The sequence below is a fragment of the Collinsella sp. TF08-11AT genome (assembly GCF_003437035.1).
Lineage (GTDB): Bacteria > Actinomycetota > Coriobacteriia > Coriobacteriales > Coriobacteriaceae > Collinsella.
In genome coordinates, this window is sequence record NZ_QSRL01000001.1 from 230,686 (window position 1) to 288,356 (window position 57,671).

The 57,671-nt window shown below is 61.6% G+C and carries 48 protein-coding genes and 2 pseudogenes (2 of these 50 only partly in view); 21 read left to right on the top strand and 29 right to left on the bottom strand.

Features of this window, described 5'->3' with window-relative positions; genetic code table 11:
* Positions 1 to 123, bottom strand: partial view of an ATP-dependent chaperone ClpB gene (clpB, locus tag DXC79_RS00950; RefSeq protein WP_117634476.1) — the 5' portion only. It extends 2,505 nt beyond the left edge of the window; the window shows 123 of its 2,628 coding nt (coding positions 1-123); the start codon lies at positions 121 to 123; its stop codon lies off the left edge, out of view.
* Positions 124 to 745: 622 nt separating this feature from the next.
* Between clpB and DXC79_RS00955 the strand changes: the two genes are divergently transcribed.
* A complete protein-coding gene (locus tag DXC79_RS00955; protein ID WP_117634478.1) occupies positions 746 to 1,393 on the top strand; it encodes a hypothetical protein in 648 nt (215 codons plus the stop codon).
* Positions 1,394 to 1,891: 498 nt separating this feature from the next.
* Here the strand turns inward: DXC79_RS00955 and DXC79_RS00960 are convergent, their stop codons facing one another.
* The 5 genes from DXC79_RS00960 to dnaK all read right to left on the bottom strand — a co-directional run bounded on the left by DXC79_RS00960 (position 1,892) and on the right by dnaK (position 8,822).
* Positions 1,892 to 4,192 carry a hydratase gene (locus tag DXC79_RS00960; protein ID WP_117634480.1) on the bottom strand — a complete coding sequence of 767 codons (2,301 nt, stop codon included), beginning with the start codon at positions 4,190 to 4,192 and terminating at the stop codon, positions 1,892 to 1,894.
* 328 nt (positions 4,193 to 4,520) lie between these two features.
* On the bottom strand, positions 4,521 to 4,937 hold the full coding sequence (locus tag DXC79_RS00965; protein WP_117634482.1) for a heat shock protein transcriptional repressor HspR: 417 nt from the start codon (positions 4,935 to 4,937) through the stop codon (positions 4,521 to 4,523).
* A gap of 73 nt (positions 4,938 to 5,010) precedes the next feature.
* Positions 5,011 to 5,976: a DnaJ C-terminal domain-containing protein gene (locus tag DXC79_RS00970; RefSeq protein ID WP_117634484.1), complete on the bottom strand. Its 966-nt coding sequence runs from the start codon at positions 5,974 to 5,976 to the stop codon at positions 5,011 to 5,013.
* Positions 5,977 to 6,084: 108 nt separating this feature from the next.
* Positions 6,085 to 6,927 (bottom strand): nucleotide exchange factor GrpE, encoded by an 843-nt coding sequence (locus DXC79_RS00975; RefSeq protein WP_117634486.1) that lies wholly within the window; start codon positions 6,925 to 6,927, stop codon positions 6,085 to 6,087.
* A 2-nt stretch (positions 6,928 to 6,929) separates the two neighbouring features.
* Positions 6,930 to 8,822: a molecular chaperone DnaK gene (dnaK, locus tag DXC79_RS00980; RefSeq protein WP_055310046.1), complete on the bottom strand. Its 1,893-nt coding sequence runs from the start codon at positions 8,820 to 8,822 to the stop codon at positions 6,930 to 6,932.
* Positions 8,823 to 9,480: 658 nt separating this feature from the next.
* Here dnaK and DXC79_RS00985 point away from each other — a divergent pair.
* Positions 9,481 to 9,666, top strand: coding sequence for a DUF362 domain-containing protein (locus DXC79_RS00985; RefSeq protein ID WP_006235216.1), 186 nt, complete (start codon positions 9,481 to 9,483; stop codon positions 9,664 to 9,666).
* Between the two features lie 87 nt (positions 9,667 to 9,753).
* On the opposite strand, the gene DXC79_RS00990 is transcribed toward DXC79_RS00985, so the two are convergent.
* The 7 genes and pseudogenes from DXC79_RS00990 to DXC79_RS01020 form a co-directional block, all read right to left on the bottom strand.
* Positions 9,754 to 10,299 (bottom strand): transcription repressor NadR, encoded by a 546-nt coding sequence (locus DXC79_RS00990; protein ID WP_117634488.1) that lies wholly within the window; start codon positions 10,297 to 10,299, stop codon positions 9,754 to 9,756.
* The gene (gene nadC / locus DXC79_RS00995) at positions 10,299 to 11,159 is read right to left on the bottom strand and encodes a carboxylating nicotinate-nucleotide diphosphorylase (RefSeq protein WP_117634490.1); all 861 of its coding nucleotides are present in this window, start codon (positions 11,157 to 11,159) and stop codon (positions 10,299 to 10,301) included. The genes DXC79_RS00990 and nadC overlap by 1 nt, the downstream gene beginning before the upstream one ends.
* 3 nt (positions 11,160 to 11,162) lie before the next feature.
* A complete protein-coding gene (locus DXC79_RS01000) occupies positions 11,163 to 12,539 on the bottom strand; it encodes an L-aspartate oxidase (protein WP_233502910.1) in 1,377 nt (458 codons plus the stop codon).
* A 56-nt stretch (positions 12,540 to 12,595) separates the two neighbouring features.
* Positions 12,596 to 13,621: a quinolinate synthase NadA gene (gene nadA / locus DXC79_RS01005; RefSeq protein WP_117634492.1), complete on the bottom strand. Its 1,026-nt coding sequence runs from the start codon at positions 13,619 to 13,621 to the stop codon at positions 12,596 to 12,598.
* A 978-nt stretch (positions 13,622 to 14,599) separates the two neighbouring features.
* Positions 14,600 to 15,568 (bottom strand): IS3 family transposase, encoded by a 969-nt coding sequence (locus tag DXC79_RS01015; protein WP_158550933.1) that lies wholly within the window; start codon positions 15,566 to 15,568, stop codon positions 14,600 to 14,602.
* Positions 15,469 to 15,696 (bottom strand): annotated as a pseudogene (locus DXC79_RS10255) (transposase); the annotation flags it as partial. The gene DXC79_RS01015 and the pseudogene DXC79_RS10255, both read right to left, overlap by 100 nt.
* Before the next feature lie 82 nt (positions 15,697 to 15,778).
* Positions 15,779 to 16,885: a hypothetical protein gene (locus tag DXC79_RS01020; RefSeq protein ID WP_233502912.1), complete on the bottom strand. Its 1,107-nt coding sequence runs from the start codon at positions 16,883 to 16,885 to the stop codon at positions 15,779 to 15,781.
* A gap of 187 nt (positions 16,886 to 17,072) precedes the next feature.
* Here DXC79_RS01020 and DXC79_RS01025 point away from each other — a divergent pair, with 187 nt between their 5' ends.
* Positions 17,073 to 17,600: a GHKL domain-containing protein gene (locus DXC79_RS01025; RefSeq protein ID WP_117634499.1), complete on the top strand. Its 528-nt coding sequence runs from the start codon at positions 17,073 to 17,075 to the stop codon at positions 17,598 to 17,600.
* 18 nt (positions 17,601 to 17,618) lie between these two features.
* Here the strand turns inward: DXC79_RS01025 and DXC79_RS01030 are convergent, their stop codons facing one another.
* Positions 17,619 to 18,194, bottom strand: coding sequence for a hypothetical protein (locus DXC79_RS01030; RefSeq protein ID WP_117634500.1), 576 nt, complete (start codon positions 18,192 to 18,194; stop codon positions 17,619 to 17,621).
* Positions 18,195 to 18,330: 136 nt separating this feature from the next.
* Here DXC79_RS01030 and trxA point away from each other — a divergent pair, with 136 nt between their 5' ends.
* The 8 genes from trxA (at position 18,331) to DXC79_RS01070 (ending at position 25,738) form a co-directional block, all read left to right on the top strand.
* Complete coding sequence (trxA, locus tag DXC79_RS01035) at positions 18,331 to 18,651, top strand: thioredoxin (RefSeq protein ID WP_117629728.1); 321 nt, start codon at positions 18,331 to 18,333, stop codon at positions 18,649 to 18,651.
* Between the two features lie 220 nt (positions 18,652 to 18,871).
* Positions 18,872 to 19,120 (top strand): hypothetical protein, encoded by a 249-nt coding sequence (locus DXC79_RS01040; protein WP_117564540.1) that lies wholly within the window; start codon positions 18,872 to 18,874, stop codon positions 19,118 to 19,120.
* A 1-nt stretch (position 19,121) separates the two neighbouring features.
* A complete protein-coding gene (gene nikR, locus DXC79_RS01045) occupies positions 19,122 to 19,616 on the top strand; it encodes a nickel-responsive transcriptional regulator NikR (protein ID WP_117634502.1) in 495 nt (164 codons plus the stop codon).
* Positions 19,617 to 19,674: 58 nt separating this feature from the next.
* Positions 19,675 to 22,353, top strand: coding sequence for a carbamoyltransferase HypF (gene hypF, locus DXC79_RS01050; protein ID WP_117634504.1), 2,679 nt, complete (start codon positions 19,675 to 19,677; stop codon positions 22,351 to 22,353).
* 134 nt (positions 22,354 to 22,487) lie between these two features.
* Positions 22,488 to 22,748, top strand: a complete 261-nt coding sequence (locus DXC79_RS01055) for a HypC/HybG/HupF family hydrogenase formation chaperone (protein WP_117634507.1) — start codon at positions 22,488 to 22,490, stop codon at positions 22,746 to 22,748.
* On the top strand, positions 22,748 to 23,860 hold the full coding sequence (gene hypD / locus DXC79_RS01060; protein ID WP_233502914.1) for a hydrogenase formation protein HypD: 1,113 nt from the start codon (positions 22,748 to 22,750) through the stop codon (positions 23,858 to 23,860). Before DXC79_RS01055 ends, hypD begins: the two co-directional genes overlap by 1 nt.
* 48 nt (positions 23,861 to 23,908) lie before the next feature.
* A complete protein-coding gene (hypE, locus tag DXC79_RS01065) occupies positions 23,909 to 24,943 on the top strand; it encodes a hydrogenase expression/formation protein HypE (protein ID WP_117634509.1) in 1,035 nt (344 codons plus the stop codon).
* 126 nt (positions 24,944 to 25,069) lie between these two features.
* The gene (locus DXC79_RS01070; RefSeq protein ID WP_233502916.1) at positions 25,070 to 25,738 is read left to right on the top strand and encodes an HAD family hydrolase; all 669 of its coding nucleotides are present in this window, start codon (positions 25,070 to 25,072) and stop codon (positions 25,736 to 25,738) included.
* Between the two features lie 502 nt (positions 25,739 to 26,240).
* On the opposite strand, the gene DXC79_RS01075 is transcribed toward DXC79_RS01070, so the two are convergent.
* The 4 genes from DXC79_RS01075 to DXC79_RS01090 form a co-directional block, all read right to left on the bottom strand.
* Positions 26,241 to 26,798, bottom strand: a complete 558-nt coding sequence (locus DXC79_RS01075) for a hypothetical protein (protein ID WP_117634513.1) — start codon at positions 26,796 to 26,798, stop codon at positions 26,241 to 26,243.
* Positions 26,799 to 27,033: 235 nt separating this feature from the next.
* On the bottom strand, positions 27,034 to 27,570 hold the full coding sequence (locus tag DXC79_RS01080) for a PTS glucose transporter subunit IIA (RefSeq protein WP_117634515.1): 537 nt from the start codon (positions 27,568 to 27,570) through the stop codon (positions 27,034 to 27,036).
* Positions 27,571 to 27,710: 140 nt separating this feature from the next.
* Positions 27,711 to 29,159 (bottom strand): glycoside hydrolase family 1 protein, encoded by a 1,449-nt coding sequence (locus tag DXC79_RS01085; RefSeq protein ID WP_117634517.1) that lies wholly within the window; start codon positions 29,157 to 29,159, stop codon positions 27,711 to 27,713.
* A gap of 167 nt (positions 29,160 to 29,326) precedes the next feature.
* Positions 29,327 to 30,319, bottom strand: coding sequence for a helix-turn-helix domain-containing protein (locus tag DXC79_RS01090; RefSeq protein ID WP_117634519.1), 993 nt, complete (start codon positions 30,317 to 30,319; stop codon positions 29,327 to 29,329).
* A gap of 114 nt (positions 30,320 to 30,433) precedes the next feature.
* On the opposite strand from DXC79_RS01090, the gene DXC79_RS01095 reads away from it, so the two are divergent.
* Both DXC79_RS01095 and DXC79_RS01100 read left to right on the top strand, forming a co-directional pair.
* Positions 30,434 to 33,025 carry a glycosyl hydrolase gene (locus DXC79_RS01095; RefSeq protein ID WP_117634521.1) on the top strand — a complete coding sequence of 864 codons (2,592 nt, stop codon included), beginning with the start codon at positions 30,434 to 30,436 and terminating at the stop codon, positions 33,023 to 33,025.
* Positions 33,026 to 33,191: 166 nt separating this feature from the next.
* Positions 33,192 to 34,046, top strand: coding sequence for a MurR/RpiR family transcriptional regulator (locus DXC79_RS01100; RefSeq protein WP_117634523.1), 855 nt, complete (start codon positions 33,192 to 33,194; stop codon positions 34,044 to 34,046).
* Between the two features lie 396 nt (positions 34,047 to 34,442).
* Here the strand turns inward: DXC79_RS01100 and pyrE are convergent, their stop codons facing one another.
* Positions 34,443 to 35,126 (bottom strand): orotate phosphoribosyltransferase, encoded by a 684-nt coding sequence (gene pyrE / locus DXC79_RS01105; RefSeq protein ID WP_117634525.1) that lies wholly within the window; start codon positions 35,124 to 35,126, stop codon positions 34,443 to 34,445.
* Between the two features lie 435 nt (positions 35,127 to 35,561).
* On the opposite strand from pyrE, the gene mgtA reads away from it, so the two are divergent.
* Positions 35,562 to 38,330 carry a magnesium-translocating P-type ATPase gene (gene mgtA, locus DXC79_RS01110; RefSeq protein ID WP_117634527.1) on the top strand — a complete coding sequence of 923 codons (2,769 nt, stop codon included), beginning with the start codon at positions 35,562 to 35,564 and terminating at the stop codon, positions 38,328 to 38,330.
* 79 nt (positions 38,331 to 38,409) lie between these two features.
* Here mgtA and DXC79_RS01115 read toward each other — a convergent pair whose 3' ends face one another.
* From DXC79_RS01115 to DXC79_RS01145, 7 genes are all read right to left on the bottom strand, one after another.
* On the bottom strand, positions 38,410 to 39,096 hold the full coding sequence (locus DXC79_RS01115) for a hypothetical protein (protein WP_117634529.1): 687 nt from the start codon (positions 39,094 to 39,096) through the stop codon (positions 38,410 to 38,412).
* A 35-nt stretch (positions 39,097 to 39,131) separates the two neighbouring features.
* Positions 39,132 to 39,887 (bottom strand): hypothetical protein, encoded by a 756-nt coding sequence (locus DXC79_RS01120; protein ID WP_117634531.1) that lies wholly within the window; start codon positions 39,885 to 39,887, stop codon positions 39,132 to 39,134.
* Positions 39,888 to 39,963: 76 nt separating this feature from the next.
* Positions 39,964 to 41,523 carry a zinc ribbon domain-containing protein gene (locus tag DXC79_RS01125; protein ID WP_147327461.1) on the bottom strand — a complete coding sequence of 520 codons (1,560 nt, stop codon included), beginning with the start codon at positions 41,521 to 41,523 and terminating at the stop codon, positions 39,964 to 39,966.
* Between the two features lie 20 nt (positions 41,524 to 41,543).
* Complete coding sequence (locus DXC79_RS01130; RefSeq protein WP_117634535.1) at positions 41,544 to 41,993, bottom strand: hypothetical protein; 450 nt, start codon at positions 41,991 to 41,993, stop codon at positions 41,544 to 41,546.
* Positions 41,994 to 42,138: 145 nt separating this feature from the next.
* A complete protein-coding gene (locus DXC79_RS01135; protein ID WP_158550934.1) occupies positions 42,139 to 43,683 on the bottom strand; it encodes a helix-turn-helix transcriptional regulator in 1,545 nt (514 codons plus the stop codon).
* 339 nt (positions 43,684 to 44,022) lie between these two features.
* Positions 44,023 to 45,336: a DUF4038 domain-containing protein gene (locus tag DXC79_RS01140; protein ID WP_117634777.1), complete on the bottom strand. Its 1,314-nt coding sequence runs from the start codon at positions 45,334 to 45,336 to the stop codon at positions 44,023 to 44,025.
* Positions 45,337 to 45,544: 208 nt separating this feature from the next.
* Positions 45,545 to 46,972 (bottom strand): PTS transporter subunit EIIC, encoded by a 1,428-nt coding sequence (locus DXC79_RS01145; protein WP_117634539.1) that lies wholly within the window; start codon positions 46,970 to 46,972, stop codon positions 45,545 to 45,547.
* Positions 46,973 to 47,462: 490 nt separating this feature from the next.
* On the opposite strand from DXC79_RS01145, the gene DXC79_RS01150 reads away from it, so the two are divergent.
* The 7 genes and pseudogenes from DXC79_RS01150 to DXC79_RS01175 all read left to right on the top strand — a co-directional run bounded on the left by DXC79_RS01150 (position 47,463) and on the right by DXC79_RS01175 (position 55,221).
* Positions 47,463 to 48,800 (top strand): prolyl oligopeptidase family serine peptidase, encoded by a 1,338-nt coding sequence (locus DXC79_RS01150; protein ID WP_117634541.1) that lies wholly within the window; start codon positions 47,463 to 47,465, stop codon positions 48,798 to 48,800.
* 266 nt (positions 48,801 to 49,066) lie between these two features.
* Positions 49,067 to 50,578 (top strand): nucleoside hydrolase-like domain-containing protein, encoded by a 1,512-nt coding sequence (locus DXC79_RS01155; protein ID WP_117634543.1) that lies wholly within the window; start codon positions 49,067 to 49,069, stop codon positions 50,576 to 50,578.
* 349 nt (positions 50,579 to 50,927) lie between these two features.
* Positions 50,928 to 51,665 carry a DUF4428 domain-containing protein gene (locus tag DXC79_RS01160; RefSeq protein WP_117634545.1) on the top strand — a complete coding sequence of 246 codons (738 nt, stop codon included), beginning with the start codon at positions 50,928 to 50,930 and terminating at the stop codon, positions 51,663 to 51,665.
* 24 nt (positions 51,666 to 51,689) lie between these two features.
* Positions 51,690 to 51,779: pseudogene (locus DXC79_RS10305) on the top strand (Trm112 family protein); the annotation flags it as partial.
* Positions 51,780 to 51,895: 116 nt separating this feature from the next.
* Positions 51,896 to 53,011 carry a hypothetical protein gene (locus DXC79_RS01165; protein ID WP_199408610.1) on the top strand — a complete coding sequence of 372 codons (1,116 nt, stop codon included), beginning with the start codon at positions 51,896 to 51,898 and terminating at the stop codon, positions 53,009 to 53,011.
* A gap of 48 nt (positions 53,012 to 53,059) precedes the next feature.
* Positions 53,060 to 54,301 (top strand): SPFH domain-containing protein, encoded by a 1,242-nt coding sequence (locus DXC79_RS01170; protein ID WP_089573532.1) that lies wholly within the window; start codon positions 53,060 to 53,062, stop codon positions 54,299 to 54,301.
* 80 nt (positions 54,302 to 54,381) lie between these two features.
* On the top strand, positions 54,382 to 55,221 hold the full coding sequence (locus DXC79_RS01175; protein WP_117634546.1) for a hypothetical protein: 840 nt from the start codon (positions 54,382 to 54,384) through the stop codon (positions 55,219 to 55,221).
* A gap of 191 nt (positions 55,222 to 55,412) precedes the next feature.
* On the opposite strand, the gene DXC79_RS01180 is transcribed toward DXC79_RS01175, so the two are convergent.
* The 3 genes in view from DXC79_RS01180 to DXC79_RS01190 are tightly spaced (at most 2 nt apart) and all read right to left on the bottom strand, a layout consistent with a single transcriptional unit that may run on beyond the window.
* Positions 55,413 to 56,036 (bottom strand): response regulator transcription factor, encoded by a 624-nt coding sequence (locus DXC79_RS01180; RefSeq protein WP_055252147.1) that lies wholly within the window; start codon positions 56,034 to 56,036, stop codon positions 55,413 to 55,415.
* Entirely contained in the window at positions 56,033 to 57,526 is a 1,494-nt protein-coding gene (locus tag DXC79_RS01185) for a sensor histidine kinase (protein WP_370445744.1), read from the bottom strand. The genes DXC79_RS01180 and DXC79_RS01185 overlap by 4 nt, the downstream gene beginning before the upstream one ends.
* A 2-nt stretch (positions 57,527 to 57,528) precedes the next feature.
* Positions 57,529 to 57,671: the final stretch of a histidine kinase N-terminal 7TM domain-containing protein gene (locus DXC79_RS01190; RefSeq protein ID WP_158550935.1), read on the bottom strand. 1,657 nt of this gene lie beyond the right edge of the window; only the last 143 of its 1,800 coding nucleotides appear in the window; its start codon lies beyond the right edge, outside the window; the stop codon is at positions 57,529 to 57,531.

The window sequence follows — 57,671 nt, forward strand, 5'->3', positions numbered from 1 at the left end:
GGCACCGAGCAGGGCAGACAGCAGGTGGATCGGCTCCACCGCGCCGGCCTGCGCGTCGGCGGCCGTGCTCATGGCGGTTTGCAACGCCTCGCGCGACGTCATTGCTAGCTTATCGATTCTCATGGAATCACCTCTCTTGGGGCGGCCGCCCTACGGGGCGGCTTCACGTTGTTCGAGAAGTATTGTTGCCAGCTTTGCGCGATCTTATACACAAATCTAAGTCTCTATATATAAGATTTTCTGAGTGATTAATGGATAGGGTACTGAGATGTCAGCCCGCCGCTGCCCAGGCGCACTACCGTCTCGATCTGTAACATCTAGCAGCCATTTTTAATCCTAGATGTTACAGATCGAGACGAATTGTTCAGCGGCGCCCGTTTGTCTCAATCTGTAACATCTACTCGGCAAATTAGGGTCTAACTGTTACAGATCGAGACAAACAGAAGACACCCGAATCGAAAATCTCAATCTGTAACACCAGGCCCACTTTTAGCGGCCAAGATGTAACAAATCGAGACAAACGAAACCACCACAAAGGTGCCTGTCCCCTTTGTGGTGGTCCAGAGAAGAATCAGCCCCGATTAAAAGAGGCGGCATCAAGCCCAGTCTACGTTTGGCGACCCCAAATCGAAGCCCAATGGGGCCTTTCAGCCCCCTCATTCCGGGCGGTCGCTTTCTTTTGAATATTGTCGTAAGCTGGTATCACTTATCTTACTGAATGCATACTGTTTGCGAGGTACTCGCCGTGAAACGCTCCACCTATATCGGCCTGCTCGTCTTAGCGTTTGCGATTACCGCAGTCGGCGTAGGAATTATCTATCTCGCATTTCTCCCCGCCTCTGCGACGCAGGCGGCGGTTGAGACCGTAAGCTATCCCATCGAGGTCCTCACCGATATTGTCAAACCCGATTCGATCACCGTCGATTTTGACGGTACGCCCGCAGCGCTTGGGATCAGCAACTATCCCCGTATCGAACTTGGGGCCAGGCGCTACACCAAAGATGAGCAACTTATCGGCAAGGCAACCAGTTTACTCAAAGGCAAGACGTTTAAGCGATGGTACGGCGCCGCAATATATCGAGCCAAGAAAGGCCAAATGAATGGCGGGTATTATTCGACCCTTGAGCTCGATGCGGCAAACGGGAGCAGATTGTGCAACGTCTCATACGACCCCGGCTGCGTGGACAATGAAGGACCGGGGGTCTATATCTCGGATGGCGACGTAATCTACGTCATGGAAGGCGACCAAACGGCAGTTGTCGATTTTATGGATCGGTGTACCGAGGATGCCTACGAACAAACCTGCGAGCCCGATCCGCAGACAGCGCGCAACAGTGGCTCGGCACGCACTTGGCTATTTGACGATGAAATAACCTGGACCCCATCGAAATAAGGACCCGCCGGGCAGGCACCTTTGTGGTGGTTTCGGCTCCGATGTTCCACTGTCTCGATTTGTAACATCTAGCGGCCCTTTTCGATCCTAGATGTTACAGATTTAGATGAAGCGATCGACGGCGACCGTTTGTCTCAATCTGTAACAATTACTCGGCAAATAGGGGCCCAGATGTTACAGATCGAGATGAACCGCGGAGCCTCGTCCAATAATCTTAATCTGTAACAGCAGGCACGCTTTTAATAGCCCAGCTGTTACAGATCGAGACAAATGGGACCACCACAAAGGGGGCAGGCACCTTTGTGGTGGTCCCAGCGATACCCGCCTCAAAAAAGAAGCCACCCCAATAAAAAGAGGCGGCTTCAAGCTCAGTCTTTTTTAGCGTCCCTCAAGACCCAACGAGAACGTCGCGGTAGCCCCGGACACACCTTTCCCTCGGGCGACCCTCGCGAAGCGCGTGAGCACGAGGGAAAGGTGTGGCAGGGGCGTACAGCAGAGTCACTCGGCAGCGGCCTTGAACTTGTTGTAGTTGATCAGGCAGCCGGCCTTGACGATGGCACGCTCCTCTGCCGTCATATCGGCAATGTAGAGCTCAATCTGCTCGACCGCACCATCGGCGCGCACCACGTAGGCGGCGATGTCCTTTAGGTCGCCATCGAGCGCGGCACGGATACCCGGCACAAAGACGTAATCGCCCACCTCAAAGCTGGGCTCGGCCTCCATCTGGAAGGGCACCATGCCCCAGTTCATCACGTTGGAGCGATAGCGCTTGGTGGCGTACTCGTGGACGATGTTGGCCAGACCGCCGATCACGCGCTGGCAGCTCGCGGCCTGCTCGCGGGCAGAACCGTCGCCAGGCTTCTTGGCATAAATCATGGAGCCGAGCTCGGTCGCCTTGGCATCGGCCGCGACACCCGCGCCGGTCAGTGCCTCGAACACACCGGCAAGCTCGGCATCGAGCGCGGTCAAGTCGCCCGCGGCCTCACCGGCAACGCGGCGCTTCTCTACGGCGTCAACCTCCTTGGAGCGGCCCACGTAGGCAGGGTCGCGGCGGCTGAGCGTAAACTCGGCCAGACCCAGCGGGTTGGAGCGGAAGGAGCTCGTCTCGCCCGAGGGAATGAGCTCGTCGGTCGTGGTGACCGGGTCCATGATCTTGGAGCACACCTTGAGCAGGATGTCGTCGCCGAGGGGCTCCATCGCGGGCCATGGCTTGATGTTGGGGCCTTCGACCAGCTCGTCGGCAGGCTCGGCCTTGCCAAAGCCCCAGTACACGCGCTTTTTGTACGGCGCGTCGTCAAAGGTGTACTCGCAGGCCTCGTCCCACGTCTCCTCGGGCAGGTCGGTCGCCGGCGTCAGGACGCCGCCGTTGGCCGCCGTCGCCGCAATGGAGCGGGCGTCCATCAGGGCCACGGCGCTCAGCTGGCCATTACCCGGCTTGGAACCCTCGCGATTGGGGAAGTTGCGCGTAGTGTGGCGGATCGAAAGGCCGTTGTTTGCAGGCGTGTCGCCGGCGCCAAAGCACGGGCCGCAGAATGCCGTGCGCACGATCGCGCCGGCCTCCATAAGGTCGTAGATATAGCCACGGCGCGTAAGCTCGAGTGCCACGGGCTGGCTCGTGGGATAGACCGACAGCGAGAACTCGCCGCAGCCGGTGTTGGCGCCCTTGAGCACGCGGGCAGCCTGGACCACGGAGTCGTAGTTGCCGCCCGAGCAGCCGGCGATAACGCCCTGCTGCACGTGCAGCTTGCCGTCGACGATCTTGTCGAGCAGGCTAAAGTGCGTCTTGCCCTCGCCGATCTTGGCAGCCTCGAGCTCAACCTCGTGCAGGATGTCCTCGAGGTTCTCGTTGAGTTCGTCGATCTCAAAGCCGTTGGAAGGATGGAACGGCAGGGCGATCATGGGCTTGATGCTCGACAGGTCGACCTCGACGCAGCCGTCGTAGTAGGCGACATCGGCGGGCTTGAGCTCGCGGTAGTCGTCGCCACGGCCGTGCATGGCCAAAAACGCGTGCGTGTCCTCATCGGTTGCCCAGATGGAGGAAAGGCAGGTGGTCTCGGTGGTCATGACATCGACGCCGTTACGGTAGTCGGTCGTCATGCTCGCGATACCGGGGCCCACGAACTCCATGACCTTGTTCTTAACGTAACCCTTGGCAAAGACGGCACGGATGATGGCGAGCGCCACGTCGTGCGGGCCGACGCCGGGGCGCGGGGCGCCCGTGAGGTAGATGGCAACGACGCCGGGATAGGCGACATCGTAGGTGTCACGCAGCAGCTGCTTTGCCAGCTCGCCACCGCCCTCGCCCACGGCCATGGTGCCCAGAGCGCCGTAGCGGGTGTGCGAGTCGGAGCCCAAGATCATCTTGCCGCAGCCGGCGAAGTTCTCACGCATAAAGGAGTGGATGACGGCGATGTGCGGCGGAACGAAGATGCCGCCGTACTTTTTGGCAGCCGAGAGACCAAAGACGTGGTCGTCCTCGTTGATGGTGCCGCCCACGGCGCACAGCGAGTTATGGCAGTTGGTGAGCACGTAGGGCAGCGGGAACTGCTCCATGCCCGAGGCACGCGCCGTCTGGATGATGCCGACAAAGGTGATGTCGTGGCTCGCCATGGCGTCGAAGCGGATCTTGAGCGCCTCGGGGTCGCCGGACGTATTGTGTGCCTGAAGGATCGAATACGCGATGGTGCCACGCTTGGCATCCTCGGGCGTCTGCGTAATACCGCGCTCAGCAGCCTCGGCCGCAGGCACAACCTCGCTGCCACGGCGCAGGTAGATGCCGTCCTCGTACAGCTTGACCATACTGTCTCCCACTCTGCCCAAACAATTTGGGCGCATAGCATACATTCGTTCAATATCGTGCCATAGAACGGTTGCGAGTGGGTTACGAATCTGCAACGTTCACTTTATCTCGGTAAAGTAAAGGACGAGCCCCTTTGCATCACTCTCTTGACAAGGAGTGTCCCAAAGTGCCGGCAGAAAAGGAACGTCCCCAAGTGCCGAAATGACGAGAGTGGATAATCTCCCATTTTGAGCCTGTATAAAGGCCAAAAACGGCAGATTATCCACTCTCATTTTGGGGCACTCATTTAAGTCTGTCCCCAATGAGTGCCCGGCAGCGCCGGCGGAGCTATACGTCGCCGCCCGTGCCCAGCAGCTTGCGCATGACTTGCTCGGGGTTGACCGAGCCGTCGCGCGGGGCCAGGGCGGTAATCTTCTTTTGCATCTTGTACTCGTGCAGCTCGTCCTCGAGCTGGCGCACGCGAGCGCGGAGCTTCTCGTTCTCGCGCTCGCGCTCCTCGGCACGCTCCTTCATATCGAGGATGCGCACCACGCCGGCAAGGTTGATGCCCTCGTCGGTCAGTTGGTTGATGAGCTCCAGGCGCTCGATATCGGCACGCGAATACAGACGCGTGTTGCCGCCCGAGCGCTGGGGGTTCACCAGGCCCTTGGACTCGTAGACGCGCAGAGTCTGCGGATGCATGCCGGTCAGCTCGGCCGCCACGCTGATCATGTACAGCGGTTTGTTCCTATTGTCCTCGGCCATGCTACCTGACCCCTTTCCGTCTCACTATCGTCCATCATAAGCCTGCGGCCAGCCCGTGGGCCACGCAACCGCCCTAGTACGTCGCCTTGTAACGATTGACCTTCTCGCGATAGTCGCGTGTGTCGGCCTCGCGCAGCTTGGTCATGGCATCGCGCTCATCGTCGGACAGGTTCGTGGGAACCTGCACCTTGATCTCGACGAGCAGCGCGCCCGTGCGGCCACGGTGCTTAACATCGGGCGCGCCCATCTCCTTAAAGCGGAACTTCTTGCCCGTCTGGGTACCCGCGGGCACCTTCAGACGAACCGTCGCGCCGCCGGGTGTGGGCACATCCACCGTGCAGCCGAGCGCCGCCTCGTAAACCGAGATCGGTACCTCCATGGTCACATCGGCACCCTTGCGCTTAAACAGCGGGTGCTCCTCCACATGCGTGGTCACGACCAGGTCGCCGCGCTCGCCACCCGCAACGCCATACTCGCCGCGACGCTTGTAGCGTAGCTTGCCGCCGTCGACCGCGCCCGCGGGCACCGAGACCGTAATGGTCTGCTGCTCACCTGTCGAAGGAATGCGATAGGTGACCTTGTGCGTCACGCCGCGAAACGCGTCCTCGGCCGTCACATCGACGGTCAGCGACAGGTCGCCGCCCTTGCGCGCGCGGCTGCGACCCGCGCCGGCACCGGCAGCACCCGCAGCCCCGGCAAAGCCCGAGCCCCAATCGCTGCCCCAGGCGCCGTTGCCGCTAAAGATGCTGTCGAAGATATCGCCCCAGCCGCTGGCGCCCGCGCCGGCACCGTAGCCGCCGCCATACGCGCCGCCCGTGCCCGGCATGCCGCCAAACATGAGCATCTGGTCGTACTCTTTGCGTTTCTTCTCGTCCGAAAGCGTCTCGTAGGCCTCGCTGATTTCCTTAAACTTGGCCTCGTCGCCGCCGGCATCGGGGTGATATTTTTGCGCGAGCTTGCGAAACGCGCTCTTGATCTCTTTGTCGGAGGCGCTCTTGGATACGCCCAGGATGTCATAGAAGGTTTTGCCTGCAGCCATCGTAGCTCCTCTCCTGTTACGTCCGCCGCCCATGCAGACGACGGCTCATGCTGTCATATGGCACTAGGCCAGAAAGGGCCCCGGGTGTTGCCCCGGGGCCCTTCTCAATTACTCCTCGGTGCTCTCGGCCGTGTCGGCCGTAGCATCCTCGGGTGCCGCTTCGGGCTCCGGTGCGGGGCGCTTCTCGCCGCCGTAGGTCACCGTCACCATCGCGGAACGCAGAATACGATCCGCCATGCGGTAGCCCTTCTGGTATACGTCGTTGACGGTCTCGTCATACTGCGATGCGTCCTCGACGCGACCCACAGCCTGGTGCTCGAGCGGATCGAACGCCTCGCCCTTGGGGTCGATGGGCTCAACGCCCTCGTGCGCGAACACGTCGAGCAGCTTGGCATGTACCGCATCGACGCCGTCGACGAACTGCTTAAAGTCGTCGGAAAGCTCTTGGCTGCGGGCATGGTCGATCGCGCGCTCGATATCGTCGATCACCGGCAACAGCGCGGCGACAAGCTTCTCGGTCGCGCGCTCGCGCTCGGCAATGCGCTCGTTGGCGGTGCGGCGACGGAAGTTCTCCCAGTCGGCCTGCAGGCGGGCGGTGCGCTCGGTAGCGTCCTTTGCCTTGTCCTCGGCGGCCTTCTGAGCCTCTGCCGCAGCATCGAGCTCGCGGCGCACGTCGGCAAGCTCCTTTTGGGCCTGCTCGAACTTGAGCTTAAAGTCGTTGTCGGCGGCTTCCTCACCGGCGCGGATAGCGGCTTCCACCATCTCGTCCTCGGTCATCGTCGCCTCCTTGTTGGAATCCTCTACCTGGTTCTCGGCAGCCTCGGCGGCCTCGGCCTCGTTGGCCTCGGTATCGTCGACGGCCTCTACGGGAATCTTCACGTCCTTCTCCTCAGAGTCAACGGGGGCGGCGCCGGCGGCAGCCGCCTCCGTGCGAGCTTTACGGGCGGACATGATTACTTGTCCTCGTCGTCCACAACCTCGTAGTCGGCGTCGACAACGTCATCGTCGGCAGGCTGGGCACCGGCGGCACCGTCGGTCTGCTGCTGAGCGTCGGCGTAGACAACCTGGGCCAGCTCGTAGGCCACAGACTGCAGGGACTCGCCGGCGGCCTTGATGGCCTCGACGTCAGAGCCCTCGAGCGCCTTCTTGGCGTCGGCGATAGCGGCCTCGGCCTTAGACTTCACGTCGGCGGAAACCTTGTCGCCCAGCTCGTTGAGGGTCTGCTCGGTGGAGTAGCACAGGCTGTCGGTCTGGTTGCGGACCTCGACCTCTTCCTTCTGCTTCTTGTCCTCCTCGGCATGAGCCTCGGCGTCCTTGACCATACGATCGACTTCGTCGTCGGACAGAGCGGTGGAGCCGGAGATAGTGATCTGCTGCTCCTTGCCGGTGCCCTTGTCCTTAGCGGAGACCTTGACGATGCCGTTGGCGTCGATGTCGAAGGTGACCTCGATCTGCGGCACGCCGCGGCGGGCAGCCGGGATACCGGTCAGTTGGAACTTACCGAGCGACTTGTTGTCGCGGGCAAGCTCGCGCTCGCCCTGGAGCACGTTGATCTCGACGCTGGTCTGGTTATCGGCAGCGGTGGAGTAAACCTCGGTCTTGGAGGTCGGGATCGTGGTGTTGCGGTCGATCATCTTGGTCATGATGCCGCCCATGGTCTCGACGCCCAGCGACAGCGGGGTAACGTCGAGCAGCAGGATGCCCTCGACGTCGCCGGTGAGCACGCCGCCCTGGACGGCAGCGCCGTCGGCAACGACCTCGTCGGGGTTCACGGACATGTTGGGCTGCTTGCCGGTCATGGTCTTGACGAGCTCCTGGACGGCGGGCATACGAGTGGAGCCGCCGACGAGGATGACCTCGGTCAAATCGGAGAGCTTAAGCTTGGCGTCGCGCAGGGCGTTGGTAACAGGCTGCTTGCAGCGCTCGAGCAGGTCGCGGGTGATCTTCTCGAACTCGGCGCGGGTCAGCGTGTAGTTGAGGTGCAGCGGGCCGGACTGGTTCATGGTGATGAACGGCAGGTTGATGGTGGTCTGCTGGGCGGCGGAGAGCTCCTTCTTGGCGTTCTCGGCGGCCTCCTTCAGACGCTGCAGGGCCATGGGGTCCTGACGCAGGTCGACACCGTTCTCCTGCTGGAACTTATCGGCCATCCAATCGATGACGCGCTGATCCCAGTCGTCGCCGCCCAGGTGGTTGTCGCCCGAGGTGGACAGAACCTCAAACACGCCGTCGGCGAGGTCGAGGATGGAGACGTCGAAGGTGCCGCCGCCCAGGTCGAAGACCAGGATGCGCTGGTCGGTGCCCTGCTTGTCCAGGCCATAGGCAAGAGCAGCAGCAGTCGGCTCGTTGACGATACGCTTGACGTTGAGGCCGGCGATCTTACCGGCGTCCTTGGTGGCCTGACGCTGGGCGTCGTTGAAGTAGGCCGGGACGGTGATGACGGCGTCGGTGACGGTCTCGCCCAGATACTTCTCGGCGTCGGCCTTCATCTTTGCGAGCGTCATGGCGCTCACCTGCTCGGCGGTGTAATCCTTGCCCTCGATGTCGACGACGGCACGGCCGCCCTGGCCCTCCTTGACCTCATACGGCACGGTCTTGATCTCGGAGGTGCACTCGGAGTACTTGCGGCCCATGAAGCGCTTGATGGAGAACACGGTGTTCTTGGGGTTGGTGACCGCCTGGTTCTTAGCGGCCTTGCCCACGACGCGGTCGCCGTCGGCACGGAAGCCCACGACGGACGGGGTGGTGCGGTCGCCCTCGGCGTTCACGATAATGGTCGGAGAACCGCCCTCGAGAACGGCCATTGCGGAGTTAGTAGTACCAAGGTCGATACCAAGAATCTTACTCATTAGAAATTCCCTCTCTCTTTTGCGTTCGCGTCGCCTCGACGGTCTGTCGCGCGGCGCTTCGGCTTGTCTTTCAGGATGTAGTGTATCCCCTTATGGGCTGGAATATACAAAATCTAAGTCAATTCATATAAGATTTCTTATCTCTGAGAGTTTAGGTTCTCAAATGTGCAGGTAGATGCACTGTTTGAGTTCTCGGCAAATCTATTGAGATCTATGTAGAGATGGCTGAGGTTTGCGTCCGGGGGTGCCTGGGGGCCGTCTTGCGGCAAGCGCATCCCGGTTTGAGCGTGGATTCCGGGTCGCAGTTTCCGTCTGAAGGCTCAACCGGAAACCGTATCCCGTTTTGAGAGCTGATACCGGGTCGCAGTTTCCGCTAGCGGGCCCAACCGGAAACTGCGACCCGGTTTTCGGCCAAATAACGGGATGCCCTTTCCGCAGGCGCGCTCAATAGGTCAATATTACAAGTCACCTATAGCTAACATTTGCGCAGCTCAACGGCCCCACCTGCGCGTTTTTTAGTAAACCTTGGCATACTCGGCGAACGGTATGAAGATGCCGGCCAGAGGGTATTGCAAACGGTCGCTCCCGTGGTATGTTTTTGCCCGAATCAAACCGGCGCGCATCGCCTGTAGCGTCGGTCAACAGAGAGGAAACTACCATGGCTCATCCCGTAATTGATGCCGACGAGTGCATCGCTTGTGGCGTTTGCGTCGACTCCTGCCCCGCTGGCGTTCTGGAGCTCCAGGACGTCGCTACCGTCGCTGACGAGGACTCCTGCGTCGCCTGTGGCGCTTGCCAGGACGCTTGCCCCGCCGGCGCGATCACCGAGATCGTCGAGGAGTAACAACTCCCTCACTTGCACACTCACAAGTACACCGTGCACAAAAAGGAGGCCTCCGCATCGCCGCGGAGGCCTCCTTTTGCATGTGTTCTAGGACAAATCATCCTCGTAGGGCATTAAATCGGCAAGGTAGCCCTTCTCCTTGAGCATGGCCTCGATCTCGTCGAGGGTTTGCTCATCCTCTGCCGCAATGCGATGGAAGTGATAGCCGCTCGTCACCGTTAATAGTGGAAAGCTCTTGCCGCTCTCGATATCGTGCAGATAGCGCTCAACATCGCGACGATTGCGAATGTCCAGGTCGGCCGTGATCTTACCGTACACGCGGTGATTGACGATCACGTTGAGCACGGCGCCGCCGGCGTCGACGATACTCGTGAGCTCATCGCCTGCCTGCTCCACGCTGTGGCGAACCTTGACCAAGCGCGTGGGCACGGCGGGGCTGCTGGGGGCCTCCTGTAGTACATAGCCGCGATTGGTGGCGACGATATCGTGCCCGTCAGCGCGCAGCAGGGCGATGTCCTGCACCACGACCTGACGGCTCACGCCCACCTCGCGGGCAAGCGCACTGCCCGAGACAGGATCTTTGGCTTCCTCGAGCACGGCCATGATGGAACGGCGACGCTCGCGGGCATTCATTATTTACCGTCCAGCAGACGCAGGTGCTTGAGCGAGAGGTCGAGAATCGGCGCAGAGTGCGTCAACGCCCCCGAGCTAATAAAGTCAACGCCCAGGTCGGCGAGCGCGCGGATATTGTTAGCGTCCACGTTGCCCGAGCACTCGGTCTTGGCGCGGCCGGCGATAAGCTCAATCGCAGCAGCCATGTCGTCGTGGGTCATGTTGTCGAACATGATGATGTCGGCACCGGCCTCCACGGCCTCGCGTACCATGTCCAGGTTCTCGCACTCAATCTCGACCGTCGTGGTAAACGATGCGTGGGCGCGTGCCATCTCGATCGCACGAGTCACACCACCGGCGGCGTCGATGTGGTTGTCCTTGAGCATGACAGCCGTCGACAGGTTATAGCGGTGGTTGCTGCCACCGCCGATCTCGACTGCGGCCTTCTCGAAGACACGCATGCCCGGCGTGGTCTTGCGCGTGTCGACAAGCACGGTCTTGGTGCCCTCGAGCGCAGCCGCCATCCGATGCGTGTAAGTAGCGATGCCGCTCATGCGCTGCAGGTAGTTGAGCGCCACGCGCTCGCCCGAAAGCAGCACGCGCGCGTCGCCGCGTACCTGGCCCACGTGGTCGCCGGCGTGCACCTCGTCGCCGTCCGCGACATCGAACAACACGGAGCTCTGCGGATCCAGCAGCTCAAAGGTGCGGGCAAACACGTCCAAGCCGGCGATGATGCCATCGGCCTTGGCGATAAGCTCCACCGTGGCGGGGCGCGCCGCGGGGCACACGCTCGCCGTGCTCACGTCCTCAAATGTAATGTCCTCGCGCAGAGCCTGCAGAATCAGATCATCGACGACGAGTTTCATGGTAATGGGATTCATGGTCTACTCCTCCACGGCCTGCGTGCCGGCGGCACGGGCCAAATCATCGATTGCCAGGGTGTCGACGCTCAGGGCGCGATGACGGCCATCGAGCGCGGGATCGCCCGCCTGCTCCACGGCCAGCGACTCGCCGGTACGCATGTACCACGCGGCGCGACGACCCCAGACCAGCGCCTCGAGCAGGCTGTTTGATGCAAGGCGGTTCTTGCCGTGAACGCCGTTGCAAGCCGTCTCGCCCGCGGCGTAGAGCTCGGGCATCGAGGTGCGGCCGTCCTTGTCGACCCACACGCCGCCCATAAAGTAGTGCTGTGTGGGCGTAACGGGGATGGGCTCGTCCAAAATATCGCGGCCGTCCTCCAGGCAGCGTGCGCGAATGTTGGCAAAGTGCCCGGTCACCACATCGCGCTCGACGGGGGCAAAGCTCAGCCACTCGTGCTCGGTGCCGTCCTGCTTCATCTGCTCGCGAATAGCGGCGGCGACCACATCGCGCGGCTGAAGCTCATCGGTAAAGCGCTCGCCGGCGGCGTTGAGCAAAATCGCGCCCTCGCCGCGGCAGCTCTCGCTGATCAGGAAGGTGCGACCCGGCTGCGGCGAGAACAGTCCCGTGGGGTGAATCTGCACGTAGTCCAGGTGCTCCATCTTAATGCCATGCTCCTGAGCGATGTAGCAGGCATCGCCTGTGAGCTGCGGGTAGTTGGTCGAATGGTCGTATACGCCGCCGATACCGCCCGTCGCCCACAGCGTGTGGCGGGCATGGATCTTAAACGGCTCGCCAGCATGCACGCCCTCGGCGGCATTTGTCAGCTCGTCGGCGGGACGAACCGAGTTGTCCTCGTCCACGGAAACGGCGACGACACCGGTGCACACCGTGGCGCCATCACGCTCGCCCGTCAGGATGTCGGTCATGGCCACGTGCTCCAAAATCTGCACGTTGTCCAGCTTGCGAACGGCCTGGAGCAGCTTGGTCGTGATCTCCTTGCCCGTAATATCGGCATGGAAGGCAATGCGTGGGCGGCTGTGTGCGCCCTCGCGGGTAAAGTCGAGGCTGCCGTCGGCCTTGCGCTCAAAATCCACGCCCATCGCCAGCAGGTCGTTGATGACCGAGCGGCTCGAGCGGATCATGATGTCGACGCTCTCGCGACGGTTCTCGTAGTGGCCGGCATGCATGGTGTCCTCAAAGAAGGCATCGTAGTCAGAGCCCTCGGGCAGCACGCAGATGCCACCCTGCGCGAGCATCGAATCGCACTCGTCGACAGCGCCCTTGGAGAGCATGATCACGCGCGCGCTCGTCGGCAGATTGAGGGCCGCATATAGGCCCGCCACGCCGCAACCGGCAATGACGACGTCGCACTCCATGTCGGGGTATTGTTTGGTTTCCACAGGAATCCTCTCCCTTGTAATGTGGCATAAGGGACTGCCCCTCATGTCACATTGTTCTAGCGCGCTGCGTACTCGAGCATGCGATCCAGCGTAAGTTTGGCCTGGTCGGCGGCCTCGTCCGACACGCCGATCTGCACCTCGCCCTCGCCCGTCTCCAGGCAGCGCACGAGCTTTTCGAGCGTGATGAGATCCATGTTGACGCAGGTGGGCTGCACCGCGGGGAAGTAGAACTTTTTGCCGGTGCCCTCGCAGCGGCGCTCGAGCTCGTAGAGCACGCCGCGAACCGTCACGATGATGAACTCACTCGCATCCGACTCCTCGGCGTACTTGATGATGCCGGCGGTGGAGCCGATGTAGTCGGCCTCGGCAAGGACGTCGGCCTTGCACTCGGGGTGCGCCAGCACGAGCGCGTCGGGATGCGCCTCCTGCGCGTCGACAATCTGCTCGACGGTGATGACGTGATGACGCGGGCAATAGCCATTGTTGAGGATGACGTGCTTTTGCGGCACCTGCTCGGCTACGAAGCGGCCCAGGTTTTGATCGGGGATGAACAGGACGTGTTGCTGCGGCAGCTCGGACACGATCTTGACGGCGTTGGAGCTGGTGACGCACACGTCGCTCCAGCTCTTAATCTCGACCGTCGAGTTGACGTAGCAGACCACGGCAAGGTCGTCGCCGTACTCGGCGCGCGCCGCATCGACCGTCTCGCGCTTGACCATGTGCGCCATGGGGCAGTCCGCACCCGGCTCGGGCAGCAACACGGTCTTAGTGGGATTGAGCAGCTTGGCGCTCTCACCCATAAACTCCACGCCGCACAGCACGATGGTCTGCTGCGGCAGGCTTTTGGCGAGCTTTGCCAGGTAAAAGCTGTCGCCGACGTAATCGGCAACGGCCTGGACCTCGGGCGCCACATAGTAGTGCGCCAAGATCACCGCGTCACGTTGGGTTTTTAGTTGCTGAATGGCCTCGACGAGCTCTGCGGGCACCAGTGCCGCGCGCTCCGTTGCCGTCGTTGCCGATGCCAGGCCGGCCGCAATGTCGCGTGCAAGCTCCGATGCATCCATGTTCGCGCTCTGTGCCATCAAGGCCCCTCTCTTTTGGCGAATCTTGGGGCTTTAGTATGACACCTAGGTTTACAGCTGACAAGACAGCTGTAAACCTAGGTGTAAAGTTGAAATAAAGATTCAATCATGCAGCAGGTCCATTTTCGAACTGGCAAGCTGAGGATAGTCGAAAATGGACCCGCCCCAAGATTCGAGCGGCCCGCATTGTCCTGAACCAAGGGGCAGTGGTCAAAAAAGGCCAAATATGAGTACTGTCACCAAATTAGTAGCAGCGATTTTCCGGTCCAGATCAGCAAAATCGCCTTGTTTGGAGCCCGATCGTGACTCTGACGGACGAAAATCGATGCGCTTTTGGCCGCTGGCACCGATTTTTGAGGCCATTTGGCTGCCACTAAACTGGTAACAGTACTCATATTTGGCCTTTTTTGACCACCGGGCTTCCGGCAGACCCCAAAAGCGGGCCCGAATCGCTCGATCCGGGCCCGCTGGGGGTAGCGAGCACAATCGAGGTGTAAGAAGCAAGAAAGGGCCAGCGCCTAGATATTCAACGAGAGGAAAGACAATGGTCCGCAGCGACATGCTACCCCAGCCGGACCGGGGGCTCGGCCTCGACCGGCCCCAGACCGAGGCATTTCACCGACGAGTTCAAGAGGAAGATAGTCGATCTCCGCAACGCCGGAAAGCCCAGGCGCGAGGCCATGGACGAGTGCGACCTCGACAAGAGCACCGTGGAGAGGCGGGTCAAGTCGATAAACGAGACCGGCTCGCCGCGCGCCGCCGACAACCGCATGCCCGAGTAGAACCGGATCCTGGAGCCCGAGCGCGAGAACCGCAGGCTCCGGATGGAGGTCGACGTCTTAAGACGAGCGGCGCCAGCATACGCTCGGAAGTCAGGGCCATGGCGGCCAACGGGGGGCCGCTGCCCCATATCGGCGCAGCGCTGGCATCGAGGCCTTCTGACCTGTGTCAAGATTTCGGACACGAATGCTCGAGAAATCAAGCGGCCATAGGCATGGCCTCGAGCTTGGGCTCGGTTCTCTCGAAGAAGGCCGCCATGGCCTCGGCCGGCACCTTGTAGCCGATCGTCGAGCGGGGCCTTCGGCGGTTGTAGTACGCCTCGATGAACTCGGCCACCGCGTTGTCGTGGCAGTTGCCGGCGCGGCTGCAGGACAGCCGCACGTCGTTGTCGCGCGCCCATTCGGCCAGAAGCCTGCTGGTGTACTGGGCGCCGCGGTCGGCGTGGAATATCGCGTTGCCGGCCACGTAGCCGCGCGATTTGGCCGACGCCAGCGCCGAAACCACGATGTCGGCGGTCATGCGCTCGGAGAGCGACCAGCCCACCACCATGCGGGTGTTGAGGTCGATGACCGTCGACAGGTACAGCCATCCCTCGCCGGTGCGCAGGTAGGTGATGTCGCCCACGAGCTTGCAGGTTGGAACGGGACTGGTGAAGTCGCGGCGCACCAGGTCGGGCCGGGGCCTGGCCTTCGGGTCGGGGATGGTGGTGCGCTTCCTGGCGTTGGGCGTGCAGCCGCGTATTCCCAGCTCGCGCATCAGCTTGCGCACCCTGTACAGGGTCAATCCGGAGAACTCGCCGGGCAGGAAGCATTTCACGAACCGGAAGCCGAACCTGCGGTCCGACTCCAGCCACACGCGCCGGACCGCCTCGCGCTCGGCCGACCAGTCTTCTCGCGGGCAGCCGTTGGAGAGCCACGAGTAGAAGCCCGATCGGCTCACGCCGAGCACGCGGGCCATCATTTTCACCGGGAATTCGGCCTTCTCCGCCAACATCATCCGGTAGCATGCGGCTACGCCTGGCTTTTGGCGAAGAAGGCCGCGGCTTTTTTCAAGAAGGCGTTCTCCATCTCGAGCTCGCGTATGCGCCTTTTCGCCTCGCGAAGCTCGCGGTCCTCGGCCTTGGGGTCGGGCCCGCCGGCAAGCTCGCGCCGGCGGCTCTGCACCCACTTGTTCACGGTCTTGGAATTCAGGCCCAGTTCTGCGCAGCATTCCGTTATCGGCCTGCCCATCGAGATGATGTAGTCGGCGGTCTCGCGCCTGAACTCGTCGGTGTACTTGGCGGCTGGGTTGGACATAGCATACCGTCCTCTCGGTCGTCGATGAATGCATTCTAAAGGATTGGGCCTCTAGCATGCGTGTCCGAAAAGACGATACAGGTCAGACAACCCAATCAGACGTCGTCTCGAGCACGTCCTCTGCACGGTCGAGCGTGCTTCTGGCCTTGGCACCCTGTTTGAACCACGAGCGCAGGTCCTCGAGCGTGCTGCCCGCTGCGTACACCTTGATTTTGCGACCGCCTTTCGTGGTAACCGTGCAACGGTCGCCGCTCTCGCTATCCTCGTGCGCCGTGACCTTCTTGAGATAATCGCGGCGGAACGCCACGACGCGGGCGTTGCTGATCTCGATGAACCAATCGTCGTCGACAAGCGAGGTGCCCGTGGCACCTCGGCTCGCCATCTCCTCGGCGAAGGAGAAACCGAGTTCGCGCTCCTGTCTGCCGATCTCGTAGATACCACGGGCGGGCATGCTGAGCATGAGCAGAGGCAGGAGTCCCCCTATGAACAGGAAGAGGCATGGGACGAGCAGGAGCAGACGAGCACCGGCGTCGGTGAAAACAGCCATGAAGGCGATCACGAGCGGGAAGACGAGCGCCATACCGTTGAAAACAATCGTCAACGGCTTGATGGCAGACCAACACAGACCCGCCTTGGTCATCGGGCCGTCAACAGCGTCCGAGACCTCGATGCCCTCTTCCTCCAGACGGGCGAGGAGGTTGAGCGAGCACACCCCCTCGAGGCTTATCGAGCAGAACTTCCGGTCGCCCTCGAACAGGTCGATCCTCATCATCTGCGTGTGAAGCGTTGCACGGGTGATGTTGCCAAACGTCGTCTCCTTGCGGATGCCGAAGGCGTTACGCGAGAGAATTCGCTCACCGTCCACGTCGATGCGCGGGATGCTCAGCAGGGCCCAGATGGCCATGCCCGCGAGCGCCATGGCGTGACCGAACCACACAAGTTCGTGGTCCCACTCGCCCAACGAGACGCCCTGCCAGACGTAGATACCCAGCATGAGCAGTTCGAACGCGACGGCGCAGCAGGCGATGATCGTGCGGATGGCAGCGGGCATGCGCACCGTGAAGCGATCGAGGCTGTCCGTCGCCTCACTGCGCTCGCGCGCGCCGCGACGGGCGACCCATGCAGTGAGCGGACCGACGATGAACACCACCATCGCCACGCGCAGGAACGATTCGAGCATGTCGCCCATATTAACCACCATCCCAATAGAAAACGTGAATTTGGGAGACTATAGCAGAGCGAAGCGATCTGCACGGCATCGTCCGGGTGTTTTCGGCATACGGTGGAAACCAGCGGCAGCGGACGTTGAGAACTCACCCAAAAGACGCGATTCGACCGAAGCGATTCTTCTTGACTTGGTCTCAATGTGATACGACATGCGCCACTACCTGCGCGGTCTAGCGGCCCTGATCGAAGAGGGTCACACCGATGAGGCGCTCGAGCGCATCGACGCGCTCTGCGAGACCAACGACCGCACCGCTGTGCGCCGCTACTGCGCCAACGAAACGGTCAACATTGCGCTCTCGTCGCTTTCCGCGGACATCAACGCGCACGGCATCACCGCCGACCTGCGAGCCGCCGTGCCCGAAACCGTCCACGTGGGCGATGTCGATCTGTTCAGTGTGGTATCGAACGCCCTGGACAATGCCATCGCCGCGGCGAGCGCCGCCCCCGAAGGCAAGCGGTTTGTCGACCTGGACCTTCGCTACGAAGACGGTCAGCTTCTATTGCTGGTTTCCAACACATTTGGACGGGCGCCGCACATGGTCGACGGCATGCCCGTGGCTCAGCACACTGGGCACGGCTTTGGCACCAAGAGCATTATGCTTGCCGTCGAGCGCATGAACGGCAACTGCCAGTTCCGCATTAACGGCGACCGGTTTGAGCTGCGCGCCGTGATGTAGGGGCTGCCGCCAGCCTCGCTACAGCGGTGCAGCCGCCGGGGTCAGCTGCTTGATGTAGGCCCACATGCGCTGCTTGGCGGCCTTGTCGGTGAGCGCCGCCTCAAAACCGTCGAGCGCCAGCACGCGGCGCCCCTGCACATGGGCGACCAGGCCGGGCTTGAGCATGGCAGTGTCAAAGTCATCAATCGCCACAAGCATATCGGCATAGGTTTCGCGCATGACATCGGCCGCACTGTTATCGAGCAGCAGCACCGCCTCGGGATCCAGAGCCTCCAGTGCCTCGCGGAACAGGTCGCACGGCAGGGCGTGGCCCACCGTCACAGCTCCGTCGCCCGCGCCGGCAACACTCGCCAGCACACAAAAATCTTCGGGCGCGTAACCGATTGCCCCGAGCGCCTTGCGCAATGCGGCACCATCCGCGCCGGCGGCAAGTTCGCCGCCCGAGCGCTCGGCATCATCCAAATCACCTTTGACCAGCACGATCGGCGAGCACGCGTTGCCCGCGATGCGCACGCCACGGGCCGCAAGCGATGCAAGCTCCTGCTCGGCCGCCTGGGCGATGGCTTCTTTTTTCTGGCTTTGTGACGTGGGCATGCGCTCTCCAATCGTTTGCATGCCCACCATTATATAAAAGAGCCGCCCGCGAGTGGTTGCTTTACGAGCCGCTGGGTATAAGCACGGTCGTACTGATTTTTACGCGGCCGAGCCGCGTCGTATTATGGAGGTCACCATGGCTGACATTAAGCAGATTACCCCCGAGAACTTCGGCGCTGTCGTCAACGATAGCCTGCCCGTACTGGTTGATTTTTGGGCCCCGTGGTGCGGCCCCTGCCGCTCGCTCTCGCCCATCGTAGACGAGGTTGCCGACGAGCTGGCCGGCAAGTTGGCTGTGGCCAAGTGCAACGTCGACGACAACCAGGACCTGGCCATGAAGTTTGGCGTCATGAGCATCCCCACGCTGATCGTCTTTAAGAACGGCGAGGAGGTCGACCGCTCGGTTGGCGCCCTACCCAAGGCAAGACTTCAGGCACTGCTGGAGAAACATCTGTAATACGCTTGTTACCCATCTGCCGTCCATGAGCGGTTTCGCACCGCTCGCCGGAGTGCCAAACGCAAGGTATGCGACCACGGATAGTATGGTAGATACAAACAGCCCCCAGTGAACGGGTGCGGGTCAGACGGACTCGCACCCGTTTTCTTATGCGGCGGCGCCCAAGGCGGGCGTAGTAGAATCTGAACCACCATATCGCCCCGTACAAAAGGAGATTCCTATGCATGACGTCGGAATGAACATGAGCCAGCTTGCCATGAGCGTCAAGCAGGTCGACGACACCATTGAGCTCGCTCACGAGTGGAGCCATCAGCTGCTGCATGCGACCGAGAACTTTGATATGGAGCGCATTGGCGCCAAGCTCGAGGCCGCCATGTCTGCGCTGCACGAGGCGCACGATGCGCTCGAGGGCTACGAGGAGGCCATCGAGGCAGATCACAACTCCGTCGGCTCTGTGAAACTGGTGTAACGTGGCCGAGCACGAGCACGCGCACGATCACGGTGCGGACGACGATGCGAGCTGCCGCTACAGCGGCTCCAGCTCCGAGCTGGTCCGCTTTTCGGTCACCGCGCCCGACGACCTGCTGCGCCGCTTTGACGAGCAGATCGCGCGCCGTGGTGACGTGGCTAACCGATCCGAGGCCGTACGCGATCTGATTCGCGCCTCGATCGCCAAGGAACAGATGCGCACGCCCGACGAGCAGGTCATCGGTTCGCTCACCATGATCTATGACCACCATACCGGCGATCTGACGCGCCGTCTGGACGAGGTGCAGCACGACTACACCGACGAGATCGTCTCGACCATGCACGTGCATCTGGACCACCACAACTGCCTGGAGATTCTGGCGCTCAAGGGTCGCGGCGAGCGTGTCTACGAGCTGGCCGACCGGTTGCTGGGGCTGCGCGGCGTTAAGCACGGCGAGCTCACGTGCGCCGCCACCAAGCAGAGCCTGGGGCTGTAGCGGGATTTCCCACAGCGCACCTGCCATAAAGGGACAGGTTTCAACGAAGGAAGGTCGCATGCGACATGTGCATATCCATGTAACGGGCATTGTGCAGGGCGTTGGCATGCGGCCATTTGTGTATCGCGAGGCTATGGCGCATGGCATTTGCGGCTGGGTGCTCAACGCGGGCGATGGCGTGCACATCGAGGCGCATGCTTCAGTCGAGGCACTCGACGGCTTTGTCGCCGCGCTGTCGGAGCACGCGCCTGCCGCGGCCCGCGTTGAGCATGTCGCTGTTGAGGACCTGGAGCCCGACGCTTGGGATGCCGACGATGAGCAGGTCTTTTGCATCGTGGCGTCGCGGGATCAGACCGTGCACACGACGCTCATCTCCCCCGATATCGCCACCTGTGACGACTGCCTGCGCGAACTGTTCGACCCCGCCGACCGACGCTATCACTACCCCTTTATCAACTGCACCAACTGCGGACCGCGCTTTACCATCATCCGGTCGCTGCCTTATGACCGAGCGGCCACGTCGATGGATTGCTTCCCCATGTGCCCCGAGTGCGCTGCAGAGTATGGCGACCCGCTTGACCGGCGCTTTCATGCGCAGCCCGATGCCTGCTTTGACTGCGGGCCACATATTACCTGGCGCGAGGCGGCGGGCGACATGGGGCTCGAGGGCTCGGGGGCGACGCCGGCCGTCGGCAGCACGCGCGAAACCAGCGATGCCATTATTGACCGCTGTGTCGAGCTGCTGGCCAGCGGCGGTATTGTCGCCATCAAGGGCCTGGGGGGATTCCATCTGGCCTGCAACGCTGCCAATGAGCAGGCGGTGGTCGAGCTGCGCCGTCGCAAGCGCCGCAGCAACAAGCCGCTTGCCGTTATGGTGCGCAGCCTTGCCGATGCTGAATGCCTGTGCCATGTCGGTGATGCCGAGCGCGGCTTGCTAACCGGTAGCATCCGCCCCATCGTGCTGTTGCGCCGACGTGCTGTTGGCGAGGGAGATTCCCCCGACGGCCTTACACTCGCGCCATCCGTCGCGCACGATCTACCCGAGCTCGGCGTCATGCTCCCCTATACACCGCTTCAACATTTGCTGCTCGCCGCAGCCGCGGCGCGCGGCATGCACGCGCTCGTCATGACCAGCGGAAACCTGAGCGAAGAACCTATCGAGACCGACGATGCCCTTGCATGGGAGCATCTCGTTGCCGCCGGCATCGCCGACGCGCTACTTGGCAACGACCGTGCGATTCTCTCACGCTACGACGACTCCGTGGTACGTGTGGTCGACGGCACCGTCATGCCTGTGCGTCGCGCACGCGGATATGCGCCGCAACCGTTGTCGTTGCCGGCGCTCGACGGCACTGCACCCTGCGTGCTCGCCTGCGGGCCGCAGCAAAAAGCGACGATCGCGCTCACGCGCGAGGACGCCGACGGCCATGTGGCCTGTTTTGTGTCGCAGCATATCGGCGATGTCGAAAACGGCGCGACCTTCGATGCCTGGAGCGCCGCCCGCGCACGTCTAGAAAACCTCTTTGACCTGACGCCTGTCGCCCTGGCATGCGACATGCACCCCAGCTATCTGTCGAGCCAGTGGGCACGTGAGCGGGCACGGGAGCACAGTCTGCCGCTAATCGAAATCCAGCATCATCATGCTCACATCGCGAGCGTAATGGCGGAGACGATTGTCGCTGGCCGGCTTGCGCCCGATACGCGCGTCCTCGGTATTGCCTTCGATGGTACGGGTGCCGGCACCGACGGCACCATATGGGGCGGTGAGTTTCTTATCGCCGGCCTTGCCGATTTTGAACGCGCCGCGCACCTGCGCACCTGGGCGCTGCCAGGCGGTGCCGCATCCGTGCGCGATGCCCGGCGCAACGCCTTTGCCCTGCTGAGCGAGCTCGGCCTGCTCGAGCATCCGGGTGCCGCGGGGCTATTGGACACCCTCGACGAGCAAACACGCAGCGTGACAGCCACCATGATCGAGCGCGGCATCAACAGCCCGCGTACCAGCAGCATGGGGCGTCTCTTTGATGCCGCGGCAGCGATTCTGGGCATCTGCGGCAAGGCAACCTACGAGGGCGAACCCGCCATAGAACTCGAAGCCGCCGCCTGGCGCGCGCTTGACAGCGAAATCAGCCGTTTCGCTGGCAATCAGGCGGGCGTATCGGCATCCGTCTCAACGTCGCTGGACAGTTTGTTCAGATACGTATTAACTACTAACCCCCTATCTGGCATTTTTGCCTCAGATTTGGCCAAAATAGGCTCTCCGGACACCCTATTTACAGCAAGCGTGCCCGGCACAGGCCCCAAATCGACCCATTTGGAGTCCCCACAGACGACTTTTGCCACCCAGAGCCGCTCTAAAAAATACGTATCTGAACTAACTGTCCAGGCTGCCTCGGACAGCCCTTTCGTTCTGGACCCCAAGCCACTTTTTGAGGCACTTTTGAGCAGAATCGAGACCGGAGAATCCGCCGACCGGCTCGCGCTCGACTTCCATATCACCATCGCGCGCTCTTCGGCACGAATCGCACGCGCAATCTGTGCGCGCGAAGGCATCGATACCGTCGCGCTCTCGGGTGGCGTGTTCATGAACCGACTTTTGCTCCAGCTCCTCACCCGCGAGCTCAAAAGCATGGGTCTCACTGTCTTGGTTCCCCACTCCGTACCCGTCAACGACGGCTGCATCGCCTACGGTCAGGCAGCGGTCGCGCGCGCTCGTCTTGCGCAGATTGCGTCGCAGTAGCTCGCCCTCGCACGCCGCCGCGCCCAGTCGTCTCACAGGCGTAACGCGTTTGCCCGCGAACCCCGCGAGCGCTACCATCAACTGACGGATTATTGAGCGCCCGTCCAGCGCAAAGCGTATAAAAGGGGAGCAATATGTGCCTTGCCGTTCCCGGTAAAGTAGTCAAACGCGACGACGACCTCAAGGCCACCGTCGACATGATGGGCATCGAGCGCCCCGTGTCGCTGCGACTCGTGCCGACGGCGCAGGTTGGCGACTACATTCTCGTACACGCCGGCTTTGGCATCCAGATTGTCAACGAGCAGGAAGCGCAGGAAACGCTCGCGCTTGTTAATGCCATGTCCGAGCTGGTCGAAGAAGACCAGCTTGCCACCAACCCGGCCGAGGCATACTAGTGGCGGCCGGACAGCCGGCTCGCTCCGGTATCGACTTTTCGGCCTTTCGCGATTCCAAGCTGGCCCGCGAGCTCATCGAACGCATCCGTGAACTTGTCGGCGACCGCACCATCAACCTTATGGAAGTCTGCGGCACGCACACCGTGAGCATCGGTCGCTATGGCTTTCGCTCCATTATGCCGGCGGGACTCAAGCTGCTAAGCGGCCCAGGTTGCCCCGTCTGCGTTACCGACAACCGCGATATCGACCATGCAATCGCGCTCGCCAACATAGACGGCGCCATCATCACCACCTTTGGCGACATGATGCGCGTGCCCGGATCATCCACCTCGCTCGCCGCGCAAAAGGCAGCAGGGTGCGACATTCGCATCGTCTACTCCCCGCTCGACGCACTCGACATCGCTGAGCAAAACCCCGACCGCCCGGTCATCTTTATGGGTGTGGGCTTTGAGACCACCACGCCCACCATCGCCGCCGCCATCCTGGAGGCAGATGCACGCGGGCTGCAGAACTTCTCGGTCTACTGCGCCCATAAGACCACGCCGCCGGCGCTGCGCGCCATCGCCAACGATCCCGAGACCACTATCGACGGCTTTATCCTGCCGGGCCACGTCGCCACCATCACGGGCTTGGCGCCCTTTAGCTTTTTGGTCGACGAGTTCAGTACCCCGAGCGTGGTCACGGGATTTGAACCGGTCGATATCCTGCAGGGCATCTGCATGCTGGTCCAGATGGTTGTCGAGAACAGGCCCGCGATCGACAACGCCTACCGCCGTGGCGTCAATGCAGACGGCAACCCCGTGGCGCGCCAGCTGGTCGAGCAGGTATTTGAGCCGTGCGATACCACATGGCGCGGGCTGGGGCCAATCGCCGACTCGGGACTCGCCATTCGTCCCGAATTCTCGCGCTTTGATGCCCGCACCCGCTTTGACGTGCCCATCGAGCCGACGGTCGAGCCACACGGATGCCGCTGCGGCGACGTGCTGCGCGGAGCCATTACGCCGAGCGACTGCCCTCTGTTCGGCCACGCTTGTACACCCGAGCATCCCGTCGGCCCCTGCATGGTGAGCTCCGAGGGCAGCTGCGCGGCGTACTTTAGATACCGTAACTAGCCCGGACGCACCCGCACACTGGCACCACCCACGATTGGAGTTTTCGATATGTCCCATAGCGTTACCGATAGCACCGTCCTGCTGGGTCACGGCTCCGGCGGCCAGATGATGAAACGCATCATCGACGAGATCTTTTTGGATGCCTTTGGGTCGCCCGAGCTGCTCGAGGGCAACGATGCCGGCGTCGCCGCGCTGCCCACGAGCGGACGTATCGCCATGTCGACCGACAGCTTTGTGGTGACACCGCAGTTCTTCCCGGGCGGCAATATCGGCCGACTCGCCGTGTGCGGAACCGTCAACGATGTCGCGACCTCGGGTGCCAATGTGCGCTACCTGTCGTGCGGCTTTATCCTCGAAGAGGGCTATCCCATGGACAAGCTGCGTCAGATCGCGCAGACCATGGCCGAGACGGCGCGCGAGGCGGGCGTGGCGATCATCACCGGCGACACCAAAGTGGTTGAGCGCGGCGGGGCCGACGGCGTCTACATCAATACCGCCGGCGTGGGCGAAGTGCCCGCGGGTGTGGCGCTCAGCGGCGCAAACTGCCAGCCTGGCGATGTCATCCTGGTGTCGGGTACACTCGGCGACCACGGCATCGCCATCATGAGTCAACGCGAGGGCTTGGCGTTTTCGAGCAACATCGAAAGCGATGCCGCGCCGCTTAACCACCTGATAGCCGACGTTCTGGCCGCAGCCCCCGACACGCGCTGTTTCCGCGACCCCACGCGCGGCGGCCTTGCATCCACACTCAATGAGTTTGCACAGGCCAGCGGCGTTGCGATGGAGGTCGATGAGGACGCCGTGCCCGTGCGTCCCGATGTGCAGGCGGCTTGCGAGATGCTCGGCTATGACGTGCTGCAGGTGGCAAACGAGGGCAAGATGGTCGCCGTGGTGCCGGCCGAACAGGCCGATGCGGCCCTAGCCGCCATGCGTTCCGCACGCTACGGCGAGAACGCCGCGATCATCGGCCGCGTGCTGCCGCTTGGATCGGACGCTCGACCCGCCGTGCGCGTACGCACCGGCTGGGGTTCGACCCGCATCCTCGACATGCTCGTGGGAGAACAGCTGCCGAGGATTTGCTAGCGGCACATTCTCGCAGACGGCGCGATGCAGCTCGATATCCCTTGAAGATGTTCAGATTCCAAACAAGCCCGATGCGTAAGCCCAGTATTATGAGGTGCGTTTTTAAACCCAATGACGGGAGCTTTCATGGCAGCAGCTTTTTCCCATGTGATCTTTGATCTGGATGGCACCATCCTCAACACGCTCGAGGACCTGGCGGCCGCTAGCAACCATACCTGCGAGACGCACGGCTGGCCTACGTTTGCCGTTGACGAATACCGCTATAAGGTGGGAAACGGCATGCTCAAGCTGGTCGAGCGCTTTATGCCCGCCGAGTATACGGGCGACGGGCGCGCCTTTGAGCAGACGCTTGCCGAGTTTAGGGCTTACTACGGCGAGCACAAGGAGGACCACACCGCCCCCTATGCCGGCACAATCGAGATGCTCGACCGCCTGCGCGCCGCGGGCATCCAGCTTGCCGTGCTCACCAACAAGGACCACATTTCGGCGGCCCCGCTTATCGAGAAGTACTTTGGCCCCGACCGCTTTGCGCTGGTCCAGGGCCGTGTCGACGCTTTTCCGCCCAAGCCCGAGGCGCCCGTCACGCTGCATGTGATGGAAGCGCTGGGCGCCGACCCGGCGACCACGCTCTACGTGGGCGATTCCAATGTCGATATCCTGACCGGTCATAACGCCGGCCTTAAGAGCGCGGGCGTCAGCTGGGGCTTCCGCGGCCGCGCAGAGCTGGAAGCCGCCGGCGCCGACTACGTGGTGGACAGCCAGGCAGAGCTCGCGGCGCTGATTCTAGGCGAGTAACGAAGCCGCCGCTCCATGCGGCTGCGACAATTCTTCCGCAAGGAAAGCGCATCCCGTTTTGGAGCTCCGGAATGGGATGCGCTTTCCGTTTGAGGCGCGTCGGGGAAACTGTGTCCCGTTTTGGAGCTATATTCCGGGTCGCACTTTCCGCAACCCGCCTCATCCGGAAACCGCGACCCACTATTCGGCCAAAAACCGGGCCGCATTTTCCCGAGCGTTCGCAATGCAACGCCGGCACAAGGAGTGTCCCCAACTGCCGGCAGGAAAGGAACGTCCCCAAGCACCGCCTTCCCAATGACTACTCCAGCGATGGTAACGTCACGGGTAGAGGACGGACAGCGAGCGACGTCCAGGACGAACAAGTTGGCATGAAAAAGGCGAGGCATAGACCTTCGGGTCATGCCTCGCCTTTTGAATGACAAATTGTCGTCCTGGGCGGCGCGCAGCGTCGGGCAGTTACGGCGTTTGGTAAAACGCCGTAACGAACTACCGCGTAACTCCCCTAGCTCATCATGGCATTCATCATCTCGTTGGTTGCGGAATCGTCGGCAGACCACTCGCCGTCGTCATTGCAGGAATACTTGAAGGTGACCTTGGTGTCCTTGGTCTTAGCAGCCTTGGTCACATCGACCATAACCTGACCGGCCATCTTGTACAGCTCGTCATCGGAAGGCATCGAATCGAGCGCGGCGACCTTCTCCTGGTACTGGGTGGCAAAATCCTCAACGATCTGGTTCATGGACTTGCAGGTAATGGTGACCTCGGCAGTTGCGGTACCCTTGTCCTCGTCGACCGTCACGTCGCCGATCTTGTAGTCAAAGCCCTCGAGATAGCTCTTGGCGTACTCCTTGGGATCGATGCCCAGCTGCTCAAACTCGTCGCCCGAGGCCTCTTCCAGGCCGGCGAGGAAGTCGTCGCCGCCGTTCTTGACCTCGTCAAACTGCGTCGTAAGATCCTCGGTGATGAGCTCCTCAACCGAAGGACCTCCGCAGCCGGAAAGCACAACCACGCACGCGACCAGAACAGCCATCAGGGGCGCAAGCAGCAGCTTCTTCTTCATGACATTCCTCCCAACAAGCGGCACCGCGCTTCCCGACGCGGTGCGCGTCGTAACAATAAGGCCATACTAGCCGATAACGAACACCCCCGGCAAAGCAAAGGCGCAGTCGGCTCGATTTAACGTCCGAACGGTTTACCGGTCCGCCCAACGCGCAATAAAACGTTCCGCCGCATTGTAATAAAAAAGGGTGGTCGGACAATTCGACCACCCCAAAACATCCTTATGTTGCCGCAGTTTACTTGCGGACGACCTTGACGATGGCGTCGCCGGCGGCGACAGCGGAGTCGGCCTCGACGGCGAGCTCAACGTCGGCAAACTCGGCGGTGTTGGACACGGCCACGACGACACAGTCCTTGTAACCGGCAGCAGCGATCTTGGCGCGGTCGATCTTGAGCATGGGCTGGCCAGCCTTAACGACATCGTCGGCCTTGACGAAGCCCTCGAAGCCATCGCCGTTCATGTTGACGGTATCGACGCCAACATGCACCAGAACCTCGATGCCGCTATCGGACTGCAGACCCACGGCGTGGCCCATGGTGACGGTCACCTTGCCGTCGCAGGGAGCGTAGACCAGATCGTCCTCGGGCCACACGGCGCAGCCCTTGCCCAGGACCTCGCCGCCAAAGACGGGATCGGGCACGTCGGCCATCTTGATGACCTTGCCCTTGACGGGCGAGCACAGCACGTCGGCGCCGGCAGAAGCAGAGATGGAGGACGGAGCAGCGGCAGCCGCGGGCTCAGCCTTCTTCTTGAACATGTCAAACAGACCCATACGTTTTCTCCTCTTGATTAAGCGCAACGTTATGCGCATGCCTATGGTGATTATAGTGCCAAATGGTTCAAATGCTAAGGTGGGGACTCGAATCGCGAGCCCATCCCAACGCTTTTCCCCGGTGGCACTCATATTGTCGATTAATCCAGGCCCTCGGCACCGTTGGACTTGATGATCTTCTGGTAGGCGTAGAAGCTGTCCTTGCGGCGGCGCTCGTAGGTACCGGTACCGTCGTCGTACTTATCGACGTGGATGAAGCCATAGCGCTTGCGCATCTCGCCGGTGCCGGCGGACACCAGGTCGATGGGACCCCACCAGGTGTAGGCGATCAGGTCGACGCCGTCGGCAATGGCCTCGCCCATGGCCTTGATGTGGCTCTGCAAGTAGGCGATGCGGTACGGGTCGTGGATGGAACCGTCCTCCTCGACCTCATCGTAGGCGCCCATGCCGTTCTCGACTACCATCAGCGGAATCTCGTAGCGGGCGTAAATCTCGTTGAGGGCGATGCGCAGACCCAGCGGATCGATCTGCCAGCCCCAGTCGATGGACTCCAGATAGGGATTCTTGCCGCCAAAGGTCATGTTGCCCTCGGTCATCTCGTGATCCTTGTGGGTGCCCACGGTGCCGGACATGTAGTAGCTAAAGGTGTAGAAATCGACCTTGCCGTCGGCGATATCCTGCAGGTCACCGTCCTCCATCACAAGCTCGACATCGTTCTCGGCCCAGAAGCGCTTGGCATAGAACGGATACTTGCCGCGCACCTGCACGTCGGAGCAGTACCAGTTCATGGTATTCATCTCCTGCTGCGTGGCGAACACGTCGGCCGGATCGCACGTGGCGGCATAGGAGAGGATGAAGCAGTCCATGTTGCCCATCTTAAACTGCGGATAGTGCTCGTGGGCATAGCGCACGACGCGGCCGCTGGCGACAAACTGGTGATGCAGGGCCTGCATACGGGCCTGCGGCGTGGTGTGGACCGCCGAAGCCGGGCCCTCAAAGCCCTGGATCATGCTGGTCCCAAAGAGGTTGCCCATGTCCTGGGTGCCGCAGTTGATCTCGTTGAAGGTGAGCCAGAACTTGACCTTGTCCTGATAGCGGTCGAAGACGGTCTGGCAGTACTTCTCAAAGAAGCCGATGAGCTCGCGGCTCGCCCAGCCGTTGTACTTCTCGACCAGGTGATAAGGCATCTCGTAGTGCGACAGGGTCACGAGCGGCTCGATATTGTGAGCGCGCAGGCAGTCGAAGACGCGGTCGTAGAAGGCGAGGCCGGCCTCGTTGGGCTCGGCGTCATCGCCGTTGGGGAAGATGCGGCTCCAGGAGATGGACATGCGGAACATGTTGAAGCCCATCTCGGCGAACAGCGCGATGTCCTCCTCGTAGTGATGGTAGAAATCGATGCCGTCATGGTTGGGGTAGAAGCGGTTAGGGTCGATGTCGATCGTAATCTGGCGCGGCTCCTTGTAGCTGCCGCCCAAAAAATGGTCGTCGACGGAAGGACCGCGGCCGTCAACGTTCCAAGCGCCCTCAAACTGATTGGCGGCCGTGGCGCCGCCCCAATAGAAACCCTCGGGGAACTTGATGTTTGCCATGAGCATCTCCTTTGCATTGCGGGTCGATAGGCCGAGTATCGCCCACGCACGCGACAGGCAGGGGCAGGGGTGCCAAACCCGACACTTCTTTTCGCAGACGCGCGCTGCAACAGCACTGCAGCTGAAACTTTTTGACACCGAGGGAGCGAAGACGATCCGCCCCGCGCTTACCGGCGGTATGCCGCGGGGGTGCAGCCATACTTGTCGTGAAACTTACGGTAGAAGAAGCTCATGTTTTCATAGCCCACCGCATGCGCAGCCGCCCCGGCCGTGGCGCCGCCGCGCAGAAGCTCGGCCGCACGTACCAGGCGTCGCTCCTGCACAAGCTGCCTAAAGGTCTTGCCCACATGCCGCTTGAGGAGCGCCGTCGCATAATTAGGGCTCAAGCCAAACTCCGCCGCCATCCCCTCGAGGGAGCATGCAGCGAATTCGCGATCGATATAGCCAAGCATTCCCGTCACCAGGGCAGTGGGCCCCGCCGCGCCGTCCGCCGCGCCGCGCACCAGCTCGCGCTCGTAGCAATCCATGAGCTCGGCCAAAAACAGCTGAAACAGACGCAAGACGATCTCGGGACCGTTGGGGCTCGGGTCGTACAGCTCGCAGAGCATCTCCTGCATGTAGCGCCGAATCCGACGGCTCTCGCCGCAGTAAAAACGGACATGGCCCCGATGGTCCGTCTCGCTGTTGAGCGCGTTGAACAAAAACCGCGAGACCGCGCTCTCGCGCGAGAGGCTCGACTCGAGACTCCGGCGCAAAAAAGAGCGTGAAACGGTCATGCTCAGCATGATGTCGTCCTCGCCGAGCGCCGCCACGGCATGAGGGCAAAGGGCGTCGAGCAAAAGCACCTCGTTGCGGCGCAACTCGAGCCTCTCCCCCGCCACCGTCTGCGGGCAGCGCCCGCGATACACATAGCTCATCTCCACGTAATCATGCACGTGCTCGGGAACTGCATTAAAGCGCGAGTTTTTCCTTATCGTCAGGCCACGCGGCATGCCGGGCTGGGCATAGGCAAACCCTGGCTGCCCAATCTTGCGCACTGGGCATCCGTCGATTTCGACATGCTCGGTCATAATCGACCAATCAAATGCCATGCCGTCTTTATAAGTGATCTCACTGGCGCTCAGTTCGCTGAGCCTACGCTCGAGCTCGTCGATCTCCATGGCTTGCCAATCGTTGATTTGGTCATAGTTCGTCGTGATTCAGATATTAGCAGAACGCGCCGACGCGTCCATAATCTGTGCTATGCAGCAGATCGATCGAGCCAAGGAGGATCCATGACCGCGCACTATCAGCAGGTGCTCGAGGGTACATACGACAACCATGTGCTTCCGTTTTTGTGGATGAAGGGCGAGAGCCATAAGACCATTGCCGAGTATCTGGAAAAGATCGCCGGCGCCGACATCCACGAGGTCTGTCTCGAAAGCCGCCCACACCCCGATTTTTGCGGCGAGGGCTGGTGGCGCGACTTGCGCTTTGTCATTGACGAGTGCAAGCAGCTGGGCCTTAAGCTCTGGATCTTGGACGACGCGCACTTCCCCACGGGCTTTGCCAACGGCGCCGTCAAGGAGGCCGTGCCCGAGCTCCGCAAGATCGTGCTCACGCACCGCACGTTCGACATCGTGGGCCCCACGTCCGCCGCGAGCATCGCGCTCGCCAACATGCTCGACAAAACGGAGCGCTTCTACGGCGTGACATTTATGCAGGACGGCAGCCCCGTCGACGTCGCTTACCGAGTAATCGACGATGCAGACGGCAACCCCAGCCGCCTGGTCTTCGATGCACCTGCGGGCCTCACGCAGGCATGCGTGATGTTCACGAGCGGCAAGACCTCCTACAACGAGGACTACATCAATATGGTCGACCGCGCCTCGGTGGCGCAGCTCATCGATGCTGTCTACGAGCCGCATTTTGAGCATCTGGGCGATGAGTTTGGCAAGACGATCCTGGGCTTTTTCTCCGATGAGCCCGGATTTGCCAACGAGAAGGGCACCACGGGCCCCGATGGCATCTCGGACACGCTCATCGGCAAGGCCACCGCGCCCCTACCCTGGTCGGCCGAGCTTGAGCGTCGCCTACGCGCGGCACTGGGCGAGCGCTACCTGGCCGAGCTCCCGCACCTGTGGGACCGTGAGCCGGCCGGCGCGCACGTACGCCACGTCTATATGGACATCGCGAGCACCCTCTATAAGGAGTGCTTCTGCGACCAGCTCGGAGACTGGTGCCGCGCGCGCGGCGTGCAGTACATCGGCCACGTTATCGAGGACAAGGACTGCCACGCGCGCCTGGGCGTGGGCGCCGGGCACTACTTCCGCGCCGTGGGCGGTCAGGACATGGCGGGCGTCGACATCGTGATCAACCAGCTGGTACCCGGCATGGACCGCGGCCTTCACAGCTACGGACGCGGCGTGTGGAACCTCGAGTTCTATAACTACGTGCTGCCCAAGCTGGGCTCCTCGGCAGCACACCTCGACCCCAAAAAGCAGGGGCGCTGCATGGCCGAGGTCTTTGGCGCATTTGGATGGCACGAAGGCCTACGCGAGATGAAGTGGATCGCCGATCATTTTTTGGTGCGCGGCGTCAATTGGTTTGTGCCGCATGCCTTTAGCATGGCCGCCTTCCCCGACTGGGACTGCCCGCCGCATTTCTATGCGCATGGCCAAAACCCCCAGTTTGCACACTTTGGGCAGCTCATGAGCTACATGAACCGTACGGCGAGCCTGCTGAGCGGCGGGCGCGCAACGACCCCGGTGGCGCTTCTCTACCATGCGGACGCCGAGTGGACAGGCGAGGCGAACTTTATGCAGCATGCCGCCTCCGAGCTTATGCGCGCGCAGGTCGACTTTGACATCGTGCCGGCAGAGGCATTTGAGGACGCAGGGCGCTATGCCGTTGAAATTGCCGCAGACGGTAGCGGCTTTGGCGTGAACGGCCAGGCATACCGCTGCCTGGTGATGCCCGGAGCCGAGTTTGTCGGCGGAGCCGTGCTCGACTTTGCCGCGCGCGCCGCAGCCGCAGGTGTTGCCGTGTACGCGCTGGATGAGTTGCCGAGCAAGCGCTACGACGGTGATATTGCAGCCCGCGAGGGCTTTGCCTCCGTGGATGCAGCCGCGGTCGCCGGCATCAAGCTCCTGGCAACCGCCGAGCTCGCAGGCACGCTTGCCGACGCCGGTATGCAGACCGTGGTTTGTGCCGAGTCCCAGCCCTGGCTGCGCGCACTGCGCTACGAGCGGGCGGGCGAGACCTATCTGATGCTCGTCAACGAGCATCCCAAGCAGGGTATCTCCACTCAGATTGCGCTTGCCGACGGCATACCCGTTGCAGGCGCGCGCCTCGACCTGCTCAACGGCACCGATCCCGCCGCCTTTGACGGCACGCTCGAGCTGGCTCCCTACGAGAGCTGCATCGTGGTCCTTGGGGCTACAGGTTCCGCCGGCGCGGCAACTGCTGGAGACGAAGCCACATGCATCGACGAGCCCTGGGCGGTTGCCTTCTCTGCCCCTGGTACCGATGCCTTTGGCGAGTCTGTTGAGCTTGCAGACCTGCACGACCTTTCCTCGGCCGAGTTCCCCGGCAAGGCCGGCACGTTCCGCTACCAGGCCTCCTTTGTCCTGGGCGAAGCGGCCAGCCGCGCTGTCATCGACCTTGGGGAGGTCTTTGAGACCGCAACCGTCACCCTCGACGGCAAATCCCTCGGCACCCGCATCTGTCCGCCTTACCGCTTTGAGGCCGCCGCACTTTTAGCCGGTGAGCACGCGCTCACGATCGATATCATCAACACCCTCGACCACGCCGTCCCCGACGTGTTCGGCATGACCGAGCCCTCCGAGCCCAGCGGTCTCTTGGGGCCCGTACGCGTGCTCGGGTAACGCCCCGGGCGCAAACGGCCCAACAAGGACAGCGCCCCTATGTTGAGCCCGCACAGCGTCGAGCGGTCCGTCGTTCATAGACCGGCGGACCAAAACTCCCAGCCAAGCCGAACGTTTTATTTATCGCTATGATTGGTTTATCGCGACGCAAACGCATAGGAGCCATATGGATATCAGGCGAAAGATCACGCAGGGCAAAAGCCTCACCCCCACCGAGCAACAACTTGGGCGAACGGCCCTCGCCATGGGCGAGGATGTGCGCGGGCTTTCCATTAAGGAATTTGCCGCGTGCGCCAACGTTTCGGTCGCGAGCGTGCACCGCTTTTGCAAAAAGCTCGGCCTCGAGGGATTCAAAGACCTCAAGGTCGAGCTCATCCGCCAGGCGACCGAGGCGGGCAACCGGCGCGACGTGGACATCAACTTTCCCTTCGATGCCACCTCCGCCCCTGCGCAGGTGATGGAGCGCATGGAGGGGCTCTACCAGACCACCTTGGCCGAAACGCAGGAGCTGCTCGACCCTGCACAGCTCGACCACGCCGCCAAGCTCATCATGCGCGCCGGCACCGTGGACATCTACACGGGCTCGCATAACCTGTATCCAGCGGGAATGTTCCGCGATCGCCTGCTTTCCGCCGGCAAAAGCGCGACGTGCCACGACAGCGTCGAGGCGCAGGTGCGCACGGCGCTCGCCTCGGGTCCCGACCATGTGGCAATCGTCATCTCCTACAGCGGCCTTGCCCCCAACCTCAAGGAGATCTTGCCGATCCTTAGCAGTCGACATGTCCCGGTCATCGTCATCGGCACGCCGTACTGTGCCCGCATTCACCCCGGCTTTGCCGCCTATCTCACGGTAAGCGACCACGAGAGCATGACGCACCGCATCACGCAGTTCGCCAGCCATATCGCCGTGCAATACGTACTCGATTCGCTCTATAGCAGCTACTTTGCCAAAGATTACGCCCGCTGCTCCGAGTTCCTAGAGCGCTCGTTCCCCTACACCCGCCTGCCCGGACTCAAGTAGCGACGAGTGTGGATTTTTGGACACTCAGATAACGAGCGTGGATAATCTCCCGTTTTTGACCTGGATGCAGGCTCAAAGTGGGAGATTATCCACGCTCATTTTGCGGGTAGTCATTGGGGACGTTCTTGAATGATTAGTCGTTTAAGAACGTCCCCAACGACTACATCAGGAGTGTCCCCAGGTGTCGGCAGAAAAGGAACGTCCCCAAGTGCCGCATCTGGACCAGGACAACGCCGATGTTTTGGTAGCGACAGCGAAAACCCGCCAGAGCGAGCAAGGTGCCTTGAAACGAGGCGGCATTGATCTTTCGATCATGCCGCCGAAGTTGAAAGGCAGATTGCCGCTCTGGCGGGTTTGCAGCGTCGAGCCGTTACGCGGGTTGGTAAACCCGCGTAACTACTCCCGAGCTCCGTACTGCTCGTAGTAGGCGTCGATAGCGGTCTTGAGCTCGTCGTCGATGACGACTTTGCCGTCGATCTCGTGGTTGTAGAGGGTCTCGACGACCTCGGCCATGGAGACGATGCTCGCGACGGGGAAACCGTACTTGGCCTCGATCTCCTTCTGCGCGGTGGTCACGCCACCCTTGCCGACCTCCATGCGGTTGAGGGACACGATGAGGCCCTTGATCTCGACATCGGCAGCAGCCTTGACCTTGGGATAGGTCTCGTCGATGGACTTACCGCTGGTAGTGACGTCCTCGACCATGACCACGCGGTCGCCGTCCTGGGGCTCGTAGCCCAGCAGGTTGCCCTTGTCAGCGCCGTGGTCCTTGGCCTCCTTGCGATCGCAGCAGTACTTGACCTCCTTGCTGTACAACTCGTGGTAGGCAATTGCGGTCACGACGGCCAACGGAATACCCTTGTAGGCCGGTCCAAACAGCACGTCAAAGTCGTCGCCAAAGTTATCGTGGATTGCCTGGGCGTAATACTCGCCCAGCTTCTTGAGCTGGTAGCCCGTCACGTAAGCGCCGGCATTCATAAAGAACGGGGACTGACGGCCGCTCTTGAGCGTAAAGCTGCCGAACTTAAGAACGTCGGACTCAACCATAAACTTGATGAACTCTTGCTTGTAAGCCTCCATGCGGGCTCCTCTCGTAATCGCGTACGTGCCTTCCAGTTTAGCGCAGGCAGGGCGCGTTGCGGGCGCGCTTTGGGGCCTCGGCATTCTGTAAAGGCTTTGTCAGGGGCAATGGTTTTCCAAACATTGGGGTTGACACGGCAAACCCCCTCATCAAGAATACGGGCGGATTGTAACGGGTACGAGATACCCAAAACGCGCAGCGCTCGGCCTTAAGGAGGTGTGCCATGGAAGGCAGTCATAGTCGAAAAACCTGCATGTCGCCCTCGGCACGCCGCGAGGATTCCGCACACGCATAAGCGCCACGAACCGATCGTCAAAACCACCACAAAGGTGCCTGTCCCTTTGTGGTGGTTCGAAAGCATGACGTGAGCGACATCTAGGTTTTTTGAAGCACATACGACACGTACGCTAACTCCCTTCAACAAGGAGGACCCTATGCTGATGCTCAAAACCGCCACGGTACTCGAAGCCATCTCCAAGCGCCGCCGCACGGCGCGCCCCGCCGCTCATACCGGCATGTCCAAGAACACCATATTCGCCGCCACCCATAGCGCCGAGGATGCCCTCGTGCTGCTCGACGCCACAGCCGACGGCCTCACCGCCGAGCACGCCGCCGAGCGCCTGAGCGCCGTCGGCCCCAACACCATCGAAGCGCCGACCAAGACGCTCGCCCGCCGCATCGCCGACGCGTTCGTCGATCCCTTCGCTGGCATCCTCGCCGCCCTCGCACTGGTCTCGCTCTACATCGACGTGCTCGCCGTGCCCGAGCTGCAGCGTGACCCCTCCACGGTCATCGTCATCGGCATCATGCTGCTGGTATCGGGCGGCATGAAGTTTATCCAGGAAGCCCGCAGCGGCAATGCGGCCGAGGCCCTTAAGGACCTGGTCTCCAGCACCTGCTGTGCCCTGCGCGACGGCGAGCGCGTCGAGATCCCCTTCGACGAGCTCGTCCCCGGCGATGTAATCCGCCTCTCTGCCGGCGACATGGTGCCGGCAGATGCCCGCATCATCACCGCGCGCGACCTGTTTGTGATCGAGTCCGCACTCACCGGCGAAAGCGAGGCCGTCGAGAAGACCGCTGCCATCACCGTCGTCGAGGGTGCCGACGGCTCCGCGCTACCACTCTCTGCCTGCAAGAACATCGTCTTTACCGGCACCTCCGTGCAAAACGGCACCGCCATGGCGCTTGTCGTTGCCACCGGCTCGGACACCTACCTGGGCGGCATCGCCAAGATACTCAACGGGCGCGGCGAGAAGAGCGCGTTTGACCGCGGCGTCTCGAGCGTCTCCATGTTGCTCGTACGCCTCATGCTCGTTATGGCGCCGGCCGTCTTTGCCATCAACGCCGCCACCAAGGGCAACGTCATCGACGCGCTGCTGTTCGCCACGAGCGTGGCCGTGGGCATCACGCCGCAGATGCTTCCCGTCATCGTGACCACGAGCCTGTCGCAGGGCGCCAAGGACCTCGCCCGCCGCCAGGTTATCGTCAAGGAGCTGCCGGCGATCCAAAACCTCGGCGCGATGGACGTCCTGTGCTGCGACAAGACCGGCACCCTCACCGAAGACCGCATCGTGCTCGAGCGCTACCTCAACACCGACGGCAACGAGGATGCGCGCGTGCTGCGCCATGCGTTTTTGAACAGCTTCTTCCAGACCGGCCTCAAAAACCTTATCGACCTGGCCGTCATCGACCGTGCCGATGTGACGCCCTCGACCGTCGTGCCCGATTCTATGCTGGGCCAGAGCCTGCGCGACCGCTATACCAAGGTCGACGAGGTGCCCTTCGATTTCTCGCGCCGCCGCCTGAGCGTAGTTGTCGCCGACGCCCAGGGCAAAACCCAGATGGTCACCAAGGGAGCTGCCGAGGAAATGCTCGAGATCTGCTCCTTTGTCGAGGTCGACGGCGCCGCCCAGCCGTTCACCGAAGATAAGCTCGCCCAGATTCGCAAGCAGGTCGCCGGGCTCAACGCCGAGGGCCTGCGCGTGATTGCCGTGGCGCAGAAGACCAATCCGCGCTGCGTGGGCGAATTTGGCATCGCCGACGAGTGCGACATGGTGCTGATGGGCTTTTTGGCCTTCCTCGATCCGCCCAAAGCAAGTGCCACGGGCGCCGTCGCCACCCTCGAGGCCAAGGGCGTCGCCGTTAAGGTCCTGACCGGCGATAACGACCGTGTCGCCGCCACCATCTGCAAGCAGATCGGTATCGACGCGAGCAACGTCTTGCTGGGCTCCGAGATCGATGCGCTCGACGATGCCGAGCTTGCCGAGCGCGCCGAGCACACCCACCTCTTCGCCAAGCTCTCGCCACTGCAGAAGGCGCGCCTGGTGCGCGTCATGCGCGAGCTGCTCGACCACACTGTGGGCTTTATGGGCGACGGCATCAACGACGCCGCCGCCATGCGTGCGAGCGACTGCGGCATCTCGGTCGATTCGGCCGTCGACATCGCCAAGGAATCCGCCGACATCATCTTGCTCCAGAAAGACCTGGGCGTGCTCGAGCGCGGCATCATCGAAGGCCGCCGCACCTACGGCAACCTGCTCAAGTACCTCAAGACCACGGTGAGCTCCAACTTTGGCAACGTGCTATCCGTGACCGTCGCGAGCCTGTTCTTGCCATTCTTGCCCATGAGCGCTCTGCAGTTGGTGCTGCTGTCGCTGGTCTACGAGATCGTGTGCATCGCGCTGCCGTGGGACACCGTCGATGACGCCTGGACTGCCCGTCCGCGCGCCTGGGATGCCGCGTCCATTAAGGGCTTTATGCTCGAGTTGGGTCCCGTGAGCTCACTGTTTGATATCGTGACTTTCGCCGCGCTCTTCTTTGTGGTGTGCCCCGCCGCCGTGGGCGCAAGCTGGGCAGAGCTTGCCGCTATAGGCGACGTCGCAGGCATGGCGGCCTTTACGGCGCTCTTCCAGAGCGGTTGGTTTGTCGAGTCCATGTGGTCGCAGACGCTCGTGGTCCACATGCTGCGCTCCCCGCGCCTGCCACGCCCGCGCGACCACGCCGCGCCCGCGCTGTGCCTCCTCACCGTGCTGGGCCTGGTGCTCGTCACCTGGCTACCGGCAAGCCCCATCGCCGATGCGCTGGGTCTCATGCCGCTGCCGCCAATCTTCTTCGCGCTGCTCATCGGCATTGTCGCCGCCTACATCGCGCTCACCCAACTGGCCAAGCGCCGCTACATCGCCCGCCACGGCGAGCTGCTGTAACGCATGAGTTGTTACGCTCGACCCATCAGGCGGTCAAAAAGTCCCGCCTCACTGTCCCCTTTGTGGTGGTTTTGGTGCGCTACGAGGCATTGGTCAGGCGGCTCCAGAGTTCGTCAATATCGATTTGGTCGCCGCCGCTCAGATAACCGGTGTGAATAAAAGACTCACTATAGATATAGATGTCATGCGCGCTGTCGCCATCATCTTCGGTGTCGTAGGCCGAAATCACGTAACGGCTGCCGTCGAGCGCCTTGACCAGCCAATACACGGAATCGTCGATTGTGCACTTCTCCTGCACTATCGCCGCATCGCCGATTGCGCCGGTGAGCGCACGATTGCCCGTCGTATAGCCGCCCACCGAGAGCAAAATCGCCACGCTATCGTCTCCGCCGCCCGGCTCAAGTTCCTCGTACTCGGACTCCGAAAGCGGTATCGCGCTGTTCGCAAGTTCGTCCACGTCATCCGAAATCTTAGAAAAGGTAAAAGCGAAAAGTCCCGCGTCATCGGCGGCACCGTAGCCCACGCTCTCGCCTTGCCACTCATAGTTTTGATGCTTGAGCAGGCGCACCAGGTCGGCGCCGTCCAAGTTGATCGCAGCATAGACCGTCACGTTGGCGTTGTCGTCTACACAGGCGGCGTCCGCCGTGGTCGCCTTCTTGGCACCGCCCGCGCCGCCCAATCCGCCCGAGCAGCCAGCCAGCGCACAAGCCAGCGCACCCGCGCCTGCCACAAAGGCCGCACGGTTCATCGTCACTTCATTCATCATGCTCGTTCCTCGCTATGGTATTGGCCACGTCGCACCTAGCCGAGCGCGCGTCCAGTCTTTTCCTGCCAAAATTCGTCTATCGTCGGAGCACCGCCGCCCTGGGTAAACCTACCGGTCTTGATAGCCTCCTCGGTAATGAGATCCAAGCGGTAGTCACCGTTTTCCATCGGGCTCGCCATGGCAACGTGCCGCGCCATGTTGGAACCGTATACGCACGCGATCCATGAGCCCGAAGTAATCTGCGCCCGGTCCTCGACCGGCACAGAAAAGCCCGCGATAACATCCTCGCAGCTCGAATAGCCCGAAAGTTGCAGCGTGAACATCACGGTGCTTCCGGTGCCGCCCTTGTCGAGCTTTCCGATTTCGTCCTCGCCGAGCCATTCGGTCGCGCCGTCCTTGCTGATATTGCAGACGCTGAGCACATGTCCCGCCTCGTCCTCGTACATCTCGAGCGCGTCTTGCCAGGTATAGCCCTGCTGCGAGGCAAACTCCTGCAACTGCCAGCCCTTAAGCTCGAGGAGCGCCGCGATGCTGATGTTGCGGTGCGCATCCCAGCAATCATCCGACCACGTATCGAACGCATCCGCCGAGCCGCTGTCCGCGCCCGGACCGCGGTCCGCGTCGCCGGAATCGCCCGACGTCGCACCCGCGTCCATCTTGTCCTTTACCGGGCGGTCGTCGTTAAAACCCGTCGCATCCTGCGTCCGCTGTCCGCCGCACCCCACAAGCGTCAGCAGCGCCGTTCCCGCCGCCGCGACAAATGCCGTGCGCGAAAGTACCGTCTCCCTCATCATTGTTCCTTTCCCGTTCTTTAGCACAATGCCGAGAAACACACCCGGCATCGATTCACACATAAGCCACCCCACGCTATTGACGAGGCAGTTCCGTCCAGCCAAAACCGGGTTCAAAACCATCGCGTGTACCGATCACATCGCCCGAACCGTTGACCCAGGCCTGGTCGGCCATCACCGAGACCTCGACATCGGTGCCGTCGGGTCTGGTGTAATGGTTGACCCCGCGAATGGCATCGGAATACGAAGCGGTGCCCGTCCCCACGCCCGCGCTGGAAAAATTGGCGGCGCTGGCAGCCATATTCGCGGCGTGCTGACGGTCGCTGCGATCGAACCACGCCTGCTGGTAGCTGTCGAACGCCGCCCGTTGCGAGGCATGCATCTGTTGCCAGGCTGCAAACTGCTGTTGCTGCTGGGCAATGTTCATCTGCGTGCGTTGGCGCTGCTCAAGCACCATCTGTTGCTTTTGAGCTGACGCCTCGCGTGCAATCGCCGGATTGAGCCGCAGAGTCGACGCCATTGATGCAAGCGCCGTGGAGGCCGCCTCGTCCAGGCGACCTTCTGGCGCAACCAAACAGAAGCTGTCCCTGATACGCCACTGCAGCAGGTCGGCCGCACCCAGCTCGAACGACGCTCCGTCCGGGCAACCGCCTCGACCCGTGGGCTGTTCTTGCGCGACGCCCTGTCCCGCCGCTGCCGCCGCCTGGCGCTCGCGCAGGCGCTTGCCCAAAACACCGCCGATCAGCCCACTCGAAAGGCCCGCGCCCAGCAGCGCCTCGGCCCCAGCGGCAACACCTTTACCCATAGAACCCGCGACGCCGCCGATTGAAAACATATAGCCCTCGACTTTGGCCGCCACCGCGAGCTCGGTGGGCACCGGAGCGCCCGTGAGCCGATATCGACGCATGCGGCACTCATAGACCACATCACTCGGTTCCATCGAAAAGCCCTCGATTGCAAAGTCGTTTGCCGCCTCGCGCTTTACGCGGGCACGCTCGCGCTCGATATCGACCGCCGCGCTCGATGGGTACGGTTGCTCGGCAACAACCTCTGCCCGCGCGCCCAGCCGTGCTGCACAGGCCTGAGCCAGCTCGTCGCAAGCTGCCTCCACGTGCACAAACACCTTGCGTTCGGTTTGCGTGGGGATACGCTTGGCAACGGCGCCCGCATCCACGTAGCAGAGCTCGGAGCGGTACATAATCCGCTCACCCATCGGACCCGCCGCCGTCACGCCAACCGAAATCGGGCAGTCGAAACTGCCGCTGCGCTCAAGATGCGCTTCTTCAATATGCCAGCCCCGCGGCAGCGTCACCTGCGCGAGCGCCTGGCCGCCAGAGGTATCGCATGCGGCATGAAGCTCAAGGTCACCGATGTGAGGCGCATCCGTCGTGGCTGCGCCACGAGACGACGCGACGCCGGCAGTCTCCACCGGCGCATCGGCCGGCGCGTCCACACTCGGGTCGCCGCCTTCGTCCGCATCGTCATCGGCAGTCGCCCCATCTGTAGCCCCCACGGCGCCCGAGTAGCCCACAACGCCCTCAAGTCGGACGCCGCACCCCGGGCAAAATCGCACCGGCACGCCGGCGACCCGAGGCAGCTGCGCCCCGCACGCCGGGCAGAATCTCAAGTCACTCATCCCGTACATCCCTAATTTCGTTAGCTGTTTTTGATTGCGGCAAGCTGCCGCCATAACTCATCGGCACCGTTAAGTCGATACGCCGTCTTATCGAGCACGATGTTTTTGCCCTCAAGTTCTACCGATTGCTCCGAGCCATCCGTATAGACAAAGACGAGCGTTCGGCCGGCATCGCTCGTCCGCTCATCCACCGCATCCCCCACGGTGCAGCCATCGAGCGCGGCAAAAGTCGATGCGACCAGTTCGGCATCGTCGGTCTCATAGGCCGTCCGCGCCTCCCCGTCCTCGATAAGCTTGACCGCCACCGGAACGGCAGCGCAATCGTTGAGCGACACTTGCGCGGCAGTCTTTCCCTGAGCGCCATGTTCGCCGGCAACGTAAACTCGCATGAGTGTCACCGCCGCGGCAAAGACCACCACGGCGATAAGCGCGCCCGCAATTATATTAGACGCGCAACCCCGAGACGCCATAGGTGCACCCCCTCCGTTCTGCTCTGCTCAGCATCACATTCATATGCCTTTGAGCACCAAAACGGCAGGTGACAAATGTCTCATATTCATATTTTTGCAGGTAAAAAACCACCACAAAGGTGCCTGTCCCCTTTGTGGTGGTTAGCTAGTCTTGGGGTGTCCAGGACCAGAAGAAGTTGATGAGGGCTACGCGCGAGGAGGCACCGGTCTTTTTGTTGATCGAAGCGATGTGGCGATAGAGCGTGGAGCGCGAAAGGAAGAGTGCCGCCGCCACGTCCTGCACGCTGTCGTCCGAAACGACCAGCGCCTCCAGAACATCGCGCTCGCGCTTGGTGAGCCCAAAGGCGGCAACGAAGCCATCGAGCCGATCGTCAAACGAAAGTTCCGGCGCCTCCAGGGGCACCGTGTCGGCCTGGCCGGGCTCACAGCTCACGCCAAGATCGTCGGTGGCAAGCGCCAGCCCGCCGTGCGTCGCCTCGCCTTCACCGTCTTGTCTAAACTGCCCTAACAGCGAAATCGCGATGCCGACAAACAGCACGAGCACGACGCTCACTGCCGCCAGCACGTTTTGACTCGAGATAATCGCCACCGCCGGAGCCGTCACGAGTATCGAGCAAACGTTGTTGATAACACGGCCCATGCACGGCCACAGATACGCCCAGCGGGCATACATCGAAATCGCGGCGAACTTCGCGGTGAAGAACACCACGAAAAAGCCCGTGCCAAGGTAAAAGATAATCGTGGCGGCAAGCGCGTTGCCACCGTTGCCATCGGTGATAAGCACAAAGAACGAGAGCGTGGACAGCATGGCGGCGCACGTCATGATGATATTCATATACGAACGCCCACGCAGGTCATACAGGACGCCGGCGGCAAGGGCGCTCACAACCAGCAGCAAGCGCGGCCAGTCGCCCAGATCGATAGCGCCAGCGGCATGCGAGGTCGTAAGGCCGGCATTGAGGGCCGCGAACACGCCGGTGAGGCAAGCGGTCGCCACCGTCAGACGCACCACGGCACCCTGAAAGGCCGCCTTTGCCTCGGGGTCATCGTGCCACCTGGCGCCACGCTCCGACGCATCGACCGATAGCTCGGCAATCTCGACCTCGAACTCGGGCGCAGGCTCATCACGCAATTTAGCGCGGCGGACACCGTGAAGCAGCCCCACCAGCGCAATCGCACAGGCAATGAGAACAGACTGCTGGGGAATGCCCGCAGGCATCACCATATGGTTGAGCACCTGCACCAAAATGCCCACAGCATAGGAAACCGCCACGGTGCGCGCCAGGCAGGGCGTCTGCGCAAAACGCCGCGCAAGATTGGCATGGGCGGTCGATCCGCAATAGCCCAGGGCGCAGCACGCCACCAGGCCGCCGGCAATTACTACCTCAAACCGCACTGCCATAATCATCAGCAGCAACGCCGATACCAACAGCACGCCCGTAATATCGCTCGTCGCATCGATCGTCTGGGGACGGCGATAGTACAGAAATGGGCGCACGAAAAAGCCAATCACGCTCGCGCCGACAACGATGCTCTCGTAGATGACGACCTCACTCGATGGCACGAACTCGGCCATGCGCGCATCAAAGAAATACTCGCACGCCAAAAACGTGAAGAAGAACAGCGCTAGGCACAGAATCTCCCGCATGCCCCGGCGCAAATATGCGGTTGTGTCTCCCAGGTCCCTCATGGTAACCCCCACCCGCTTTGTTGTCCGGAACACCATTTTAATAAAGAACCAATCTCAATATCGAAGCCAAGTTCGAAATGTTGCAAATTCGACCCCAGCCGTCTGCATGACGCCGCGATTTTGAGCCGCATGACCCAGAAGGGGCGCGCGCGGCTTGCAGCTCGACAAGGAGTGCCCTCCAACTGCCACTCATTTAAGCACTCATTTAAGTACGTCCCCAATGAGTAAACAAAGAGTGCGACGGAATGGCTCCCCTTGGCAGCTTAAAGCCGTCATGCAGGAACCATTCCGTCGCAGCCTAATGAAAGGGACTGGGTTGTAAATGTTGGAGAAGAGCCGTTAGCGCCCGGGGGCCAGGATCACCAGCGCGTCGTGCTCAAAGGGATGCTGCGCCACGCGCACGGTGCCGTCACCGTTGTCACGGACGGGCAGCTTTGCGATGCGCTTGTCCTCCATGTCGAGGACCGTCGCCGTCCAGCCACGCGCGCCGTCGAGCTTAAACTTGAGCGCCGTGGTACGCGGCAGGTACGCGACGATGCGATCGCCAACGCGCGCCACACGGATGGACTCGCGCGCGTCGTCGAGGAGCTCCTGCGCCGGAACCACGGCAAGTGCATCGTCGGCAGCCGTAGCGCCCAGGGCGGCAAGCACGTGCTCGATCGCGCCAAAGTCCCACACACCCGCAAACTGCAGGCACTCTTGCCAGCGGAAGGGCATGTCAAAGCCCTCGCCCAGGACCGAGCCCTGGCTGCGCGATGTCTGCCAGTTCCACACGCCGTGTGCGCCATAGGTCACGCCGGCACTGGCGCCGGCAAGAATCGACGACCATACGCTCGCGCGGCAATCCTGCGCGGTAAAACGCCAGTAGACGTTGCGCGACGCACCCATCTGCTCGTAGCAAGGCTCGGAGTTGACCATCGGCTTTTTGGGATAGTTGGCGATAAAGTCCTGCGGCAGACGCCATGCCTCGGGCTGGCCCTCGTAGTTGTGGCCGGGCTGGAACATATAAAAGTCCAGACGGTCCAGATACTGCGCCGGAATGGTGCGGTTACCGCGGTTGATATGCATGGTGCGCAGTGCCTCGGGCGCGCGCTTGACGACCTCGTCGAGGGCGTCCTCGTAATAGGCGATCGCCTCGTCGCCGGCAAAGTCGGTATCGCCCGTCACCACGTAGACGGGGTCGAACTCGCCCAGGTTCTCGACGACGCGGGCAACGTGGGCGCGAACCTCCTCACGCGGCATAACCTCGGCGCCGCAACGCTCGGCGATCTTGGCGCCCCAGGTACCGGGCACGTAATTGCACCACATGAGCACGAGCGCCGGACGAATGCCGTGCTCGACGGCAGCACGGCACATGGCGGCGGCACGATCCCAGTACGCCTGGTTGGGACGGGACCAATCAAAGTGCACGCCGTCCTCGCTGGCATAGGGCCAAATGCCCAGGTCGGGGCAGCAGCGATCCCACTGTGGCAGCGTGTTGATCTGCAGTGCGTTCATGCCCTGCTCGGCACGGCGGGTCAGGTAGTAATCCCAGTCGTTCTCGGCGATGCTCGTAAATGCGCTCCAGCACGTATCGGCAAACCAGAAGAACGGTTTGCCCTCGCACAAAAAGCCATCCTGGCGACCGTTGACGGTCAGCTTTCCCAAACTCATCTGCATGTCCTTTCGTTTGATAAAGGATTTGCGAACCGCCGGGGGCTTTCGCGGTAACCCCGCGCGAAAGCCCCCGCCGCTTGGCAAACCATCGCGGGCGAATACCGTCCGCCCCATCAGTCTACCTTGCAAGAAGGGCCCCGCCGGGCTTACGCCTGACGGGGCCCTGTCGTGTAGGTGAGGTCATATGTGACCGAACGGTTTGGCCTTAGGCCTCCATCTCGGCGAGTTCCTCCTTGGAGAAGCCGCAGGCAAAGACGACGGCAGCGGCGATGACAAAGGAGATTGCCATACCAACGATAGCCCAGACGGTGTTCATCTGGCCACCCTGCAGGTAGTTGGTGAAGACCAGGAAGTTGGACGCACCGCCTGCGAGGTAGTAGGTAACACCCATGAGGCCGGAGAACACAGCGCCGATGGCACCGCCGATGAACATGCCGAGCATGGTGCGACGGAAGCGCATGAGGATACCGAAGAGCGCAGGCTCGGTAACGCCGCCGGCGATGGCGGAGATGACGTAACCGATGGCAAGGGACTTCTCGTCGGGGTTCTTCATCTTGAGGAAGGCACCGAAGGCGCAGCCCCAGACAGCGGCCATAGCGCAGTTGGTGGAAACGAAGACGAAGGGATCGTAGCCGGCGGCGATGATCTGAACCTGAGCGAGCAGGATGACGGGCATGTGCATGCCGCAGACCACGAAGAGCTGCCAGAAGGCACCGAGGACGGCCATGACGATCAGGATACCGATGCCGCCAAGGTCAGCAAGGCCGAAGAGGGCGTTAGCGATCAGCGTACCGATCTCGTTGCCGATCGGGGCGAGGACGATGAAGGCGATGGGGATGGTGACGATCATGGTGCAGAACGGCGTGAAGACCGTGGAGAGCACGTCGGGCATGACCTTCTTAAAGAACTTCTCGATGAAGTAGAGGACGGGCACCGAAAGGATGATCGGCAGGACGGACTGCTGATAGTTGGCAGCGGCGATCTGGATGCCGTAGACGGAGATGATTCCGCCGCCCTCCTGGGTGGCGACGCTCACCACGGAAGGAGCCATGAGGGCGCCACCGAGCAGCATGCCGAGCACGGGGCTGGCGCCGAGCTTCTTAGCCGCGGCATAACCCAGGTAGATGGGGATAAAGGTGAACGTGGCCTCGTACAGCGTGGTGTAGAGGAACGTATAGGTCGGGTCGTCGGCCGAGAGCACACCGAGCATGGTGGGGCCGAGGACGGCCGCGATGGTACGGAACAGACCGCCGGCCATGAGCAGCGGGATGAGCTGGGTCATGGAGCCCGACAGATAGTCAAGGATGATGTTCGGCAGGTTCTTGAGCTCGAACTTCTGCTTGGAAGCATCGAGGTTCTCGTCGACGGCGGCACCCTGCTTGACGCCGGAGATGGCGACGAACTCGGCGAGCACCTTGGGCACGTTCTGGCCGATGATGACCTGGAGCTGGCTGCCGGCGAACTGGCATCCCAGAACACCCTTGACCTTCTTGATCTTCTCCACGTCGGCCTTGTTGTTGTCCTTGAGCGTCAGACGCAGGCGCGTCATGCAGTTGGTGGCGACGGAAACATTCTCCGCACCGCCCACGAGCTCGAGGACATCGGTGGCAATCTGCTTGTTATCTACTGCCATGGGACCCCTCCCCATATCTTCGTGTGCCAGCCCCCTTGGGCTTAGGCACGCCTTTGGCCCGGCGACTATAACCCCTTACGGTTGCCGGACCCTTGGATACGCTTTTGTAAACAAGGTGTTTACTGAACGTTTACGGGCTTTAGTTTACACGGAGCGCCGAATTTATGGCAATTTTGCCGTCTACAGTCCGGTGAACGGTAGGTAATCGGGGGTGAACGTATTTGAATGGCGGGAAACGGTCTCTTTGACCCTCTATTGATATATAGCCATTTACGTGGGATTTTATTTTGATGAACACCTCACTGATCTGTTAACTCATCAACAGAATCCCTGCTAGAAGCTAGTAAACATATGTTTAGTAGCTCACGACGTGTTCAATTTTGCCGTTTACCGAGTTCATCTGGTTATTCTTCAATTCTAGATTACACTAAACATGTTTAGTTTGTATTGCCGCAGATGCCAGGTATTCGCGGCGTAAGGGAGGCAGCTCATGGAGCTCAAATTGTGTACCTACGCAACCGTCACCACCTTGGGCGACTTTGGCCCCTGGATCAGCAAGGTCGTACTCGACCTGCCCTGCACCGTGCGCGCCAACGACATCGACGCGAACACCTTCCATATATATGTAGAGCGTCACGAGCGCTCGGGCGAGGTTCTGATGCGCAAGGAGCGCGGCGCCGACCATGCCGCGCCCTCCGTGGGTTACATCGACATTCTCGCCGCATATCCGTGCGACGAGAACGGACGTAAGCTCGCCGTGGGCACCCATGTGGCGCTCGAGGTCGCCGAGCAGCGCCTGACCAAGACCATCGAAGGCGGCGTCATGGGCTCGCGCATGCTCGATGACCAGCTGCGCATCACGCAGCTCACAGCTCTTCCCGGCAACGACGGCGACGATCCCACCTGCGGCCTGGTCTTCGACACCTGCCGTGGCGATATCTGCCCCGCGCTCAAAGGCTGGAGCAACGCCACGCAAAAGACCGCCGTCGACGGCATCGCGCTCGAATACGGCTTCTTTGAGCCCACCTTTAAGGCCGAAGACTCGGCATGCTTCAACCCCTTTGCGCCCGAGGCGACGGTCGTGCCCCAAAGGGCACCGCTCGTGGTGTATCTGCACGGCGCCGGCGAGGGCAAGGGCGCCACGCAAGGCGAAGGCGCTACGCGCGCCTATATCGGCAACCGCGTGACGGCCATCAGCCAGGCGCAGATCCAGCGCTACTTTGGCGGCTTTGCCTGGGTGCTCGTGCCGCAGTCGCCCACGTTTTGGATGGACAACGGCGTCGAACAACTCGGTCGCTCCAACCAGAGCATCTACTCCTCCGTGCTCAAGGCGCTTATCGACGAGTTTGTCGCCGAGCATGCCGACCGCATCGACACCGACCGCATCGTGGTCGCCGGTCTTTCCAACGGCGGCTTTATGACCCTGCGCCTGTGCGCCGACTACCCCGATTTCTTCGCCGCGGGCCTTCCCTGCTGCGCCCCGTGGTACAACGCCACGGACGAGGACGTGGCCGCGCTCGCCAAGACGCCGCTGTGGTTTACGCACTCCAAGGGCGACGAGCTTGTGTCACCGCAACAGACCGTGCTGCCGCTGTTCGCGCGCCTGCGCGGTGCCGGCGCCAACGTGCATCTCACCTACTTTAGCCATGTCGAGGACCTGACCGGCGTGTATCGCGAGGCCGACGGCTCGGCCAAGAAGACGTTCAACCACGGCGTGTGGATCCACCAATTCAACGACCTGTGTTATCAAGACTTCGACGGGGGCAACGTACTCATCGACGGCGAGCCGGTGGGCTGCTGGGAGTGGTCGGCCAGGGTTTCGAGGTAACCATCCCATCGGGGGCTCTGACCTTTAGTTTTGTAAACGTCCTCGCGCATGAGCCCCGCTTATCCTGCTCCTTCGGAGCATCGGATAAGCGGGGCTCGCGCTGCGGAATGTTTACAAAACTAAAGGTCAGAGCCCCCTAAGTTAACGTTGTTCGAAACGCTGGTCGGCCGCTTCCGGCGGGCCGCCGGGTCGCGGGCGATGGGGGCGTGGGTCCCGTCTTGCCTTGCGCGTAACTGGCTGAATTGATTTTGATTGGAGCTGTTCCTATGTCCCAGAAGTTGACTCGAGTGATTGTTACCACTGATATGGAAGTCGATGATATGAACTCACTTGTTCATTTGGCTCTGTATCTCAACTTGCTTGATGTTCAGGCTGTGGTGTATACGGCTTCGCAGTATCACTTTCTTGGGGATGGGGTTCATACGCTCGGCGAGGTGAATTCGCATTGGCGGACCAAAGGGCGGCGCTCTTATGAGTGGGCTGTTGTGCCTCATGAGCCCGATCCGCTAGCCGGCGAGCTTCGTGAGTATCGGCCGTTTCCCGAGCATTGGATTGAGAGTCTCTGGAGTAATGAATATGCCCAGGCTTGGCCGCAGTTGCAGGCAAATGCGGCCGCTGCCGGTGAGCCGCCGTTTCCCACGCCCGCCCAGATGATCGAGCGCACCTTTGTGGGAAATGTTGCCTTTGAGGGTGATGTGACTGAGGAAACTGAGGGGTCTCGCGTAATTGCGCAGGCGATTCTGGATGATGATCCGCGTACGTTATGGTTGCTCAGCTGGGGTGGTATGAATACGATCGTTCGCGCCCTCATGAGTATTGCCGAGCGCTATCGCGCCACGCCCGAGTGGCCCGCCGTGCAGCAGCAGGTCTATCAGAAGGTGCGCGTGATGGGCGTTGCCGATGGCGTGGGACAGGACAACTCGTGGCTCGACCATGGGCGCGAGCTCTTTCCCGAGCTCATCTTTTGGCGTACGCCCTATATGTATGGCAACTATTTCGACGCCAAAACAGCTCAGCCCGATACGCTGCCGCTGTTTAAGGCTCCCTGGCCCGAGCAGAATCTCACGCAGGGCAACGGCCCCCTCATGGCACGCTATATGCTCTATGGCGATGGTAAGGTCTACGAAAACGAGCCTGAGCGCTTTCAGTTTGGCAAGCATGCCCGTCTGGATTGGGGCCTGGAAGGCATGCCCGCGATGCAGTTTGAGCGCGGCGATTTTATGGCCGAAGGCGACAGCATGACCTATATTCCGCTGCTGCCGTTTGGCCTGCGCGGTATCGACGACCGCGGCTTCGATACGCTGCTGGGACGCATGTTTTTTGATGGGCATCCCGATGCGAACGCGCCCGCCGGTTTTGCCTCCATCGGCACGCCCGCAGACGACAATCTCAATCCCTATCTGCGTGCCTATCAGGAAGACTTTGCCGCCCGCGCGCAATGGTGTGCCCATGATCCGGCCATCTGCTCGCATCCGGCGCATGTTGTCGAGGTCACTGCCGACCGCAGCGCCACAGCCGGCGAGCGCGTCAACCTTACAGCGACCATCGTCGACCCCGACGGCAAGGGCTTCGATGCACATTGGGATGTGGCCGTAGACCCATCGAGCTATGCAGGCGTCCAGGATCTGTCGATGTGGCAAGAATGCACGGTAGACACCGCTTTCATCGTGCCCGCCGACGCGCGACCCGGCGACCGCCTTGTGCTCACCCTCACCGTCCAGACGCGCGCCGAGCGCCCCTGCACCCGCTACGCCCAAATCGCCGTAACCGTGGCATAGCAAGGGCGGCGCCCACATTCGGCAGCCGCCGCATTCGGCAAAGAGTGTCCCCAGGCGTCAAACGAGCGGGGATTTTTGGACACCCAAACAACGAGAGCGGACAATCTCCCACTTTGAGCCCACAAGCAGGCCAAAAATGGGAGATTATCCACTCTCATTCTGCGGGTACTCATTGGGGACGTACTTAAATGAGTAGTTTCACTCATTTAAGTACGTCCCCAATGACTAGTCAAAAATGGGCCATGTGTCCCAGTTGTGGAGACTCGTTGAGCCGTCTGGGTATCGTGAAAGGCTGCGCACTCCCCCATCATCAAAAGTGACACACGCTACCAGTTGATGGGAGGCAGCCATGGGCTTCTTTGACAAGATGTTCGAGAAGAAAGAGTGCGCGATTTGCGGTACCGAGCTGGGACTTCTAGGTAAGACAAAAATCAATGAAGGCTACCTGTGCAAAGAGTGCGCCGGCAAGCTCTCCCCCTACTTTCACGGCTATCGCTCCAGCACTGCGGACGATATCCGCGAGCAGCTCGCCTACCGCGAGGCCAATGCCGAGCGCCTGGCGTCGTTCAACCCCACGCGCACGCTTTCTGCCGGGCGCACCAACATCATGGTCGATGAGGACGCGGGCCTGCTGATCATCACCTCGCAGAGCCGCTGGCGCGACGCCAATCCCGACATCATCGAGTTCTCGCAGGTACTCGGCTGCGATATGGATATCGACGAGCATCGCACCGAAATCTATCGCGAGACCGAGGACGGCGAGCGCGAGAGCTACAACCCGCCGCGCTACGACCTGGATTACGACTTTAATCTGACCATTCACGTCAACACGCCGTACTTTACCGAGATCAACCTGCGCGTAAACGACTCCACCATCGATCAGCGCGGCTCCATCGAATACCGCGAGGCCAAGCGCCAGGCAACCGAGGTCCGCGACGCGCTGGTGCAGCTGCGCCAGGAGACGCGCGACAGCGTCGTGGCCGCCAAGGCCCCCAAGACCGCGGTGACCTGCCCCTTCTGCGGAGCCACCACCATTCCCGATGCCAGTGGGCGCTGCGAATACTGCGGCGGCGCCATCGGCGCATAGCCTCCGGCACGGAAAGGACCGATCATGGCCTTCGAGAGCGTCAACTATCAGTGCCCTGCCTGCGGTGGCCCCCTGCATTTTGCAAGCGCCGAGCAAAAACTCGTCTGCGACTACTGCGATTCGCGTTTTGAGTCGAAGAAGTCGAGGCTCTCTATCGCGAGCGCCAGGACAAGGCAGATGCCAAAGCCGATGCCGCAGCCGCAGCTCCCAAACCTGCTGCCGACGATGCCGTGCAGGAGCTCGCCCAAAACGCCGGTTACATCTGCTCGTCGTGCGGCGCCGAGCTCGTGTCCGACGGCACCGTCGCCGTCACCACCTGCCCGTACTGCGGCAACTCCGCCGTGGCGCCTGGCCAGCTCTCTGGCGACTTCTCGCCCGACCTGGTGATTCCATTTAAGCTCGGGCGCGACGACGTCACGGCCGCACTCAAGGAACACTACAAGGACAAAATCTTGCTGCCCAAGAGCTTTGTCACCGGCAACCACATCGACGAGGTCCAAGGTGTCTACGTGCCGTTTTGGCTCTACGGTGCCCGCGTTGACGGCGAAGTGTACTTTGACGCGACCAACGAGACCGTGACCGAGGAATCCGACCGCACCGTCACGACCACCGACCACTACGATGCCTATCGCAAGGGCAATATCTCGTTTAGGCGCGTGCCCGTCGACGGATCGTCCAAGATGCCCGACGGCCACATGGACGCCATCGAGCCGTTTGACTACGACGCGCTGCGTCCGTTCTCGGTCGCATATATGCCCGGCTACATCGCCAACCGTTACGATGAGGATCGCGAGACGTGCAGGGCGCGCGCCGAGCGCCGCATGGAGGAGAGCACGATCTCGGCCCTGCGCGAGACCGTCGTCGACGAATACGACGATGCCACGGTCGAAAGCAAGCAGCTCGACTACACCTGGGAAGACAGCGACTACGCCCTGTTCCCCGTCTGGATGCTCTCCACCTCGTGGAACGGCAAGAGCTACCTGTTTGCCATGAACGGCCAGACCGGCCGCTTGGTCGGCGAGCTCCCCTGCTCCAAGCCCAAGCTCGCTATTGCCTCGGTGCTGTTCTTTGTGATCGGATTTGTCCTCTCCCAGATTCTCTTTATGGGCGAGAACGCCTTCGATCCGGATTACCTCGCCTTTGATATCGAGGGCATCCTCATCAACATCATCGCGCCGCTGATCATCGTGATTATCGGAGACGTGCTACTGGTAGGCCAGCTCAAGACGGCCAACGAGGCCACCCACGCCGACGAGTACTGCGGCGAGCTCGACCTGACCGAGAAGCACGACACCTTCAGCCACACCGAGACCTCGGTCGTCATGAAGGACAACAAGGACGATTAGCCATTCTGACCAATACCACCCGGCCTTTGACGAGAAAGGAAGATCACCATGGGACTCTTGAAAGCTGGATTGGGTGCTGCCGGCGGCGTCATGGCCGACCAGTGGAAGGAATTTATCTATTGCGAATCGATGCCTGCTGACGTCTTGGCCTGCAAGGGCAGCAAACGTACCGGTGGCCGCAGCTCCAACACGCGCGGCGAGGACAACGTCATCTCCAACGGCTCGGTCATAGCCGTCAACGACGGCCAGGGCATGCTCGTGGTGCAAAACGGCAAGATCATCGAAGTCGCGCTGGAGCCTGGTGAGTTCGTCTTCGATACCGGCAGCGAGCCGAGCGTCTTTAGCGGCAACCTGGGCGATTCCATCAAGGAGACCTTCGCCAATATCGGCAGCCGCTTTACCTTTGGCGGCGACGCGGGCAAGGACCAGCGTGTCTACTTCATCAACACCAAGGAGATCATCGGCAACAAGTACGGTACCGCCTCGCCTGTGCCCTTCCGCGTGGTCGATAACAACATTGGCCTGGACGTCGACATCTCCGTGCGTTGCAACGGCGAGTATTCGTACCGCATCACCAACCCGCTGCTGTTCTACACCAACGTGTGCGGCAACGTGACCGATAGCTACACGCGCGACAAGATCGACAGCCAGCTTAAGTCCGAGCTGCTCACCGCCCTGCAGCCCGCCTTTGCCAAGATCTCGGAGATGGGCATTCGCTACAGCGCCATCCCCGGTCACACCACCGAGCTCGCCCGCGCGCTCAACGAGGTCCTCTCTGCCGACTGGCGCGACCTGCGTGGTGTCGAGATCGTGAGCTTTGGCGTCAACTCCATCGCAGCCTCGCAAGAAGACGAGCAGATGATCAAGGACCTGCAGAAAGCCGCCGTCATGCGCGATCCCACTATGGCGGCAGCCAACATTGCCAGCGCCCAGAGCGACGCAATGCGCGCGGCAGCCGCCAATCCCAACGGCGCGATGGCAGGCTTTATGGGCATGGGCATGGCAGGTGGCATGGGCGGCATGAACGCCAGCCAGCTGTTCGCCGCCGGCCAGGCACAGCAGCAGGCCGCCCCGCAGCCGGCTCCGGCACCCGCTCCCGCACCGGCTCCTGCCGCTGCCCCCGCGGCCGGCACATGGACCTGCAGCTGCGGCGCCACCAACACCGGCAAGTTCTGCTCCGAGTGCGGCAGTCCCGCACCCGCCCCGGCACCGGCCAAGTGGTTCTGCCCCAACTGCGGCAGCGAAAACGGCGGCAAGTTCTGCAGCAACTGCGGAACGCCCAGGCCCTAGCCCCTCTATCTGGTAATTGGCGGGGGATCCGCCACCCCCGCATTTGCTTCTATGGGTTTCGTTCGATAAAGGAGGACACCATGAAGACAACGTTCAAAAAGTCCGTACTCGCATTTTTGACATGCGTCCTGGCGCTCGCCTTTGCCCTCACGGGCTGCAGCGGCGGCAAAGACCCCAAGGCCAACTTTGTCGGCAGCTGGAAGCTCTCGGGTGGAACCACGGAGGGCGAAGAGCTGACCGATGAGTATATGGATATGTTCGAGGAATGGGGCATCAGCTGCATCTTGGTCCTGGACGAAGACGGCACGGGCAGCCTCGATTTGTTCTCCGAAGTTTCCGACCTAAAGTGGGAGGCCAAGGACGCTACCACCGCGAGTATCACCGTCGACAAGGAGACGACCGACGTGAAGCTCGAGGACGGCAAGCTTGTCCTTGAGGACGGCGAGGACAAGCTCATCTTTAGCAAGTCCGATAAGGACCTATCCGGTACCGTGAAGAAGGATCGCGAGGCCGCCGAGAAGGAAGAGGAAGTCGAGGAGGCCGTCGAAGACGACGACGTCCAGAAGATTGAAATCTCCCCCGCCGTCACCGTTGCCGATGACGACCTGTGCACCATTACCATCACCGAGAAGTTCAAGGACGAGTGGGGCGACATCGGTTTTGTCGTCAACATCACCAACAAGAGCGACAAGGACCTGACCTTCTACGCCCCCAGCGGCAAGACCAACGTCAACGGCACCATGAAGGAACCCTGGTTCTCGGCTCACCTGATGCCCGGCACCAACGCCACTGAGGAATTCACGTTCTCGAACGGCACGCTCGATAGCCTTGACGACCTGGTCAATACGACCATCGGCATCGACGCCTACCTGACCGATTCCTACGAGGACGTTGCCTCCTACAGCGCAACCATCGCGTAACGGCACGTAACATCAGCCGCGGATTGGCGGACACATCCGCGCACACCAGACGGGGCCGCAGGAGATGATCCTGCGGCCCCGCCGCTTTATGCCGACAGCACTGCCCATACAAGCAGGCCGCCCGCCGTTTTTAGATGCGAAACGGTGGGCGGCCTATCTTTGCGGCGCCGGAACACGGGTGAGCGCGTCGATTACGGGCGCTCCATGTTGGGAACGATGCTGCCCTCAGTCACCGCATGCACGGCCAGGCGCATGATGTTGTCGTAGCCGGTCTTGCTCAGGATCTCCGAGATGCGGCGCTTGATGGTGCCCTCGCTCATAAACAGCTCGGCCGCAATCTCGCGGCGGCTTTTACCCTCGCAGGCAAGGCGCAAGATCGACAGCTCGACATCGTCGAGGGCCGCCGTGCCCGAGAAGATGCTCTCGGGCGGCTTGGGAAACGTGCAGTAACCCGCCAGCGTGGAGCGCATCACGGCGAACAGCTCGTCGATACCGACGTTCTTGTACACAAAGCTATCGACGCCCGCCTCGCGGGCCTGATCGACAAAGGTGATCTCGGGCATGCCTGTCATGATAATGATGCGACACTCGGGCAGCTGCTCCTTGATGCGTGCCGCCGCCACGATGCCGTTTGAATCGTGTTCGGTGCACACGTCCATCAGTATCATGTCCGGGCGCTCCTTGAGCGCGACACCCAAGGCCTCGGAGGCATCGGCGATCGCGGCAACGACGGTCATATCGGGCTGGTCGCCAACGGAGCGCGCCAGGCTCTCGCGCAGGATGGCCTGATCTTCGACAATTAACACGCGGATCATGAGCTTCTCCTTTGGGACGTGTCGTTGGCGTTAAGCGGAATGGATACCGTAAGCGTAAAGGGCGGGGTGGCGTGGACCTCTAGGCTGCCACCCAGATCTTGCGCGACATGTCTCATACCTGGGATACCCGTTCCCTCGCGATACGATACGGGGGCCGGGGACCCGTCGTTAGAAATCGTCATGTGCGCGACGGCGTCAGCATCCGTCCTCTCCTGCCACAAGCGCACATGGACCCGATGCGCCTGCGCATGCTTGGTGGCGTTGGTCGAGGCCTCGCGGATAATCTGCAAAAAGGCAGCGGCGACACGCGCGTCCTCAGGCAGCGCACCCTCAACATCGATCTGCACGCTCACCAGGCCAAAAGCATGGACGATATCGCCCAGTTGCTCTGCCGGTTCGGTGTCGCCCCCGCTGCGCAGATCGGCAGCGATTGAGCGCAGCAGCGGGTCGATCTGCTCGAGCGACTCGTCGTCCAAGCGCCCCTCCTCCAAATAGCGATGAAGGATTGATAGGCGCTGGCCGATCACATCGTGAACGCGGGCGCGCATGCGCAGATAGGCCGCATTGTCGGCAACTTTTTTGACTTCTTCGATCTGGGCCTGGAGCTCTTGGCCCGCAAGCTCAAGCAGGTGGTTGGCCTGCGCCAGGCGGTCATGCGCATGCGCATACTCTGTCACGTCCAGACCGATTATGCGCTCGAACGAACGGCCCGAGACCATAACGCCATCGCACACAAACAGGCGAATCTCGGCGGGAGAAACCTCGACCACCGCACGCGCCTCACCAAAGCGGTCCAGGCTGATCCGCACGCGGTTCTTACCGCCTTCGGGCATTTGCATGCTGAGCTTGCGCAGGTCGTTCCATGTACCGCTCATATCGCCTAGGTCGGTGGGCATATGAAGCTCCACCAGGTTTTTGCGCATGCAGCGGTTCATGAGCAGTGGACGGCCCCTCGAGTCCAGATACAGGATGCCCACGGGAATCACGTTGATGGTTTCAATCGTCGAGAACGCGGTGATGTCCTCTTGGCGGTTACGGACGTCCATCAAGAGCGCCGCGATGGAGCGGAACAGGAAAAACGCACCCTCTGCGACAAGGACAACGGCCCACGCCGAGCCCATGGCAAAAACCACCGGCGGTGTAACGGCGACAACAAGCAGCAGCTCGGCCAGCATGACAGGGCGACGATAGTGCACCATAAGCACCACGCCATAGGCAAAGATCGCGGCATTGAGCCACAGCACTCCGCCCATTGCCCTGGCGCAAACGTCAAGCGGCGCCACCAGATACGAGCCAGACGACGCGAATAAGATGAGCGCCGAAATCATCAGGTGAAGCACAAGGCTCGTCTCGTAGGCACAAATCACCTTACGGTTATAGGACGAGCGGCGCGATGCGATGAGCGGGACGTGGATCGTCTGCAGACACGCAGCCAGGGCAAAGACAACATCGAGCGCAACGATTTGGGGAAGGATGAGCGAAATCTGCATCGTCACTCACCCGCCCTCGGCATCAAGACGATCATGCGCAGCTGGCCGGGCTCGCCCTCAAGGCGGTATGCCACGTTGCGCCCTTGCAGAGCGCTTTCGAGCTCTTGCGCAGCGGGCGTCTGCGAAAGATCTTCATCATCGTTGG

Bases quoted from the DNA above. Each gene is read 5' to 3' on its own strand.
- nadA (WP_117634492.1), bottom strand. From the start codon at position 13,621: ATGGCACAGAGCGCGAACATGGATGCATCGGAGCTTGCACGCGACATT.
- DXC79_RS01160 (WP_117634545.1), top strand. From the start codon at position 50,928: ATGGGCTTCTTTGACAAGATGTTCGAGAAGAAAGAGTGCGCGATTTGC.
- DXC79_RS01135 (WP_158550934.1), bottom strand. From the start codon at position 43,683: ATGAGGGACCTGGGAGACACAACCGCATATTTGCGCCGGGGCATGCGG.
- DXC79_RS01150 (WP_117634541.1), top strand. From the start codon at position 47,463: ATGGAGCTCAAATTGTGTACCTACGCAACCGTCACCACCTTGGGCGAC.
- trxA (WP_117629728.1), top strand. From the start codon at position 18,331: ATGGCTGACATTAAGCAGATTACCCCCGAGAACTTCGGCGCTGTCGTC.
- DXC79_RS01080 (WP_117634515.1), bottom strand. From the start codon at position 27,570: ATGGGTCTGTTTGACATGTTCAAGAAGAAGGCTGAGCCCGCGGCTGCC.
- pyrE (WP_117634525.1), bottom strand. From the start codon at position 35,126: ATGGAGGCTTACAAGCAAGAGTTCATCAAGTTTATGGTTGAGTCCGAC.
- DXC79_RS01145 (WP_117634539.1), bottom strand. From the start codon at position 46,972: ATGGCAGTAGATAACAAGCAGATTGCCACCGATGTCCTCGAGCTCGTG.
- DXC79_RS01125 (WP_147327461.1), bottom strand. From the start codon at position 41,523: ATGAGTGACTTGAGATTCTGCCCGGCGTGCGGGGCGCAGCTGCCTCGG.
- DXC79_RS00985 (WP_006235216.1), top strand. From the start codon at position 9,481: ATGGCTCATCCCGTAATTGATGCCGACGAGTGCATCGCTTGTGGCGTT.
- DXC79_RS01020 (WP_233502912.1), bottom strand. From the start codon at position 16,885: ATGGGCGACATGCTCGAATCGTTCCTGCGCGTGGCGATGGTGGTGTTC.
- DXC79_RS01185 (WP_370445744.1), bottom strand. From the start codon at position 57,526: ATGCAGATTTCGCTCATCCTTCCCCAAATCGTTGCGCTCGATGTTGTC.
- DXC79_RS01140 (WP_117634777.1), bottom strand. From the start codon at position 45,336: ATGAGTTTGGGAAAGCTGACCGTCAACGGTCGCCAGGATGGCTTTTTG.
- DXC79_RS00990 (WP_117634488.1), bottom strand. From the start codon at position 10,299: ATGAATGCCCGCGAGCGTCGCCGTTCCATCATGGCCGTGCTCGAGGAA.
- DXC79_RS01085 (WP_117634517.1), bottom strand. From the start codon at position 29,159: ATGGCAAACATCAAGTTCCCCGAGGGTTTCTATTGGGGCGGCGCCACG.
- DXC79_RS01055 (WP_117634507.1), top strand. From the start codon at position 22,488: ATGTGCCTTGCCGTTCCCGGTAAAGTAGTCAAACGCGACGACGACCTC.
- DXC79_RS01095 (WP_117634521.1), top strand. From the start codon at position 30,434: ATGACCGCGCACTATCAGCAGGTGCTCGAGGGTACATACGACAACCAT.
- DXC79_RS01090 (WP_117634519.1), bottom strand. From the start codon at position 30,319: ATGGAGATCGACGAGCTCGAGCGTAGGCTCAGCGAACTGAGCGCCAGT.
- mgtA (WP_117634527.1), top strand. From the start codon at position 35,562: ATGCTGATGCTCAAAACCGCCACGGTACTCGAAGCCATCTCCAAGCGC.
- DXC79_RS01170 (WP_089573532.1), top strand. From the start codon at position 53,060: ATGGGACTCTTGAAAGCTGGATTGGGTGCTGCCGGCGGCGTCATGGCC.
- nadC (WP_117634490.1), bottom strand. From the start codon at position 11,159: ATGAATCCCATTACCATGAAACTCGTCGTCGATGATCTGATTCTGCAG.
- DXC79_RS00975 (WP_117634486.1), bottom strand. From the start codon at position 6,927: ATGTCCGCCCGTAAAGCTCGCACGGAGGCGGCTGCCGCCGGCGCCGCC.
- DXC79_RS01130 (WP_117634535.1), bottom strand. From the start codon at position 41,993: ATGGCGTCTCGGGGTTGCGCGTCTAATATAATTGCGGGCGCGCTTATC.
- DXC79_RS01100 (WP_117634523.1), top strand. From the start codon at position 33,192: ATGGATATCAGGCGAAAGATCACGCAGGGCAAAAGCCTCACCCCCACC.
- DXC79_RS01155 (WP_117634543.1), top strand. From the start codon at position 49,067: ATGTCCCAGAAGTTGACTCGAGTGATTGTTACCACTGATATGGAAGTC.
- DXC79_RS00965 (WP_117634482.1), bottom strand. From the start codon at position 4,937: ATGGCCGAGGACAATAGGAACAAACCGCTGTACATGATCAGCGTGGCG.
- DXC79_RS00960 (WP_117634480.1), bottom strand. From the start codon at position 4,192: ATGGTCAAGCTGTACGAGGACGGCATCTACCTGCGCCGTGGCAGCGAG.
- DXC79_RS01120 (WP_117634531.1), bottom strand. From the start codon at position 39,887: ATGAGGGAGACGGTACTTTCGCGCACGGCATTTGTCGCGGCGGCGGGA.
- DXC79_RS01070 (WP_233502916.1), top strand. From the start codon at position 25,070: ATGGCAGCAGCTTTTTCCCATGTGATCTTTGATCTGGATGGCACCATC.
- hypF (WP_117634504.1), top strand. From the start codon at position 19,675: ATGCGACATGTGCATATCCATGTAACGGGCATTGTGCAGGGCGTTGGC.
- DXC79_RS01180 (WP_055252147.1), bottom strand. From the start codon at position 56,036: ATGATCCGCGTGTTAATTGTCGAAGATCAGGCCATCCTGCGCGAGAGC.
- DXC79_RS00970 (WP_117634484.1), bottom strand. From the start codon at position 5,976: ATGGCTGCAGGCAAAACCTTCTATGACATCCTGGGCGTATCCAAGAGC.
- DXC79_RS01040 (WP_117564540.1), top strand. From the start codon at position 18,872: ATGCATGACGTCGGAATGAACATGAGCCAGCTTGCCATGAGCGTCAAG.
- DXC79_RS01025 (WP_117634499.1), top strand. From the start codon at position 17,073: ATGCGCCACTACCTGCGCGGTCTAGCGGCCCTGATCGAAGAGGGTCAC.
- dnaK (WP_055310046.1), bottom strand. From the start codon at position 8,822: ATGAGTAAGATTCTTGGTATCGACCTTGGTACTACTAACTCCGCAATG.
- hypE (WP_117634509.1), top strand. From the start codon at position 23,909: ATGTCCCATAGCGTTACCGATAGCACCGTCCTGCTGGGTCACGGCTCC.
- DXC79_RS01075 (WP_117634513.1), bottom strand. From the start codon at position 26,798: ATGAAGAAGAAGCTGCTGCTTGCGCCCCTGATGGCTGTTCTGGTCGCG.
- DXC79_RS01175 (WP_117634546.1), top strand. From the start codon at position 54,382: ATGAAGACAACGTTCAAAAAGTCCGTACTCGCATTTTTGACATGCGTC.
- DXC79_RS01115 (WP_117634529.1), bottom strand. From the start codon at position 39,096: ATGATGAATGAAGTGACGATGAACCGTGCGGCCTTTGTGGCAGGCGCG.
- DXC79_RS01030 (WP_117634500.1), bottom strand. From the start codon at position 18,194: ATGCCCACGTCACAAAGCCAGAAAAAAGAAGCCATCGCCCAGGCGGCC.